Source organism: Novosphingobium sp. TK71 (genome assembly GCF_055361505.1).
Window position 1 is genome coordinate 1,765,174 of the sequence record NZ_CM143962.1, and the last position, 56,196, is coordinate 1,821,369.

The 56,196-nt window shown below is 64.8% G+C and carries 53 protein-coding genes, 2 tRNA genes and 1 pseudogene (2 of these 56 cut by a window edge); 28 read left to right on the forward strand and 28 right to left on the reverse strand.

The annotated features are described in order from the left end of the window. The 5 genes from rimM to ACXJ16_RS08085 all read right to left on the reverse strand — a co-directional run. Window positions 1-505, reverse strand: partial view of a ribosome maturation factor RimM gene (gene rimM, locus ACXJ16_RS08065; RefSeq protein ID WP_185997786.1) — the 5' portion only. The gene continues 23 nt to the left of window position 1, outside the view; only the first 505 of its 528 coding nucleotides appear in the window; its start codon is at window positions 503-505; the stop codon falls past the left edge of the window. 20 nt (window positions 506-525) lie between these two features. After that, window positions 526-951, reverse strand: a complete 426-nt coding sequence (rpsP, locus tag ACXJ16_RS08070; RefSeq protein WP_463920355.1) for a 30S ribosomal protein S16 — start codon at window positions 949-951, stop codon at window positions 526-528. A 30-nt stretch (window positions 952-981) separates the two neighbouring features. Then, window positions 982-2,436, reverse strand: coding sequence for a signal recognition particle protein (gene ffh / locus ACXJ16_RS08075; RefSeq protein WP_185997788.1), 1,455 nt, complete (start codon window positions 2,434-2,436; stop codon window positions 982-984). Between the two features lie 163 nt (window positions 2,437-2,599). After that, window positions 2,600-2,675: transfer RNA gene (locus ACXJ16_RS08080), tRNA-Ala, on the reverse strand. A gap of 211 nt (window positions 2,676-2,886) precedes the next feature. Next, window positions 2,887-3,207, reverse strand: a complete 321-nt coding sequence (locus tag ACXJ16_RS08085) for a TIGR02300 family protein (protein ID WP_054439779.1) — start codon at window positions 3,205-3,207, stop codon at window positions 2,887-2,889. Between the two features lie 221 nt (window positions 3,208-3,428). Here ACXJ16_RS08085 and aroA point away from each other — a divergent pair, with 221 nt between their 5' ends. From aroA to gloB, 5 genes are all read left to right on the forward strand, one after another. Then, window positions 3,429-4,751, forward strand: coding sequence for a 3-phosphoshikimate 1-carboxyvinyltransferase (gene aroA / locus ACXJ16_RS08090; RefSeq protein WP_463921772.1), 1,323 nt, complete (start codon window positions 3,429-3,431; stop codon window positions 4,749-4,751). A 60-nt stretch (window positions 4,752-4,811) separates the two neighbouring features. Further along, entirely contained in the window at window positions 4,812-5,105 is a 294-nt protein-coding gene (locus tag ACXJ16_RS08095; protein WP_054439780.1) for a CBU_0592 family membrane protein, read from the forward strand. 27 nt (window positions 5,106-5,132) lie between these two features. Continuing rightward, window positions 5,133-5,762 carry a (d)CMP kinase gene (locus ACXJ16_RS08100; protein WP_185997789.1) on the forward strand — a complete coding sequence of 210 codons (630 nt, stop codon included), beginning with the start codon at window positions 5,133-5,135 and terminating at the stop codon, window positions 5,760-5,762. 213 nt (window positions 5,763-5,975) lie between these two features. After that, window positions 5,976-7,691, forward strand: a complete 1,716-nt coding sequence (gene rpsA / locus ACXJ16_RS08105; RefSeq protein ID WP_132469073.1) for a 30S ribosomal protein S1 — start codon at window positions 5,976-5,978, stop codon at window positions 7,689-7,691. A 288-nt stretch (window positions 7,692-7,979) separates the two neighbouring features. Continuing rightward, window positions 7,980-8,750: a hydroxyacylglutathione hydrolase gene (gloB, locus tag ACXJ16_RS08110; RefSeq protein WP_324698689.1), complete on the forward strand. Its 771-nt coding sequence runs from the start codon at window positions 7,980-7,982 to the stop codon at window positions 8,748-8,750. Window positions 8,751-8,782: 32 nt separating this feature from the next. Here gloB and purT read toward each other — a convergent pair whose 3' ends face one another. The 10 genes from purT to ACXJ16_RS08160 all read right to left on the reverse strand — a co-directional run bounded on the left by purT (window position 8,783) and on the right by ACXJ16_RS08160 (window position 18,528). After that, a complete protein-coding gene (gene purT, locus ACXJ16_RS08115; protein WP_324698688.1) occupies window positions 8,783-9,949 on the reverse strand; it encodes a formate-dependent phosphoribosylglycinamide formyltransferase in 1,167 nt (388 codons plus the stop codon). A 63-nt stretch (window positions 9,950-10,012) separates the two neighbouring features. Beyond that, a complete protein-coding gene (mgtE, locus tag ACXJ16_RS08120) occupies window positions 10,013-11,392 on the reverse strand; it encodes a magnesium transporter (protein ID WP_243692632.1) in 1,380 nt (459 codons plus the stop codon). 256 nt (window positions 11,393-11,648) lie between these two features. Beyond that, window positions 11,649-12,242 carry a F0F1 ATP synthase subunit B gene (locus ACXJ16_RS08125; RefSeq protein ID WP_082370470.1) on the reverse strand — a complete coding sequence of 198 codons (594 nt, stop codon included), beginning with the start codon at window positions 12,240-12,242 and terminating at the stop codon, window positions 11,649-11,651. Beyond that, window positions 12,235-12,729 carry a F0F1 ATP synthase subunit B family protein gene (locus tag ACXJ16_RS08130; protein ID WP_054439784.1) on the reverse strand — a complete coding sequence of 165 codons (495 nt, stop codon included), beginning with the start codon at window positions 12,727-12,729 and terminating at the stop codon, window positions 12,235-12,237. Before ACXJ16_RS08130 ends, ACXJ16_RS08125 begins: the two co-directional genes overlap by 8 nt. Window positions 12,730-12,831: 102 nt before the next feature. Further along, window positions 12,832-13,056 carry a F0F1 ATP synthase subunit C gene (locus ACXJ16_RS08135; protein WP_054439786.1) on the reverse strand — a complete coding sequence of 75 codons (225 nt, stop codon included), beginning with the start codon at window positions 13,054-13,056 and terminating at the stop codon, window positions 12,832-12,834. Between the two features lie 41 nt (window positions 13,057-13,097). Continuing rightward, the gene (locus ACXJ16_RS08140; protein ID WP_054439788.1) at window positions 13,098-13,883 is read right to left on the reverse strand and encodes a F0F1 ATP synthase subunit A; all 786 of its coding nucleotides are present in this window, start codon (window positions 13,881-13,883) and stop codon (window positions 13,098-13,100) included. A gap of 53 nt (window positions 13,884-13,936) precedes the next feature. Further along, window positions 13,937-14,257, reverse strand: a complete 321-nt coding sequence (locus ACXJ16_RS08145; protein ID WP_054439790.1) for an AtpZ/AtpI family protein — start codon at window positions 14,255-14,257, stop codon at window positions 13,937-13,939. A gap of 385 nt (window positions 14,258-14,642) precedes the next feature. Next, a complete protein-coding gene (locus ACXJ16_RS08150) occupies window positions 14,643-15,038 on the reverse strand; it encodes a YdbL family probable chaperone protein (RefSeq protein WP_054439792.1) in 396 nt (131 codons plus the stop codon). Then, the gene (locus tag ACXJ16_RS08155; RefSeq protein WP_054439794.1) at window positions 15,038-15,325 is read right to left on the reverse strand and encodes a YnbE family lipoprotein; all 288 of its coding nucleotides are present in this window, start codon (window positions 15,323-15,325) and stop codon (window positions 15,038-15,040) included. The genes ACXJ16_RS08150 and ACXJ16_RS08155 overlap by 1 nt, the downstream gene beginning before the upstream one ends. Continuing rightward, window positions 15,322-18,528, reverse strand: coding sequence for an intermembrane phospholipid transport YdbH family protein (locus ACXJ16_RS08160; protein ID WP_463920362.1), 3,207 nt, complete (start codon window positions 18,526-18,528; stop codon window positions 15,322-15,324). Before ACXJ16_RS08160 ends, ACXJ16_RS08155 begins: the two co-directional genes overlap by 4 nt. A 53-nt stretch (window positions 18,529-18,581) precedes the next feature. On the opposite strand from ACXJ16_RS08160, the gene radC reads away from it, so the two are divergent. From radC to ACXJ16_RS08175, 3 genes are all read left to right on the forward strand, one after another. After that, the gene (gene radC, locus ACXJ16_RS08165; RefSeq protein WP_463921773.1) at window positions 18,582-19,352 is read left to right on the forward strand and encodes a RadC family protein; all 771 of its coding nucleotides are present in this window, start codon (window positions 18,582-18,584) and stop codon (window positions 19,350-19,352) included. Window positions 19,353-19,354: 2 nt separating this feature from the next. Continuing rightward, window positions 19,355-20,104: an NRDE family protein gene (locus tag ACXJ16_RS08170; protein ID WP_463920363.1), complete on the forward strand. Its 750-nt coding sequence runs from the start codon at window positions 19,355-19,357 to the stop codon at window positions 20,102-20,104. Window positions 20,105-20,216: 112 nt separating this feature from the next. Further along, window positions 20,217-21,278 (forward strand): endonuclease/exonuclease/phosphatase family protein, encoded by a 1,062-nt coding sequence (locus tag ACXJ16_RS08175; RefSeq protein WP_463920365.1) that lies wholly within the window; start codon window positions 20,217-20,219, stop codon window positions 21,276-21,278. Window positions 21,279-21,317: 39 nt separating this feature from the next. On the opposite strand, the gene ACXJ16_RS08180 is transcribed toward ACXJ16_RS08175, so the two are convergent. Further along, window positions 21,318-22,337: an alpha/beta fold hydrolase gene (locus ACXJ16_RS08180; protein ID WP_324698684.1), complete on the reverse strand. Its 1,020-nt coding sequence runs from the start codon at window positions 22,335-22,337 to the stop codon at window positions 21,318-21,320. 325 nt (window positions 22,338-22,662) lie between these two features. Here ACXJ16_RS08180 and purB point away from each other — a divergent pair, with 325 nt between their 5' ends. The 4 genes from purB (at window position 22,663) to ACXJ16_RS08200 (ending at window position 26,020) form a co-directional block, all read left to right on the forward strand. Further along, window positions 22,663-23,976 (forward strand): adenylosuccinate lyase, encoded by a 1,314-nt coding sequence (gene purB, locus ACXJ16_RS08185; protein WP_054439801.1) that lies wholly within the window; start codon window positions 22,663-22,665, stop codon window positions 23,974-23,976. 90 nt (window positions 23,977-24,066) lie between these two features. Beyond that, complete coding sequence (locus ACXJ16_RS08190; RefSeq protein WP_054439803.1) at window positions 24,067-24,402, forward strand: LapA family protein; 336 nt, start codon at window positions 24,067-24,069, stop codon at window positions 24,400-24,402. A gap of 4 nt (window positions 24,403-24,406) precedes the next feature. Then, window positions 24,407-25,084: an orotidine-5'-phosphate decarboxylase gene (pyrF, locus tag ACXJ16_RS08195; RefSeq protein ID WP_054439805.1), complete on the forward strand. Its 678-nt coding sequence runs from the start codon at window positions 24,407-24,409 to the stop codon at window positions 25,082-25,084. Window positions 25,085-25,261: 177 nt separating this feature from the next. After that, complete coding sequence (locus tag ACXJ16_RS08200; protein ID WP_185997795.1) at window positions 25,262-26,020, forward strand: SIMPL domain-containing protein; 759 nt, start codon at window positions 25,262-25,264, stop codon at window positions 26,018-26,020. Between the two features lie 22 nt (window positions 26,021-26,042). On the opposite strand, the gene ACXJ16_RS08205 is transcribed toward ACXJ16_RS08200, so the two are convergent. After that, on the reverse strand, window positions 26,043-26,402 hold the full coding sequence (locus tag ACXJ16_RS08205) for a DUF4019 domain-containing protein (RefSeq protein WP_454796854.1): 360 nt from the start codon (window positions 26,400-26,402) through the stop codon (window positions 26,043-26,045). Between the two features lie 112 nt (window positions 26,403-26,514). On the opposite strand from ACXJ16_RS08205, the gene ACXJ16_RS08210 reads away from it, so the two are divergent. Beyond that, window positions 26,515-27,156, forward strand: coding sequence for a phosphoribosylanthranilate isomerase (locus ACXJ16_RS08210; RefSeq protein WP_463920367.1), 642 nt, complete (start codon window positions 26,515-26,517; stop codon window positions 27,154-27,156). A gap of 140 nt (window positions 27,157-27,296) precedes the next feature. Here ACXJ16_RS08210 and ACXJ16_RS08215 read toward each other — a convergent pair whose 3' ends face one another. Beyond that, entirely contained in the window at window positions 27,297-27,764 is a 468-nt protein-coding gene (locus tag ACXJ16_RS08215; protein WP_054439809.1) for an outer membrane protein, read from the reverse strand. Window positions 27,765-28,020: 256 nt separating this feature from the next. Between ACXJ16_RS08215 and trpB the strand changes: the two genes are divergently transcribed. The 3 genes from trpB to ACXJ16_RS08230 are packed head-to-tail and all read left to right on the forward strand — an operon-like array spanning window position 28,021 to window position 31,372. Continuing rightward, a complete protein-coding gene (gene trpB / locus ACXJ16_RS08220; protein WP_054439811.1) occupies window positions 28,021-29,262 on the forward strand; it encodes a tryptophan synthase subunit beta in 1,242 nt (413 codons plus the stop codon). A 3-nt stretch (window positions 29,263-29,265) separates the two neighbouring features. After that, window positions 29,266-30,060: a tryptophan synthase subunit alpha gene (trpA, locus tag ACXJ16_RS08225; RefSeq protein ID WP_463920370.1), complete on the forward strand. Its 795-nt coding sequence runs from the start codon at window positions 29,266-29,268 to the stop codon at window positions 30,058-30,060. Between the two features lie 16 nt (window positions 30,061-30,076). After that, complete coding sequence (locus tag ACXJ16_RS08230; protein ID WP_463920372.1) at window positions 30,077-31,372, forward strand: bifunctional folylpolyglutamate synthase/dihydrofolate synthase; 1,296 nt, start codon at window positions 30,077-30,079, stop codon at window positions 31,370-31,372. On the opposite strand, the gene ACXJ16_RS08235 is transcribed toward ACXJ16_RS08230, so the two are convergent. Continuing rightward, window positions 31,369-32,691, reverse strand: a complete 1,323-nt coding sequence (locus tag ACXJ16_RS08235) for an AmpG family muropeptide MFS transporter (RefSeq protein WP_324698671.1) — start codon at window positions 32,689-32,691, stop codon at window positions 31,369-31,371. The two genes, ACXJ16_RS08230 and ACXJ16_RS08235, sit on opposite strands and share 4 nt — an antisense overlap. Before the next feature lie 200 nt (window positions 32,692-32,891). Then, entirely contained in the window at window positions 32,892-33,221 is a 330-nt protein-coding gene (locus ACXJ16_RS08240) for a hypothetical protein (protein WP_420719868.1), read from the reverse strand. Window positions 33,222-33,473: 252 nt separating this feature from the next. On the opposite strand from ACXJ16_RS08240, the gene ACXJ16_RS08245 reads away from it, so the two are divergent. Next, window positions 33,474-34,226 (forward strand): pseudouridine synthase, encoded by a 753-nt coding sequence (locus tag ACXJ16_RS08245; RefSeq protein WP_463920374.1) that lies wholly within the window; start codon window positions 33,474-33,476, stop codon window positions 34,224-34,226. 20 nt (window positions 34,227-34,246) lie between these two features. Beyond that, window positions 34,247-34,822 (forward strand): 16S rRNA (guanine(966)-N(2))-methyltransferase RsmD, encoded by a 576-nt coding sequence (rsmD, locus tag ACXJ16_RS08250; RefSeq protein WP_185998827.1) that lies wholly within the window; start codon window positions 34,247-34,249, stop codon window positions 34,820-34,822. Window positions 34,823-34,885: 63 nt separating this feature from the next. On the opposite strand, the gene ACXJ16_RS08255 is transcribed toward rsmD, so the two are convergent. Next, a complete protein-coding gene (locus ACXJ16_RS08255) occupies window positions 34,886-35,524 on the reverse strand; it encodes a hypothetical protein (protein WP_324698666.1) in 639 nt (212 codons plus the stop codon). A 135-nt stretch (window positions 35,525-35,659) separates the two neighbouring features. Here ACXJ16_RS08255 and ACXJ16_RS08260 point away from each other — a divergent pair, with 135 nt between their 5' ends. Then, window positions 35,660-37,945 carry an ATP-dependent helicase gene (locus tag ACXJ16_RS08260; protein WP_463921774.1) on the forward strand — a complete coding sequence of 762 codons (2,286 nt, stop codon included), beginning with the start codon at window positions 35,660-35,662 and terminating at the stop codon, window positions 37,943-37,945. Window positions 37,946-37,982: 37 nt separating this feature from the next. Here the strand turns inward: ACXJ16_RS08260 and ACXJ16_RS08265 are convergent, their stop codons facing one another. The 3 genes from ACXJ16_RS08265 to ACXJ16_RS08275 all read right to left on the reverse strand — a co-directional run bounded on the left by ACXJ16_RS08265 (window position 37,983) and on the right by ACXJ16_RS08275 (window position 41,842). Beyond that, entirely contained in the window at window positions 37,983-39,416 is a 1,434-nt protein-coding gene (locus ACXJ16_RS08265; protein WP_463920376.1) for a carboxylesterase/lipase family protein, read from the reverse strand. Window positions 39,417-39,532: 116 nt separating this feature from the next. After that, entirely contained in the window at window positions 39,533-40,960 is a 1,428-nt protein-coding gene (locus ACXJ16_RS08270) for a DEAD/DEAH box helicase (protein WP_463920378.1), read from the reverse strand. Between the two features lie 270 nt (window positions 40,961-41,230). Further along, the gene (locus ACXJ16_RS08275) at window positions 41,231-41,842 is read right to left on the reverse strand and encodes a hypothetical protein (protein WP_054439825.1); all 612 of its coding nucleotides are present in this window, start codon (window positions 41,840-41,842) and stop codon (window positions 41,231-41,233) included. A 145-nt stretch (window positions 41,843-41,987) separates the two neighbouring features. Between ACXJ16_RS08275 and ACXJ16_RS08280 the strand changes: the two genes are divergently transcribed. Together ACXJ16_RS08280 and ACXJ16_RS08285 are read left to right on the forward strand one after the other, a co-directional pair. Beyond that, window positions 41,988-43,409 carry an FAD-binding oxidoreductase gene (locus ACXJ16_RS08280; RefSeq protein ID WP_443478149.1) on the forward strand — a complete coding sequence of 474 codons (1,422 nt, stop codon included), beginning with the start codon at window positions 41,988-41,990 and terminating at the stop codon, window positions 43,407-43,409. Between the two features lie 174 nt (window positions 43,410-43,583). Beyond that, entirely contained in the window at window positions 43,584-44,354 is a 771-nt protein-coding gene (locus ACXJ16_RS08285) for a SapC family protein (RefSeq protein WP_054439830.1), read from the forward strand. Window positions 44,355-44,686: 332 nt separating this feature from the next. Here ACXJ16_RS08285 and ACXJ16_RS08290 read toward each other — a convergent pair whose 3' ends face one another. Further along, window positions 44,687-45,640 (reverse strand): N-formylglutamate amidohydrolase, encoded by a 954-nt coding sequence (locus tag ACXJ16_RS08290; protein WP_463920381.1) that lies wholly within the window; start codon window positions 45,638-45,640, stop codon window positions 44,687-44,689. 152 nt (window positions 45,641-45,792) lie between these two features. On the opposite strand from ACXJ16_RS08290, the gene cpdR reads away from it, so the two are divergent. The 3 genes from cpdR (at window position 45,793) to ACXJ16_RS08305 (ending at window position 47,851) form a co-directional block, all read left to right on the forward strand. Then, window positions 45,793-46,167 (forward strand): cell cycle two-component system response regulator CpdR, encoded by a 375-nt coding sequence (gene cpdR, locus ACXJ16_RS08295; RefSeq protein WP_324698661.1) that lies wholly within the window; start codon window positions 45,793-45,795, stop codon window positions 46,165-46,167. A gap of 136 nt (window positions 46,168-46,303) precedes the next feature. Then, window positions 46,304-46,378 (forward strand) — tRNA-Val (locus ACXJ16_RS08300). Window positions 46,379-46,627: 249 nt separating this feature from the next. Continuing rightward, window positions 46,628-47,851, forward strand: a complete 1,224-nt coding sequence (locus ACXJ16_RS08305; RefSeq protein WP_132469067.1) for an NADP-dependent isocitrate dehydrogenase — start codon at window positions 46,628-46,630, stop codon at window positions 47,849-47,851. Window positions 47,852-48,032: 181 nt separating this feature from the next. On the opposite strand, the gene ACXJ16_RS08310 is transcribed toward ACXJ16_RS08305, so the two are convergent. Both ACXJ16_RS08310 and ACXJ16_RS08315 read right to left on the reverse strand, forming a co-directional pair. Continuing rightward, window positions 48,033-48,878: a TauD/TfdA dioxygenase family protein gene (locus ACXJ16_RS08310; protein ID WP_054439836.1), complete on the reverse strand. Its 846-nt coding sequence runs from the start codon at window positions 48,876-48,878 to the stop codon at window positions 48,033-48,035. Between the two features lie 154 nt (window positions 48,879-49,032). Beyond that, window positions 49,033-49,626 carry a TetR/AcrR family transcriptional regulator gene (locus ACXJ16_RS08315; RefSeq protein WP_132469066.1) on the reverse strand — a complete coding sequence of 198 codons (594 nt, stop codon included), beginning with the start codon at window positions 49,624-49,626 and terminating at the stop codon, window positions 49,033-49,035. Window positions 49,627-49,725: 99 nt separating this feature from the next. On the opposite strand from ACXJ16_RS08315, the pseudogene ACXJ16_RS08320 reads away from it, so the two are divergent. The 4 genes and pseudogenes from ACXJ16_RS08320 to ACXJ16_RS08335 form a co-directional block, all read left to right on the forward strand. Further along, window positions 49,726-49,974, forward strand: a pseudogene (locus tag ACXJ16_RS08320) (PA0069 family radical SAM protein); the annotation flags it as partial. A gap of 417 nt (window positions 49,975-50,391) precedes the next feature. Beyond that, entirely contained in the window at window positions 50,392-51,462 is a 1,071-nt protein-coding gene (locus ACXJ16_RS08325; RefSeq protein ID WP_463920384.1) for a PA0069 family radical SAM protein, read from the forward strand. A 128-nt stretch (window positions 51,463-51,590) separates the two neighbouring features. Next, on the forward strand, window positions 51,591-52,388 hold the full coding sequence (locus ACXJ16_RS08330) for an enoyl-CoA hydratase/isomerase family protein (RefSeq protein WP_165913225.1): 798 nt from the start codon (window positions 51,591-51,593) through the stop codon (window positions 52,386-52,388). 72 nt (window positions 52,389-52,460) lie between these two features. Then, a complete protein-coding gene (locus ACXJ16_RS08335) occupies window positions 52,461-52,748 on the forward strand; it encodes a hypothetical protein (protein WP_324698658.1) in 288 nt (95 codons plus the stop codon). A 21-nt stretch (window positions 52,749-52,769) separates the two neighbouring features. Here ACXJ16_RS08335 and dnaE read toward each other — a convergent pair whose 3' ends face one another. Further along, a protein-coding gene (gene dnaE, locus ACXJ16_RS08340) for a DNA polymerase III subunit alpha (protein ID WP_132469065.1) crosses the window boundary here: on the reverse strand, window positions 52,770-56,196 show its 3' portion. It continues 173 nt past the right edge of the window; 3,427 of the gene's 3,600 nt are visible here — the last part of the coding sequence; its start codon lies beyond the right edge, outside the window — the gene reads right to left on this strand; it ends in the stop codon at window positions 52,770-52,772.

The following is a 56,196-nucleotide window of genomic DNA, read 5'->3' on the forward strand; positions in this document are numbered from 1 at the left end:
CAATCACGATCCGCTCATGATCCCATTCGGGAACGGCGGTTTCGTTCATCGGCACCATGAAGCGGCGGCTTCTGGCGCTTTTGGCACCATCTTCGCCCTCGCCCACCGGACGCTCGATCTCGATCACATCGCCGGCACCGAAGTTGTCGATCGCGATGCAGATGCCAAGCTCCTCGCCCGCGTCCGAAACGGCGCGCAGGCCGAGCAGGTCGGCGTGGTAATACTCGCCCTCGCCCAGTTCCGGCATTTGCGAGCGCGGAACGGTGAGCGCGGTACCGCGCAGCTTTTCGGCGGCGTTGCGGTCGGTCACTTCCTCGAAGCGAGCGATCGCGCCGCCCTTGCCGTCGTCGCGCAGCTTGGCGAGCGTCAGGGTGGAATCGTTGAAGGCGCGGTAGCGCTTGAGCGCGGCCACGCCTTCACCGAACAGCTTGAGGCGAACCTCGCCCGTCACGCCGTGCGCGCCGGTAACGGCAGCAAGCGTGACGGGGCGGTCTTGACCAGCCATTGTGGATTCGAACCTGAAGCTTAGGCTTCGGTCGATTCCTCAGCAGCTGCTTCAGCCGGAGCTTCCTCGACCGGAGCAGCAGCTGCCGCAGCAGCGGCTTCTTCAGCTTCGCGCAGCTTCTCGGCCTTTTCCTCGGCGCGGTCCTTGGCCTTCTTGCCCGGCTCAGCCTTGTTCGGGTTCACGGTGGCGGCGCGTTCCTTGATGCCGGCCTTGTCGAGCAGGCGGGCAACGCGGTCGGTCGGCTGTGCGCCAACGCCGAGCCAGTAGCGAACGCGGTCTTCGACCAGACGCACGCGGTTCTCGTCTTCCTTGGCGAGGACCGGGTTGTAGGTGCCGACCTGCTCAAGATACTTGCCGTCGCGCGGAGCGCGCGAGTTGGAGACGACGATCTTGTAGTAAGGACGCTTCTTCGCGCCACCGCGCGACAGACGGATCGAAACGGACATTGCTCTACCTTTCCTTCAAATCTTCAAAAATTACTTTTTCAGAAACTTGCCGAGATCGGGACCGCCGGCGCCGAGGCCGGGAAGGCCCGCCGCGCCGGGACCGAGGCCCTGGCCGCCAAGGCCCGGCATGGCGGCATCGAGGCCGCCCTTGCCGAACATCGCGGCCAGCCCCTTGAGGCCGCCCATCTTCTTGATCTGCTTCATGGCCTTGGACATTTCCTGGTGCATCTTCAGGATCTTGTTCACATCCTGCACCTGGGTGCCCGAACCGTTGGCGACGCGGATCTTGCGCTTGGCATTGAGCAGCGCGGGGTTGGCGCGCTCCTTCTGCGTCATCGAACCGATGATCGCGTCCATGCGCAGCAACACGCGGTCGTCCATGCCCGAGGCCTGCATCGCCGCCTTGGCCTTCTTCATGCCCGGCATCATGCCTGCCAGCGCGCCGAGGCCGCCCATCTTCTGCATCTGGCCAAGCTGCATGCGCAGGTCGTTCATGTCGAACTTCCCCTGCTCCATGCGCTTCGCCAGCGCTTCGGCGTCCTCGATCTTGACCGCTTCGGCGGCCTTCTCGACGATGGAGACGATGTCGCCCATGCCGAGGATGCGGTTGGCGACGCGGCTCGGGTGGAAGACCTCGAGGGCCTCCATCTTCTCGCCGGTGCCCGCGAACTTGATCGGCTTGCCGGTGACGGCCCGCATCGACAGCGCCGCACCGCCGCGCGCGTCACCATCCATGCGGGTGAGCACGACGCCGGTAAGATCGACTTCGCCGGAGAACGACTGCGCGACGTTGACCGCGTCCTGACCCGTCAGCGAGTCGACCACGAGCAGCGTTTCACGGGGGTTCGAGATGGCGGCAACCGCCTTCATCTCGTCCATGAGCTGCGTGTCGACATGCAGGCGGCCCGCGGTATCGAGCATCAGCACGTCGACGGCCTGGAGCTTGGCGGACTGCATCGCACGGGTGGCGATCTCGGTCGGCTGCTGGCCGGCGATGATCGGCAGGGTGGCGACGCCAACCTGCTCGCCAAGGACGCGAAGCTGTTCCTGCGCGGCCGGACGGTTGACGTCCAGCGAGGCCATCAGAACCTTCTTGCCCTGCTTCTCGCGGAGGAGACGGGCGATCTTGGCGGTGCTGGTGGTCTTGCCCGAGCCCTGAAGGCCGACCATCATGATGACGACCGGGGGCGCGGCATTGAGATCGAGTTCAGCGGTCTCTTCGCCGCCGAGCATCTCGATCAGGGCATCGTTGACGATCTTGACGACCTGCTGGCCCGGCGTGACCGAGCGCAGCACCGACTGGCCAACGGCCTTTTCGGTAACCTGGTCGATGAAGCGGCGCACGACGGGGAGCGCGACATCGGCTTCGAGCAGCGCGATGCGCACTTCGCGCATGGCATCGCGAACGTCCTGCTCCTTGAGCGCGCCGCGACCGCGCAGCTTGTCGAAAACGCCACCGAGACGATCCGAAAGGCTGTCGAACATGCCTAACTCCACTGTTGGCCGGCCATCGGGCCAGCCAGAACGCCAAAAACGCCGGTGGGCGAAACCTCGCTGACCGGCGTGACGGGACGTTATGCGAAAAACGCCGGCGGACGAAACCTCGTCAGCCAGCGTGTCGCGTTCCCGCGAAACTGCAATGATGAAATGGTGGAGCCTAGCGGGATCGAACCGCTGACCTCCTGCATGCCATGCAGGCGCTCTCCCAGCTGAGCTAAGGCCCCAATCATTTCAGCGGACCAGCCCCGGGGGGTTCGGTCCGTTCCCTCGCATCGGCTTGCGCCTCCGCTTGGGAGGCCGCCCTCTAGATTGGGTTCGCCGGGCTGACAAGAGGAAATTTTCACCGACCTGTCATTTTTCGGATCGGACCCGATAAAGAGAAAGGGCGCGACAGCCGAAGCTGCGCGCCCTTTCCTGAACCGATGCGTTCGAGACTTACTCGTCCCGGTCGCCGTCGTCGTCGCCCGCGCCGATGCCGAGATCGTCATCGCCGCCGAGATCGACGTCGTTGTCCGGCGAATCGCCGTCGTCGTCGATGTCCAGATCGTCTTCGGCGAGATCCGAATCCTCGGTCTCGACGACTTCCTTCTTCTGGATTTCCTCATAGGGAATCGGCTGCTTCGACTTCAGAACCGGTTCCGGCTGCCAGGAATTACCGCACTCGATGCAGGTAACCGGGTCATCCTTGCCCAGGTCGTAGAAGCGGGTGCCGCATTTCGGGCAGCCGTGCTTGGCGCCCCATTCAGGCTTTGCCATGAAATGTCCTCAATAATGGCCCGTCCGAAAGGCGCAGGCGTGAATTCCGTGTCTTGATGGGAGGGCCGGCGCGCAAAATCAAGCATGCGGGATCAAGCGCGCGGGTCGCATCAGGGCGCGCGCCTTGCCATAGGCCGCACCCGCTGTCAAAAGCCCCGCGATTTTGCGCCCCTTCCAGCCTCGAAAGAAGCCTTGCCGTGAGCCACGACACCACCACCGCCATGCGCCCCCGCCGTTTCCTGCCCGCAGGACCGCTGAAAGGACGCATCCGCGTGCCGGGCGACAAGTCGATCAGCCACCGCTCGATCATGCTGGGCGCACTGGCCGTGGGCGAAACCCGCGTGACCGGCCTGCTCGAAGGCGAGGACGTGCTGGCGACCGCCGCAGCCATGCGCGCGATGGGCGCCAGCGTGGAGCGCATCGGCGAAGGCGAGTGGCGGGTGAACGGCGTGGGCGTCGGCGCCCTGCTCCAGCCTGAAGGTCCGCTCGACATGGGCAATTCCGGCACCTCCACCCGCCTGCTGATGGGCCTCGTGGCCAGCCACCCGATCCATGTCAGCTTCACCGGCGATGCCTCGCTCTCCAAGCGCCCGATGGGCCGCGTGATCGATCCGCTCTCGGAAATGGGCGCGAGCTTCGAGGCGAGCGAAGGCGGCCGCCTGCCGCTGATCGTGCGCGGCGCCTCGCCCGCCGTGCCGATCACCTACCGCCTGCCGGTCGCCTCCGCCCAGGTAAAGAGCGCCGTGCTGCTGGCCGGCCTCAACACGCCGGGAATCACCACCGTGATCGAGCCGGTCCCCACGCGCGACCACTCCGAACGCATGCTCAAGGGCTTCGGCGCCGACCTCACCGTGACCGTGGAGGCCGACGGCACCCGCATCATCACGCTCAAGGGCGAGGCCGAACTCAAGCCGCAGATCATCGACGTTCCGGGCGACCCTTCGTCCGCGGCGTTCTTCATCGTCGCCGCACTGGTCACGCCGGGCAGCGAGATCGTGATCGAGAACGTCGGCCTCAACCCCACCCGCGCCGGCCTTGTCGAAGTGCTGCGCCAGATGGGTGGCCAGATCGAATTCCTGGACGAGCGCGAAGTGGGCGGCGAACCGGTCGCGGACCTGCTGGTGAAGCACTCGGCCCTCAAGGGCATCGAAGTGGATCCCGCCGTCGCCCCCGCCATGATCGACGAGTTCCCGGTCCTCTTCGTCGCCGCCGCGCTGGCCGAGGGTGTTACCGTGACAAGCGGACTCGACGAACTGCGCGTGAAGGAATCGGACCGGCTCTCCGCCATGGCCGCCGCGCTCACGCTGGCCGGCGCCGGGATCGAGGAGCGCGAGGACGGCCTCGTCATCACCGGCACCGGCGGCGCGCCCCTGCCCGGCACGACGGGCGATGCCCGGGTCACGACGCATCTCGACCATCGCATCGCCATGTCCATGGCGATCGCGGGCCTCGGCAGCCGGGACGGCGTCGAAGTCGACGACACCCGCCCGATCGCCACCAGCTTCCCCAATTTCGAGGAACTTCTGGCAACGCTCGCCGGATAGGCGCATTTGGCTAAAGGAGGCGGCGCGATGCCGCCTTCCGCTATTCGGCCGGGAGCCTGCATGATCCTCGAACTGCCGGAAACGCTCAGCAACGTCCTCGGCTTCCTGGGAACGGCCTGCTGCATTCTCGCCTATGCCTACGTCACTTATGAGGACAGGCCGAACCGCTACCTCCAGCACGGGCTCAACCTTGCCGGCGCGGTGCTGCTGCTGATCTCGCTAATGGTGAACGTGAACCTGCCCTCGATCGCGATGGAATCGCTCTGGGCGGTGATCGCCGGATGCGGCCTCCTGAAGGCTCTGCTGTCACGCCGCAAGCGGTTGCGCCCGTCGGACGACACGACCTTGCACTGATCCCTGCCAGCGGCCATGAAGCCAGCCATGATCATCGCCGTAGACGGACCCACCGCCTCGGGCAAAGGCACTATCGCCAAGGCCCTTTCCCGCCACTTCGGGCTGCCTCACCTCGATACCGGGCTGCTTTATCGCGCGGTGGGGCGGCAGTGCTTCCTCGATGGCGGCAATCCTGACGACCCTGCTGCCGCGCTTGCCGCCTGCACATTCGCCGACGGGCTGCTCGAAGACCCCGAACTGCGCTCCGAAGCCACCGGCGGGCTGGCAAGCCGCGTCTCGGTGCACCCCGCCGTGCGCCAGGCCCTTTTCGAACGCCAGCGCAGCTTCGCCACGCAGGCCGGCGGCGCCGTGCTTGACGGCCGCGACATCGGCACCGTGATCGCGCCGGAAGCGGGGGTGAAACTCTTCGTCGTCGCATCCGTCGCCGCCCGCGCCCAGCGCCGCTTCCTGGAGATGCAGGCGCAGGGCCGCACGGTCTCCCTTGAAGAGATCGAGGCCGATCTCGCCGCCCGCGACGAACGCGACCGCAACCGCAAGGACGCCCCGCTTGTCGCCGCCGACGACGCCGTCGTTCTCGACACCTCGGAACTGGGCCGTGACGAGGCGATCGCCGCTGCCGTGGCCATCGCCGGGAAGGCCGCTGCGGTCCTTCCCTGAACGGCCCCATTCTCCTTGCATTTCGGCGGCCAACGGCGTAGTGGCCGCCGGTCTGGAGAGCCATGCGGCTCGAAGGACGCCACGGCCGGCATCCGGCCACCGTGGCAGTTCGGCCCTTTTGGCCCGTTTCGCCTGCATGGTGCGGCAAAGCGGAGGAAAGACCGGCGGAAACAACCGCCTGGCCGGGAAAATGTTGAACAGGAAAGACCTTTAATGGCTACTTCTGCCAATCCCACTCGCGATGATTTCGCGAAGATGCTTGACGATCAGCTCGGCGGCGTCGCCGATGACGGCTTCGAAGGCCGCGTCGTCAAGGGTACCGTCACCGCCATCGAAAACGACAAGGCCGTCATCGACGTGGGCCTGAAGAGCGAGGGCCGCGTTGCCCTGCGCGAATTCGCCCGCGGTGAAGACGACCACGGCCTCAAGGTCGGTGACGAAGTCGAAGTTTACGTCGACCGCGTCGAAAACGCCGACGGTGAAGCGATGCTGTCGCGCGACCGCGCACGCCGCGAAGCCGCCTGGGACAAGCTCGAAAACGAATTCGGTGAAGGCAAGCGCGTCGAAGGCGTGATCTTCGGCCGCGTCAAGGGCGGCTTCACCGTCGACCTCGACGGCGCCGTTGCCTTCCTTCCCGGCTCGCAGGTCGACATCCGCCCCGTGCGCGACGTCACCCCGCTCATGGACGTGCCGCAGCCCTTCCAGATCCTCAAGATGGACCGTCGCCGTGGCAACATCGTCGTGTCGCGCCGCGCCGTCCTCGAAGAAACGCGCGCCGAACAGCGCAGCGAGCTGATCGACAAGCTGAGCGAAGGCCAGGTCATCGAAGGCGTCGTCAAGAACATCACCGACTACGGTGCGTTCGTTGACCTCGGCGGCATCGACGGCCTGCTCCATGTCACCGACATGAGCTACAAGCGCGTCAACCACCCGAGCGAAGTGATCGCCATCGGCGACACCGTGAAGGTCCAGATCATCCGCATCAACCAGGACACCCAGCGCATCAGCCTCGGCATGAAGCAGCTGGAAAGCGATCCGTGGGAAGGCGCAGCCGTCAAGTACCCGGTCGGCGCCAAGCTGTCGGGCACTGTCACGAACATCACCGAATACGGTGCCTTCGTGGAACTGGAAGCCGGCATCGAGGGCCTCGTCCACGTTTCGGAAATGTCCTGGACCAAGAAGAACGTCCACCCCGGCAAGATCGTCTCGACCTCGCAGGAAGTCGAAGTGGTCGTTCTCGAAGTCGATTCGGACAAGCGCCGCATCTCGCTCGGCCTCAAGCAGGCTCAGCAGAACCCCTGGGAAGCCTTCGCCGAGAAGCACCCCGTCGGTTCGCAGGTTGAAGGCGAAGTCAAGAACGCCACTGAATTCGGCCTGTTCATCGGTCTCGACGGCGACGTCGACGGCATGGTTCACATGTCGGACATCGCCTGGGGCATCTCGGGCGAAGACGCGCTGGCTCTGCACCGCAAGGGCGAGCAGGTTTCGGCCGTGGTTCTCGACGTCGACGTCGAGAAGGAACGCATCAGCCTCGGCATGAAGCAGCTTGAGCGCGGTGCTCCGGCAGCTGGCGGCGTTGCCGCAGCCGGCGGCGAAGGCGGCCTGCGTCGTGGCCAGGTCACCACCGTGACCGTCCTCGAAGTTCGCGACGGCGGTCTGGAAGTCCAGGCTGGCGACGATGGCGCCACCGGCTTCATCAAGCGTTCGGACCTCGGCCGCGACCGCGACGAGCAGCGCCCCGACCGCTTCCAGGTCGGCCAGAAGCTCGACGCCATGGTCACCGGTTTCGACCGTTCCAAGAAGCCCAACTTCTCGGTCAAGGCCCGCCAGCTGGCCGAAGAGAAGGAAGCCGTGGAACAGTACGGTTCGTCGGACTCGGGCGCTTCGCTCGGCGACATCCTCGGCGAAGCCCTCAAGAACCGTTCGTAAGAACGTTCCGGGTTTCACCGCGAGGTGAATCAGTAAAGGCCCGTCCGGAGAAATCCGGGTGGGCTTTTGCTTTTGCGGGAACGTGATAGGCTCCGCGCATGGCGATACGAGACCTGCTGAAAACAGTCCTCGAACGTTGGGGCGTACCGATCGCCTAGGCCTTTCTGTTGGCGGCCACCTCGATCCTGGATTTCGCCGGCTCAGCCGGCACATGCGATACTTCGCAATGCGAAGGCGGCTTCCCGATCGCCGATTGAGCTCCTAAATCTCTCCCTGAGGAGAGACCCCATGCTCGAAGTCCACCAGTTTCCCTGTCTCAGCGACAATTACGGCTACCTGCTGCACGATCCGGCGAGCGGCGAAACCGCTTGCATCGATACCCCGGATGCCGACGAATATCTGCGCGAGGCCGCACACAGGGGCTGGCAGATCACCCAGATCTGGAACACCCACTGGCACCCCGATCACGCTGGCGGGAATGCGGCCATCAAGGCCGTCACCAACTGCACGATCACCGCGCCGCAGGGCGATGCCGCAAGGATCGACGGCGTGGACCGCACGGTGATGCAAGGCGACGTGGTTTCGCTGGGTGACTGGAAAGCCCAGGTTATCGACGTGGGCGGCCATACGCTGGGCCACTGCGCCTACTACATTCCCGGCGCTCAAATGGCTTTCGTCGGCGATTCGGTCTTTGCGCTGGGCTGCGGGCGCATGTTCGAAGGCGATCCGGCCCAGTTCTGGGCGAGCCTCCAGCGGATCAAGGCGCTTCCTGCGGGCACGATGCTCTACTGCGCGCACGAATATACCGCATCGAACGCCAGGTTCGCGCTTCACGCCGACCCCGACAATGCCGAGCTGGCAGCCTATGCCGACGATATCGTCCGCGCCCGGGCGGCCGGGCTGCCCACTGTTCCGGCCAAGCTGGGCCGCGAACTGCTCACCAACCCGTTCCTGCGCGCGGACGATCCGGCGCTGCAGGCGCGCTGGGCGCCGGAAGGGTCACATGGAGACGCGGTGGCTACATTCGCGGCCCTGCGGGAAGCCAAGAACAGCTTCTGAGGCGGCAGGGGAGCGGCTCCCCTGCCCTCCCCTTATTCGTAAACGATGCGCACTTTCGCGGCGGCTTCCGCCGCGATCCGGCGTGCGCTGTCTGTATCTCCGGCGAGCGCCAGCGTCGCGCCCATCCGGCGATAGGGCCGCGTCGTGGGCTTGGCGAAAAGGCGCAGGTCCACTTGGCCGCCCGGCGTCGCCAGCGCATCTGCCTGGCCTTCGTAAGCGAAGGAATCGGACACCCGGTCAGCCAGGATCACCGCCGAGGCGCTGGGCCCATGCAGGGTGATTTCCGGGATCGGCAGGCCGAGAATCGCGCGCGCGTGGAGGTCGAACTCGGAAAGGTTCTGCGAGATGAGCGTGACCATCCCGGTATCGTGCGGGCGCGGCGAGAGCTCGGAGAAGATCACATCCTCGCCCTTCACGAAGAACTCCACGCCGAAAATGCCGTAACCGCCAAGATCGTCCACGACCTTGCGCGCCATGTCCTGCGCATCGGCGATGGCGGAGGGCGCCATCGGCGTCGGCTGCCAGGATTCCTGGTAATCGCCGCGCTCCTGTCGGTGGCCGATCGGCGGGCAGAACGACACGCCCTCGCGGCTGCGCACGGTCAGGAGGGTGATCTCGTAATCGAAATCGACGAACTCCTCCACGATCACGCGCGCACGGTCACCGCGCATGTTGGACACGGCGTAGTCCCACGCCTTCTCCAGATCGGCGGCATCGCGCACCGTGCTCTGGCCCTTGCCCGATGACGACATGACCGGCTTGATGACGCAAGGCAGCCCCGTGTGCGCGGCGCCGGCCATGACCTCATCCAGGTTCTCGGCATAGCGATAGCGCGAAGTCCGCAGGCCGAGTTCCGTCGCCGCCACTTCGCGGATACGGTCGCGGTTCATCGTCATCTGGGTCGCGCGCGCGGACGGCACGACGCAGAAACCCTCGGCCTCCACTTCCGCCAGCACCTCGGTGCGGATCGCCTCAACCTCGGGGACGATGAAATCGGGCCGGTGCTTCTCGATGGCGGCACGCAGGCGCTCGCCATCGAGCATGGAGAACACCTCGAACTGGTCCGCCACCTGCATGGCAGGCGCGCCCTCATAAGCGTCGCAGGCCACAACCTGACAGCCGAGCCGCTTGGCCGAGATCACGAATTCGCGGCCCAGTTCGCCCGAGCCGAGCAACAGGATCTTCGCGGTGAATGCCATGGGGCCGTCCTTTCGTCTGGTATCCGGCGACAAGGGATGGGTCGCCAATTCGATCATCCGGGCCTAGAGCAGCGTACCGGATAGAATGGCAAGCGCGATGGTGAAATAGATCACCAGCCCCGTGACATCCACGAGCGTCGCGACGAACGGGGCCGATGCACTGGCCGGATCGAAGCCCAGCTTCTGGAGCAGGAACGGCAGCATCGAGCCCGCCAGCGAACCGAACGTCACGATCCCTACAAGACCGGCCGAAACAGTGGTCGCGATCAGGATCCAGTGGCTGCCGTAATCATAGAAGCCCAGCGCCTGCCACGCGGCGATGCGCACGAAGCCCACCGTACCGAGGATGGCGCCCAGCACCATGCCCGCCGGCAGTTCGCGCAGCGCCACGCGCCACCAGTCGCGCAGGCGCACCTGGCCGACCGCAAGCGCCCGGATGATGAGCGAGGTCGCCTGGCTGCCGCTGTTGCCGCCCGAACTCATGATCAGCGGGATGAACAGCGTCAGCACCACTGCACGGGCCAGTTCGTTCTCGAAATGCTGCATGGCGCTGGCGGTGAGCATTTCCGAAACGAACAGCACGCTGAGCCAGCCCGCGCGTTTGCGGATCATCTCGAAGAAGCCGGTTTCGAGATAGGGGCGGTCGAACGCCTCCAGTCCGCCGAACTTCTGGACGTCCTCGGTATGCTCGGCCACCAGCGCGTCAAGCACGTCATCCACGGTGACGATCCCGAGGGGCCGCCCCTCGTCGTCCACCACCGGCAGCGCAAGAAGATCGTGCCGCCGGATGAGGTGAGCCACCTCCTCGCGGTCGGTGCCGGGCGTCACCGTTACCGGCTCCCGGTCCCGGGCAAGGTCGATCGCCGGCGAATCGGGCTGTGCGGCGATCAGGCGGCGCAGCGAGATCGTGGCATCGAGGCGGCCCCGCTCGTCGAGAAGGAACACCGAATAGACCGTCTCGCGGCTGCGCTCCACCGTACGGATGAGATCGAGAACTTCAGCCACGCTGGCCGAAATCCGTGCGGCGACGAACTCCGTCGTCATCATGCCGCCGGCGCTGTCTTCCGGCCATGCCAGCAGGCTGCGCAGCGAAGTGCGCACTTCGGGAGCAAGGGCGCCGAGGAGCTGGCCAGCCACGGCTTCGTCCATTTCGGCAAGCACGTCGGCAGCCCGGTCTTCCGCCATCTGCGCAAGAAGCTGGACGGCGCGCGGCTGCGGCAGCAAGGCCAGGACATCGGGAGCCGCCGAGAATTCGGGCCGGTCAAGCACAGCCACGGCGCGCACGTCGGCCATGCGGCCGAGCTTGGCGGCAGCGGCCTGCGGCGCCAGCGCCTGAAGCATCTCGACGATATCTGCAATATAGAGCCCGCTCTTGGCGGGACGGGCACCGGCGGTCACGCCGGCGAAGAGGTCGTTCACCATCATCACACCTTTCGTCCGCACGACCCGGGCGGACGACGGCCAGCGAGAACTAGCGGACGACCTCCGGGCGTGCGGTCCTACTGGAACTGTCGCTTGACATGTCCTCGCTTCCTGAAACACCGCAGCAACATGGGCTGCGCGGGCGTCGCTCTGATCCCAAACGCAGCGCCCGTCAACTCCCGATCACGCTCCCGCCGGACATGACCGGACGCGGGACACAAAAAAGCCCCCGTGCAGCGCACGGAGGCCTTTTGCTTCGCAGCCGATCCGGAAAAGATCAGATTCCGGCGATTGCCTGATCGACCAGCGCCTTGTCGGCATCCGCCGAATGGTTGGTCTTGATAAGGCCCCGCGCTGCCGCGGCAGCGGCGGCAGCGGCTTGCTGGCGCAGTTCGGTGACGGCGGCACGTTCGACGGCGCCGATCTTGTCCTGGGCCATCTTCTCGCGGCGGGCGATGACATCGGTCGTATCGGCCTGAGCCTTGGCGACGATGGTTTCCGCTTCGTGACGGGCATGGTCGAGCATGGCCGCGGCGTCCTTTTCGGCGCTCGCGATCTTGTCGGCATATTCCTTGCGCAGCGCTTCCGCTTCGGCGCGCAGAGTCGTGGCTTCGGCAAGCTGCGCCTTGATCTCGGCAATCTTGCTGTCGAGACCGCCGGAGATCATCTTCGGCAGCCCCTTCCAGAGCATGATCGCGATGAGCACCAGCATCGAGGCGCTGACGACCGCAACCGGCGGGGCGACGCCCAGCAGCAGCGGTTCGGCATGATGCTCCACGCCGGCCTGGGTTCCTGCCATCTCGGCGCCTTCGTGGGACGTACCCTCGGCGACGACGGTGTCCGTGGTGGACAGCTCAGTGTTCTCAGCCATGGACCAGGTTCTCCTTAACGGCGGAACGAACCGCACCGTCGTCAAGAGTCAGGCCGGCAATGCGGCTGACGATCTCGCGCGCGGCGTCGGCGGCGACGTCCTCGATCTCGGCGGCGGCCGAACGGCGTGCCTGCGAGATACGGGTTTCGGCTTCGGCGAGCGTGGCGTCGATTGCCACCTGCGCGGTCGCGAGGCGCTCGGTCGTGACGGCAGCGGCCTTGGCGCGGGCTTCCGCGATAAGGGCCTGCGCCTCGGCGCGGTTAGCGTTCTCACGCGTGCGCCAGGCTTCCTCTTCCGCATCGGCCGATGCGCGGAAGCGCTCGGCGGCGGCGAGGTCGTCGGCAATCTGCTTGTCGCGCTGCGCGACCGTATCCATGACCTTGGGAACCATTCCCCGTCCAACGACGAAGAACGTGAAGCCGAAGAAGATCAGCATCCAGAAGATCTGGCTGGAATAAGTCGCGGCTAGCTGTGCGATCTGAGGCATGGGTCCGCCCTGTCTCGAAGTGGCCGATAGAATTCTTGCATCCGGTGATCCGGCCGCCTCACCAAAGGGTTCGGGCAGCCGGACCGGATCAGTGGCGCGCGATCAGGCGAAGATCAGCAGCGCGGCAACGACGAACGACAGCAGACCGAGAAGTTCGGCACCGGCGAAGCCGATGAAGAGACGGCCCTGCTGGGCATCAGCGGCGCCCGGATTGCGCAGCGCGCCTTCGAGGAACTTCGCGAAAACGCTACCCACGCCGATCGAGGCGAGGCCGCAACCGATTGCGGCGAAACCAGCACCAAGCAGCTTTGCAGCTTCTGCGTCCATTTCAAAAACTCCCTTTGGAAAACTCGAGTGAGACTGAAAAATCAGTGAAGATTCTCGGCGTCGTTGAGATAGACGCAAGTGAGAAGAGCGAAAACATAGGCCTGGATACCGGCAACCAGCAGCTCGAGAGCGCAGATGCCGACCATCAGGATGAAGCTGGGCAGCCCGGCGATGGCGAAGAGGCCGATACCGGCATTGCCCGAGCTGATGACGAAGCTCGAAAGAACCTCAAGAAGGACGTGGCCGGCCATCATTGCGACGAAAAGACGCAGGCCGAGGCTGAACGGGCGCACCAGGAAGGAGATCAGTTCCACGCAGAAGATCAGCGGGATCATGATCACCGGAGTGCCGTGCGGCACGAACAGCGAGAAGAAGTGCAGCTTGTGCTTCGCGAAACCGACGATGATGACGATCGCGAAGGAAAGCACCGCAAGAACGCCCGTGGCCGAGAAGTGGCTGGTGAACGTGAAGGCATGGAGACCGATCACGCCCAGCGGCAGCAGGCCGAGGAAGTTCGCGAAGAGAATGAACATGAACAGCGAGAAGATGTACGGAACGTACTTCTTGCCGCCGGGGCCGACGTTCGCAGCCAGCATGCCGTCGATGAAGCCGGTGAAGGTTTCCACCGCCATCTGCCAACGACCGGGCACGAGCTGGCGCTTCATGCCGCCCGCAACGAAGAACGCCAGCGTGACGGCGGCAATCGCCATCCACAGCGTGCTGTTGGTGAAGGCGATGTTGTAACCGGCGATGCTCCAGCCTTCCGAGCCGAACAACGGCTGGATGCTGAACTGGTGCATCGGATCGACCTTCGCTTCGGCTGCCACGCGAATATCCCTGTCGCCAATGAACGACAGCGCCCTAATCCACCCCCCTTGGGTCAATCCGGGCGCCGGTTCGAATTCCTGATAATATTCCTGAAGGCAACGAATATTCCGAGGAACATCATTACCATCAGACCCCAGGGCGATGTTCCGGCAAAGTGATCAATCACCCAGCCAAGAAACAGACCACCGGCAACCCCACCGAGCAAGTCGGCCAGGACGCGGTTTCCGGCACGATAGGCATCGTCCGTTTCCGCGCCCGCGACCGGCTTCTGACGCTTCGCCTCCCGCTCACGAAGGGCTTTCAGCCGATCGTCCAGCGAATCGAGGCGCGCATCCTCGCCGACAGGTTCCCGTGCGGACGGCTCGTCGTTCATGTCAGGCTCCTCCTCTCAAACGAATAGGAACGTAATGACGCGTTCAACGGCTGCCCGCCGAGGGCGCCGCCCCCTTAGGGTGGGGCTATTCTTGAGTCAACCATGGCACGAGGCGCGCGGCAACAGTTGTTCACACGCGACGGCGTGTGTCCAAGTGTCGATCAGGCTGCGGAAGTGGTGCCTTGCGGACAATACCGCAAGGACGATGCCGAAGAAAATCCTCAAGAACGCGCCGAACGTCCGCCGGGATATTCAGCTCGGGAGGAAGCCCGGCCGCTCGCCTTCGCGAACGCGGCGCTCTTCGACATACGAAAAAGGGCGACCGGAAAACCGGCCGCCCTTTCAATGTTCATTAGACGCTGTCGATATCAGCGCCAGCCCGATATCAGGGGCAGCGTGCATCGCGCTCCGGCGCTCCGGCACCGCGAACCTTCCATGAACCATCGGGGGCCTGATACTTTTCGCCCGGCTGGGTCTGCGAGATCAGGCGGCATGCCGTGGCAAAGGCATATTCCTCGATCGTGCTCTTGCCCGCGGCCTTTTCGGTGTAGATCGCGCGCCGCTTGTTGTTGAGGTCACGAACCATGGCGCGAATATCGGCGGAAGGCGCTCCGATCACGCCGAGATAACCGTCCTTCTGTTCGCCCACCTGCCCTGCGGCACGGGCTGCGGCATAGGCCGGGTCGCGCCCTTCCTGCGCCAGCGCGCCGCTACCGGCACCAAGTGCCAGCGCAATCGCACCCAGATAGGCGACGGGACTGCTGAAACGGATCTTGCTCATCAGAATACGCCTTCGTTTTCCTTGATCGTGTTCTCCGCGTCCTGGGAGAGACGATAGATAACTTCCTGCCTGATGTTGATGTTGAGTTCGATCACTATCGGCTTGTCGGGCGCGCTCACATTCACGCATCCGCCCAGCATCGATCCCAGACCCATCACCACCATCAGGGCGCGAACGGCGCGCCTGCCGGACCGAAAGGGAACCTGCTGCGGGTTGTGGAGTGCCTGGCTCATCATCGCCGGACTTGTCGCAGCCGGAGTGCTTCCGGTCAATTCCAGGGCCTTCATGGATTATTCTCGCTGACTGGAGGCTGAATGGTGGCTGGGGCGGGACGAGTTGAACCGGGATCGCCCGTCGGGACCTGCCCCGGCACCGTGCTGAATATGCCGACCGCACGCGGATCGGTGACGTAAGTGGGATCGTAAAGCGAACGCATCGAGCCGAAGAGCTTGAAGAACGGCGCCTTGATCTTGACGACGAAGCGGATCGGCAGCTTCGCGATCTGCTTGGTGATGAAGTTTCGCTGCGCACTGGTTCCCTGGCTGAGCCCGTCGAAACTGATGCGCGTGAGAAGTTCGCCCGAGATCGAGCCGCCCAGCCCGATCTCCATGTGCCTGTAGTCCACCGACTTGAGCGCACCGAAGGCGAAATTGCCCATCGCCGAAAGGTCCTTGTAGGTCAGCGCGCCCAGATAACTGACATTGCCGCCCGGATCGCGCGAGGCGAGGTAGCCATCGACGATGCGCCCGCCCTGCTCATCGAACACCAGCGGCACTTCGCCATCGAAGACGCCGGTGGCATTGATGTTGGTGAGTTCGAGGTGCTGAACAAAGGTCGCCGCGTCGAGCCCGCTGACGTTGAGCTTGTAGTGCCGTGTTTCCGAGGCGCCGATGCGCATCGTCGCCGGGTCCAGCGTCAGCGTGCCTGACATGAACGGCCAGCGTGCTCCGTTCAGGCGCAGCAGGTAGCCGGGCTCCATCTGGAACGACAGCTCCCCATCGGTCACTTCCACGCCGGGATTGATCGAGGCGATCTTCAGCTTCTGGTCCGGCGCAGTGACGAAGCCGAGCAGGTCCGTGAACGCGATATCCCCGCTCAATCCCTTCACCGGACCGAACGCCGCCGCAAAATCGAGGCCGTCGGTGGCGAAGCGCCCGTGGCTGGTCACGCCCTGCCCGTTCCAGTCGATCCGTCCGGTGCCGTGGACGCTGCCTTCCAGGTTCGAGACGATGCCCAGCAGCAAAGGCGAGAGCGTTTCGGCCTGGACCTGCTTGTCGAACGTGATCCCGGAGACCGCGAGGTCGGCATGGCCGCTCGCCTTGCCGAGATCGTGGACCACGTCGGCGCGGACCATTTCACGGTCGCTGGTGGGCTCCCGCAGCACGGCCTGGGCGGTAATGACGTTGTTTTCCAGCCTCAGCGTTCCGTCGCGGGCGACGAGAGGCTGGAAACGCGGCGCCTGCTGGCGATCGACCAGGGTGAAGCGGGCCTTGTCGATGGCGAGCACGCCCCCCGAATAGCGCCAGTTGCCCGCGGTCTGCTTGAGGTCGAGCGGGACGGCGGCGAGCGAAATGTCCGCTTCATCGAACGCCCCGCCGATATCCTTGCCCACTTGCGCATCCAACGTGGCGAGCCGGAACCGCGATGGCGCCTCCCGCGGACCGAGGCTGACATCGACCGCCTTCGCGGTCAGCGCGCCGGGCCTGCCGGCGAACTGCGCGTAGCCGAGCGGGCCGCTGGCGACGCGAATCGGGGTTTCGCCAAGGTGCCCGGACACGTCGAGCGCCGGAACGCCTGCGGCGATGTCGAACCCGCCTGCATGGCTGCGCAGGATCGAACCGCCGCGCGCCGGGCAGACTTGCAGGCTGCGCCTGTCGAGCGTGAGATTTGCAAAAGCGAGCCGCCCGAAGCCGATCGTCGTGCATCGCGGCCAGACCGCAAGCGTGCCGTCCGCGCCCCAGCGGCCGTCGATCGGCAGGACCAGATCCTGCGCCGCGCCGCCGGGCAAGGCACCGGAAAGGCGCGTTTCGCCGGTGAAGCTCATGGTGCCGTCAGGCGTCTGGCTCAGCGCGAAATGCGGCAGGGCCACGCGGGAATCGCCGGCGCGGTATTCCGGCATCTCGACCTGCAGCGCGAGATGGCCGCGTGCATCGCTTTCCATCCGCCCGGAAACTTGCGGCAATCCCTGCCCGCCGCTTGCGAAATTGCCGGTGACCACGGGGCGGCGGTCGTTCGCCCCGAATTTCGCCTGCAGGCGGGACAACGCCAGCAACGAGGCACCGCTGGCCCCGCGCCAATGGCCGCGCGGCACCACCAGGCTGAACCCGTCCTCGCCGCGCCTCAGGATGAGATTCGCGTCAAGCGTGCTGCCCCGCGTCTCGCGGGCCAGCGCAAAGCGGACCTGCGTGGCGACCGGCGCGGCGAGCGTGCCCTCCCCGGCGCGCGCCGCCTCGACCAGCATGGCATCAACCGATTCGCCGATGGAGACGCCCTTGCCCGTCACGTCTCCGTCGAGATCGAATCGCGCAAGACCGTTTGCGGAGCGCAGGCTTCCATCGAACGCCAGTTCCCCCAGCCGCGCCTGCGGCGTAGCGAGGCCTTTCGCCTCCACGCGGAACTGAGCGGTGAGCGCCTGCCTGCGATAGGTGAAACGTCCCGAGCCGGTCAGGCCCTCCAGCCGGTTGGCCGCGAAGCCTGTCTCGCCGGCATCTAGACCGATCCTGCCCTCGCCTCCGTCGAGCAACCGGTCGAGCGTCACGTCGAGCTGCGCGCCGCTCTTTGCCACCCGAAGCGACTGCTTCGGGCAGGCCAGACCGTCCAGCCGCAGCGGGCCAGTGAAGCGGGGCTTGCCGCCGGAGATGCGGACCCTGCCATAGAGCGTGGTCCGCCCCGCCTCGCAGCCTTGCGCGGCAAGATGCGGAGAAAGGGCCGCGAGTTCACCGTCGAACCCGCCGCGCAGCCCGCCTTTTCCGGCAAGCCTGGCGGCGATGCGGCCATAGTCGCTCTCGATCAGGGCGCGCCCGTCCTCCACCGCCACGTCGAGGTCGGGCAAGGCGTAGTCCTTGCTCGGCTCACCCGCGTTCAGCACTTTGTCGAGCGAGCCCAGGCTGAACCTGCCGCCGTGAAGGGTGCCGAAAAGGCGCGGCCGAACCACGGTGATTCGCCCGATGCCCGGCCAACCCCAGTTCAGCCGCGTGGCGACGCGGATTTCCTCGACAGTGAGGTCCGGCCGGCGGGGATCGCCGATCACGAGATTGCGCACGACCTGTTCAGAAGGACCGATGTTGACGATCTCGTAAGTGGCAGGAAGCCCCAGCTTGGCAAGCTCGCCGGAGATCAGGTTTTCGGCGATATCCTCGCGCCAGAACCATGTGCCGGCCAGCCCGAGCGCGGCGCCCGTCAGCAGGACGAGTGCAAACGCCCTCCGGCGCTTGCGGCGCGGCGGGGGCGTTTCCGCCGGAGCGGTGGCTGGGTCATGCTCCTGAGGCATCCGGTCCTTCACTTGCGCTTGGCGTCCGGGAAAGGCAATTGTCTGTGCACGTTATGCCCGATCACGACAGTCTCTTCGATGAACCCGCCGAAAACTCCGGCCCGGATGCCGGTGGGGTTTCGGGCGCCCGGGATGAGCGCGCCGCGCAGACGGGGAACGATCCCAGCGGCCACCGGGCCCGGTTGCGCAAGCGGCTGGTCGAAGGTGGGGCGGAAGCTCTGGGGGATCACGAGGTCATAGAACTCCTGCTGATGCAGGCCGTTCCCCGGCGCGACATGAAACCCCTCGCCCGCAACCTGATCCATCGCTTCGGCTCGCTGGCGGGCGTGCTGCAGGCGGATCCGCGCGCGCTGGCCGGCCACCCCGGCATGGGCGAGGCGGCCGTGGCCGCGCTGCGGGTGGTCACTGTCGCGGCGACCCGCCTCGCCCGCCAGAAAGTGCGCGAAACACCGGTGATCGGCTCGTGGCAGGCTTTGATAGACTATCTGACGATCGACATGGCGCACCTCACGCGTGAGCGTGTGCGCGTGCTCTATCTCAATTCGAAGAACATGCTGATCCTCGACGACCTCGTGGGAGACGGTTCGATCGACGAAGCTGCCATCCATCCGCGAGAGGTGATTCGCCGTGCGCTGGACATCGGGGCAACGGCGCTGATTCTCGTTCACAACCACCCTTCCGGCTCGCCCCAGCCCAGCCGCGCCGACATCGAGGTCACCAACCGCATCGCCGAGGCCGGACGACTGCTCGGCATCTCGGTGCACGACCATGTCATCATCGGCCGGGAAGGCCATACGAGCCTCAGGGCCAAGGGACTGATCTGACGATGTGCGTTGCCGCCGTGGCATGGCAGGCCCACCCGGAATGGCCGCTCGTGGTTGCCGGCAACCGGGACGAGTTCCACACCCGCCCCACCGCCCCGCTCGCGCGCTGGGGTGATGGAAGCGGCATCATCGCCGGACGGGACCTGCTGGGCGGGGGCACCTGGCTGGGCCTCACCGAAGGCGAAACGGCAAGGACGAACCGATTCGTCCTCGTGACCAATTACCGGGTGCCGGAAGGCTCCGTGCCCGGCAGGCCTTCACGCGGAAAGCTTGTCACCGATCTGCTCGAAGGCCGCCGGTCCGAACCGGTCGAATCGATGAACCCCTTCAACCTCGTCGAAGTGGCCGCGGGCGAGGCGCGTTTCCTGACCAACCACCCCGCCCCCGAATCACGCCCGCTCCTGCCGGGCATCCATGGCCTTTCGAACGGCGGGTTCGACGTGCCCTGGCCCAAGACGCTCCAGGTCGAGCAGTCGATTGCCACCTGGCTGGCCCAAGGCGATGCTAACCCTGCAGACCTGCTCGCCGCACTGCGCGCCGAAACCCCGGACCCACGGCTCGCCATTTCCGAAGACGGCCCGGAGCCGCGCTTCGCCCCGGTCTTCATTCGCGATCCCCTCTACGGCACGCGGTGCAGCACGGTGCTGGCCGTACAGCGCGGCGGCAAGGGCATGATCGTGGAACGCAGCTTCGCCCCGGACGGAACCACCTTCGGCGAAGTGTGCATGGAATTCCAGTGGCCCACCGCCTGACCGCGCCGCCATGGACTTGCGATCTCGCAGGACTTAGGTCGCTGGCATGTATTTCCGCAAACGGATGAATGGTGGACCTGCTCTTTCCCGAAGCGCTGCGGGAATCGGCCTCATGCTGCTGGTCGCCGGCTGCAACACGATGGCGCCCCCTTCGGCGCAAGTGCCATGCAGCGCCGTCCAGCCGCCCCCGATCACGCTGCTCGACGACGGGCAAACGGCCACCGCGACACTTTCGGTGCTGACTTACAATATGGAAGGCCTGTCCTGGCCCGCGCGCAGCGGCCGGGGGCCGTCCCTCTCGCAGATCGGCCAGCGCCTTTCCGCCATGCGCGCCGCCGGAGCCGCGCCCGACGTGGTGCTGTTCCAGGAAATGTTCAGCGATGCCGCCAAGCGGGCGGTCGCTTCCACCGGCTACCCTGCGATCCACTCCGGCCCGCACCGCACCACCCGCGCCCGCGGCTCCACCAGGCAGAAGCTGCCGGGCAACTCCAATCTCCAGCGCGGCGAGATCGGCATTCATTTCTTCGGCAGCGGCCTTGCCATCGCCTCGCGCTACGCGATCGTCGATACCGCGCGGCGCGCCTATGGGCGCAAATCCTGCGCCGGGTTCGACTGCCTTGCCAACAAGGGCATCGCACTGGCGCGAATCGAGATTCCCGGCGTGCCCACGCTGATCGACATCTACGATACGCACATGAATTCGCGCGGGGCCTCCCGGGCCCCGGCCGCGCGGAATCTCGCAGCGCATGACCGGCAGGCGCTCGAAGCCTCCGAGTTCATCGACCGGACTCACGATGACGCAACGCCGCTGATCTTCGGGGGCGATTTCAACATGCGCCATTCGGAACAGCGCTGGGAGAACTTCTCCCGCTATCAGTCGCTCGATCTCGTCCATCGCATCTGCGCCGAGCCTGCCTCGGGATGCGACGTGCGCATGTCATGGGATGGCGATGAACCGTGGATGGACACGCAGGACCTGCAGTTCCTGTGGAGCGGAGACAGCGTCCGGATCCGCCCGATCCGGGTGGAGGCCCTGTTTGACGGACGCCCGGAAAGCCCGAAGCTATCGGACCATGACGGTTTTCTCGTCACTTACGAACTGCGCTGGAAGGCCTCGGCCACCCCTGCTCCGGCGTGCCGCCGGAACCCCGGCGCCCTGCCGCCGAGCCCGTAACAGCCCACGCGGCTTTCCTCGCCGGTCGATATCCGGCCTTCACGGCGCCGGGGCGCCCAGCACGTCCAGTAATTTCGCGCCGAACACCTCCGGCGCTTCCACTTGCGGCGAATGGCCGAAGTCCGGCAGTTCGACGATGCGCGCGGACGGCATCGCCGCAGCCGCCTGAGGGGCAATCGCCGGAATGGGCTTCAGCTTCGCGCGCACCTCGGCCGGCGCCTGCCCCTTGCCGAACACCGTGGTGTCCTTCATCCCGATCATCAGCGTGACGGGAACGGCGAGGCGGCCGAACTCGTGCGAAACCGGCTGGGTCAGGATCATCTCGGCGGTCTTAGCCTGTGCCAGTTCGGCGGCATCGTTGTCCGGCGTCGCATATTGGCCCGCCAGCATCGCGACCCAGCGGTCGTAGGCTGGCTTCCACTCACCGTGATAGTAGGTATCGAGCTGGTACTGCCGCATTTCGGCATAGCCCTTGGCCTTCTCGGCAGCGAGCAGCTTGTCGAGCGGGACATAGGGCACGCCCTCCTCCATGCGATCGACAAGGCCAAGCGGGTTCACCAGCACGAGCCGCTGCACCGCGCCGGGATACATCAGCGCGAAACGCAGGCCGAGCATGCCACCGGTCGAATGGCCAAGGATGATCGCCTTCTCCAGCCCGACTTTCTCCATCAGCCGGTGCGTCGCATCGGCCATCATCGCGAAACTGTACTGCGCGGAGGCGGGTTTGGACGATTTGCAGAAGCCGAGCTGGTCGGGAATCAACACCCGGTAGCCCGCGCCGAGCAGGGTGCGGGCGGTATCCTCCCACGTCGCACCGCAGAAGTTCTTGCCGTGGAGCAGGACGACGGCCTGCCCGTTGGGCTGGTCCGGCTGCACGTCCATATAGGCCATCGAGGCGCTTTCGGCGCCGACCTTCAGGTCCATGCGCTCGACCTTCCAGGGATAGGGGAAGCGTTCGAGATCGGTGCCGAATTCCTCCAGCTTCGTTTCCTCCGCCTGGGCCGCGGGCGCACCCAGAATGAAGGCAGTGGCGAGAAAAATCGAAAGCGCACGTCGCATCGCTTGTTCTTCCTGTTGTGACGAGGAGCCGCGAAAAGCTGTCCTCTCGATAGCGCATCTCGTGGAACATGGCTCCTTGAAGCCGGAAAAATCGTTTCCCCGCAAAGGTTGCGGAGCGCTTCGATAACCGTCCCGAACACCGCCCAGGCCGTGCAAACCTTGCACGCCCGCGCCGGAACGGCCGCGATCCGGCCTCAGGATTGCGAGAAGCGGGCCCACGCGCCCTTGCCTTTATCGCAAGCCCGCCCTAGCGGCTCTGGCGCAAGAGGCCCGGTCAGCCTGCCAGCGCAGCCCCGGTCGAGTCAGGTCACTCAAGGAGTCGAACATGGTCCCCCGTTACGCCCGCCCCGCAATGACCGCGATCTGGGAACCCGAAGCCCGCTACCGCATCTGGTTCGAGATCGAGGCGCACGCCGCCGTGAAGATGGGCGAGATGGGCACCGTGCCCGAGAGCGCCGGCAAGGCCCTGTGGGACTGGTGGGCCACCAATCCGACCATCGACGTCGCCGCGATCGACGCCATCGAGGCCGTGACCAAGCATGACGTGATCGCCTTCCTTGACTGGGTAGCCCAGCAGGTCGGCCCCGAAGCGCGCTTCATGCACCAGGGCATGACCAGCTCCGACGTGCTCGACACCACGCTGAACGTCCAGCTCGTCAAGGCCGCAGACATCCTGCTCGAAGACCTCGACGCCCTGCTGGCCGCGATCAAGCGCCGCGCCGAAGAGCACAAGTACACCCCGACCATCGGCCGCAGCCACGGCATCCACGCCGAGCCGGTGACTTTCGGCCTCAAGATGGCCGAAGCCTATGCCGAATTCTCGCGCTGCAAGACCCGCCTGCTCGCCGCCCGCGAGGAAGTCGCCACTTGCGCGATCTCGGGCGCCGTGGGCACGTTCGCCAACGTCGATCCGGCCGTGGAAGACTATGTGGCCGACAAGCTCGGCCTCGCGGTCGAGCCGGTCTCGACGCAGGTCATCCCGCGCGATCGCCACGCCATGTTCTTCGCCGTGCTGGGCGTGATCGCCAGCTCGATCGAACGCCTCGCCATCGAAGTCCGCCACCTTCAGCGCACCGAAGTGCTTGAGGCGGAAGAATACTTCTCGCCCGGCCAGAAGGGCTCGTCGGCCATGCCGCACAAGCGCAACCCGGTGCTGACCGAAAACCTCACCGGCCTTGCCCGCGTCGTACGCTCGGCCGTGGTCCCGGCGATGGAAAACGTGGCGCTCTGGCACGAGCGCGACATCTCGCACTCCTCGGTCGAACGCTTCATCGGCCCCGACGCGACCATCACCCTCGACTTCGCACTGGCCCGCCTCACCGGCGTGATCGACAAGCTGCTCGTCTATCCCGAGCGCATGCAGAAGAACCTCGACCGCATGGGCGGCCTCGTCCACTCGCAGCGCGTGCTGCTGGCGCTGACCCAGGCCGGCCTGACGCGCGACCAGTCGTATCGCCTGGTTCAGCGCAATGCGATGAAGGTGTGGGAATCGGACGGTCAGCTCTCGCTGCTCGAACTTCTCAAGGCGGATGAGGAAGTCACCGCCGCGCTGCCGGTCGAAGTGATCGAGGACAAGTTCAACCTCGACTATCACTTCAAGCAGGTCGACACGATCTTCGCGCGCGTTTTCGGGAACTAAGCTTCCAGCCGACACTTCCCATGCCTCGCAATCGCGCTTAGCATCGAGCGCGATTGCGAAGGTCTTGGTACACGAATTGCCGGAGGGAACATGCAGATAGTCCGCACGGTGCTGTGGATTGCGATCACCGCGATCCTGGTCGCTTTCATAGCCATGAACTGGACGAAGGTCCCGGTGAACTTCTGGCCGCTCGACGATGCCAATTACGTTCATTTCGAATGGCCGGTCGGCGTCGTGGCGCTGGTCTTCTTCGGCCTCGGCATGGCCCCGGTGTGGCTCTACCTGCGCGCGATGCGCTGGCGGCTCCAGCGCCGCATCGCCAGCCTGGAAAACTCGCTGCGCGCCAACAGCGTGCCGTCGGCCGTCGCTTCCCCGACCACCGTCGAAACCCCCCTCTCCACCCCAGAACCCTCGCCGGAACCTTGAGAACATGAACAGCAATCCCGTCTATCTCGCCCTCGACCTGCCCCGCCTAGACGCCGCAGAGGCGCTGGCGCGAAAGGTTTCCGGGCACATCGGCGGGATCAAGCTCGGTCTCGAATTCTTCTGTGCCCACGGCCATCACGGCGTGCACGAACTGCACAAGCTCGGCCTGCCGATCTTTCTCGACCTCAAGCTGCACGACATTCCGAACACCGTGGCCGGCGCCATGCAGGCGATCCACGTGCTCGAACCGTCGATCGTCACCATCCACGCCGCCGGTGGCCGCGCCATGATGGAAGACGCCAAGGCCGCTGCCGGAGAGAACTGCAAGGTCGTGGCGGTCACCGTGCTGACCAGCCTCGACGGCGGCGACCTGAACGCCATCGGCGTCAACGCCGAACCGCACGAACAGGCCCTGCGCCTGGCGGATCTTGCCCATTCTGCCGGGCTCGACGGCATCGTCTGCTCGGGCCACGAAGTCGCCGCCGTCCATCAGCAGTGGAAGGACGGCTACTTCGTCGTCCCCGGCCTGCGCCCGGACGATGGCCGCAATGGCGACCAGAAGCGCACCATGACCCCGCGCGCCGCGCGCGATGCCGGCGCCAGCGTACTTGTCGTCGGCCGCCCGATCAGCCGCGCCGAAGACCCCCTCGCCGCCGCGCGCGCGATCGAGGCCACGCTCTGAACTGAAATCCGCTGCCGGGTGTTGTTCGCGTCACCGGCCCGTTCGGGCCGGTGCGACGCCGCGTGGAACACAAACCTTTCATAGCGCAAAATGCACGGTTCAGCGCCGGGCAACCTCTCGCCAGCCAGATCGTTGATCCGGCCAATGAATGGCCAAATGGATAGAGAGTGCGACCTCATGAAATCCCTGAACCTGCTTGCCGTTACCACCGCCGCCCTGGCATCGACGATGGCGGTTCCCGCCCTTGCCCAGGACTCCGGCATGATCCCCGCCATCGCCGCGGGCCACACGCTGCTGACGATCAACGCACAAGGCTCTTCCACCCGCACGCCTGACATGGCGGGCTTCTCGGCGGGCGTCACCACGCAGGGCGCCACCGCCAGCGAAGCGCTGAACAGCAATTCGACGCGGATGAGCCAGGTCATCGCCTCGCTCAAGCGTGCAGGCGTTGCCGACAAGGACATCCAGACCAGCAGTCTCAGCGTCAACCCGGTCTATGCGCAGCCCAAGCGCCAGCCTGACGGATCCTATGTCGACGGCCCGCGCGAGATCGTCGGTTACGAGGCCGGCAACACCGTCAGCGTTCGCCAGCGCAAGCTCGACGATATGGGCAAGGTGATCGACGCGCTGGTCAAGGCTGGCGCGAATCAGGTCAACGGCCCCAACTTCATGCTCTCCCAGCCCGACGCCGCGCAGAACGAGGCGCGAGTCGCCGCGATCAAGGACGCGCGCGCACGGGCCGATCTCTATGCCGGCGCCACCGGCCTGCGGGTGGCCCGCATCATTTCCATCAGCGAGAGCGGCGGTTATTCGCCGTCACCGATCATGTACCGCGCCAAGGCTGCCATGGATTCCGTGGCCGCCGCTCCCCCGGTCGCCGCAGGCGAACTGGAAACCAACGTGAACGTCACGGTGCAGTTCGAACTCGCCCCCTGATCCCCCCTCTGGCAGCCCCCGGTCAGTTCAGCATCATGTCCTGCGAATCGATGTTGTAGCCCACCAGGGTCATTCCGCCTCCGTCACCCTTGCGATAGACAAACTGCTCGACCCCGGAGCCATGCTCGAAGGTCGTCTGGTACGTGAGGGTGACGAAGCTGCCGCCGGTGGTGGCATTGGCATTCCAGCCGACCTGCTTCGCTTCGCGGACCTTGCCCAGCTTGCGATGCACGGCATCGAGGAACTTCTCGAACTGCGGGCGCTGAGTCGTCTCGCGCAATTGCGGATCGGCCTTGGTCCAGATCTGCTGCCACTGCCCGGCATCGAGCGCCTGATGGAACTTGCCGACTTCGATCTCGGCATCCTTGAACGACTCCTTCACCCCGCAGCCTCCCAGCATTGCAGCGGCGGCAAATGGCATTAGATAGCGGCCCAGTCGGTTCATCATCGGTCCCCCTTCACATCGGGGACACAATCTAGGCCAGAAAAGCGACATGCCAACTGCGGCGATCAAGATCTGCGGGATAAGCACGCCCGAAGCGCTCGAAGCGGCGATCCGCGCGCGGGCGGCCCACGCCGGCTTCGTGTTCTTTCCCAGAAGCCCCCGGAACGTCACGCCCGCGCAGGCAGCCCTGCTTTCGCAGCAGGCCGGAAACCGCATCGGCAAGGTCGGGCTGTTCGTCGATGCCGATGACGCGGCGATCGCCGAAGCCGTGGCGGGCGCCCGCCTCGATGCACTCCAGCTTCATGGCAGTGAAAGCCCCGAACGCACCGCGCAATTGCGTGATCGCTTCGGGATAGCGGTGTGGAAAGCCCTGTCCGTGGCCACCGCCGAAGATGCCGCCAGGGCCGCAGCCTATGCCGGTGCGGTCGATCTCGTGCTGTTCGATGCCAAGACGCCCAAGGGCTCGCTGCCGGGCGGAATGGGCCTCAGCTTCGACTGGAGCCTGGTGGCGGACTGGAAGGGGCCGGTCCCCTGGGGCCTCGCCGGCGGCCTTACGCCGGACAACGTCGCTCAGGCCATCAGGATGACCCGCACGCCGCTGGTCGATACGTCCTCGGGCGTGGAAAGCGCGCCGGGCGTAAAGGACCTCGACCGGATCGATGCCTTCGCCCGCGCCGTGCGCGGCGCCTGAGCAGCCGCGGCCTGACCCAAAGAGAAAGGGCGGCCCCTCATAGACCGCCCTTCCCTGGCTTACGCTCCTTGCAGAGCGGATTCCCATCGTCCGGCCCCGGCCTGGCGAACTCGGTAGCTGCGCCAGGCCGAAGCGTTCGATCAGAACTTGTAGCCGACGCCAACCAGGCCGACGTCTGCGTCGGGGGTGTTGTCGCCAACCAGCAGGTGCTTGTATTCAGCCTTGGCGTAGAACTGGCTTCCGAGGCCCTGCTCGACACCGCCGCCAACAGCAACGGCGCTGTTGCCGTACTTGCTGAACTTCGACTGCCAGGTCGAAGCGGCATAAAGCTTGGTGGCCGGCAGGACCTTGAAGCCGGCGCGGCCGCCGACGCCCCACGAAACGCGGGTGTTGTCGGTCAGGATCTTGTCCGCCGAACCTTCGACGCCCACGAAGAACTTGTCACCCAGGTCGTAATCGTAACCGACAGCGACGCCAGCAACTGCTTCGCTGTCGCTACCGTCCCAGATCACGCCGGTGCGCGCTTCAACGCGTGCTTCGTTGGCCAGGGCGGGAGTAGCAGCAGCCACGGCAGCAACCGCGGCGAGCGAAACGAGTGCAATACGCATATTTTTTAACTCCAGTGTGTCCCCGGCCCTCACCGGGGGAGGCCCCGCTGCTCCCCCTTACCTTTCGCCCAGATGAACAAAATTATTCATAATTACCCGAAACCGTCATGAAACTGCCGCTTACAGACATTATATTGCCAATGCATTCAGTGGTGTTGCATGATTTGCAATTGAAATCGGGCAACTCGTCCCCATGCAGTCTAATAGAGGCGAAGGCGCTGGACTTGGCCGCGCCGCTCTGCCAATCGGCCCGATCATGACCGCACAGACGCCCGTGAACAGTCTCCGCAGCCTGCCCGACGATACCGGCCACTTCGGCCAGTTCGGTGGTCGCTACGTCGCCGAGACCCTGATGCCGCTGATCCTCGATCTCGAGACGGAATACCGCAAGGCACAGGCGGACCCGGCATTCTGGGCGGAATTCGACGCGCTGATGAAGGATTTCGTGGGCCGTCCCAGCCCGCTCTACTATGCGCCGCGCATCACCGAGTATTTCCGCGCCCTTGCCCCGGAAGGCAAAGGCCCGAAGGTGTATTTCAAGCGCGAAGAGCTGAACCACACCGGCGCGCACAAGATCAACAACTGCATCGGCCAGATCCTGCTCGCCATCCGCATGGGCAAGAAGAAGATCATCGCCGAAACCGGTGCCGGCCAGCACGGCGTAGCCACGGCCACCGTCGCCGCGCGCTTCGGCCTGCCCTGCAAGATCTTCATGGGCGCCAAGGACATCGAGCGCCAGAAGCCCAACGTGTTCCGCATGAAGCTGCTGGGCGCGGAAGTGATCTCCTGCGAAAGCGGATCGCAGTCCCTCAAGGACTCGATGAACGACGCGCTGCGCTACTGGGTCGCGAACGTCCACGACACTTTCTACATCATCGGCACTGCCGCAGGCCCGCACCCCTATCCTGAACTGGTGCGCGATTTCCAGTCGATCATCGGCAAGGAAACGCGCGAGCAGATGCTGGAGAAGGAAGGCCGCCTGCCCGACATGCTGGTGGCAGCCGTGGGCGGCGGATCGAACGCGATCGGCCTGTTCCACCCCTTCCTCGACGATCCCGAAGTCGCAATGACCGGCATCGAGGCAGCGGGCCACGGCATCGACACCGACAAGCACGCCGCCTCGCTCACCGGCGGCAAGCCCGGCATCCTCCACGGCAACAAGACATACCTGCTGCAGGACGAGGACGGCCAGATCACCGAGGCTCACTCGATCTCGGCCGGGCTCGACTATCCGGGGCTTGGGCCGGAGCACTCGTGGCTGCATGAAAGCGGCCGCGTGAACTACGTGCCGATCACCGATACGCAGGCGCTCGAAGCGTTCCAGCTCTGCTGCGAACTCGAAGGCATCATCCCGGCGCTCGAAAGCTCGCACGCGCTGGCCGCGCTGCCGCAGCTGACGGCTCAGATGGACGAGGACAAGCTGCTCGTCGTCAACGTCTCGGGCCGCGGCGACAAGGACATCTTCACCGTCGCCGAAGCGCTGGGCGTGGAGCTTTAATCGATGACCCGCTTCGAAACCGCATTCGCCAAGGAAATTAACGGGAAAAGCCGGGCGGCGCTCGTCTGCTTCATCACCGGCGGTGATGGCGACACTGCCGCCAATCTCGACGCGCTGGTCGCAGGCGGCGCCGACGTGATCGAACTCGGCATGCCCTTCACCGATCCGATGGCCGACGGCCCGGCGATCCAGGAAGCGAACATCCGCAGCCTCGACGTCGGCACCAAGACCGCCGACATCTTCCGCATGGCGAGCGAATTCCGCGCCCGTCATCCGCAGGTTCCGCTGGTGCTGATGGGCTATGCCAACCCGATGATCGCGCGCGGCGCGGACTGGTTCGCGGACGAATGCGCCAAGGCCGGTGTCGACGGCGTGATCTGCGTCGACATCCCGCCCGAGGAAGATGCCGAGCTCGGTCCGGCCTTGCGCGCCAGGAGCGTCTCGCTGATCCGCCTCGCGACGCCGACGACCGACGCCGCGCGCCTTCCTGCCGTTCTCAGTGGCTCCTCGGGCTTCCTCTACTACGTCTCTGTCGCCGGTGTGACCGGCATGCAGCAGGCCGCTCAGGGCTCGATCGAGGACGCCGTGGCAAAGCTCAAGGCGGCCAGCACGATCCCGGTTGCGGTCGGTTTCGGCGTCCGTACCCCCGAACAGGCAGCGCAGATCGCCAAAGTCGCGGATGGTGTCGTGGTCGGTTCGGCTCTGGTCGATCTGGTCAAGCAGCACGGAACCGAAGCCCCGGCACATTTGCGCGAACTGACCTCGGCCCTGGCCGAGGCTGTCCACGCCGCCCGATAAGCACGGAATTCCGCCGATGCGCGACTTCGCGGTTTCGGATTCGCCCGAGGTTCAGGCCCAGCTCGACCGGCTCGGCGCGCTCGCCGTGCCGCAGGGTCGCCTCGGCCTCGAAACGATCCGCACGCTCCTTGCGCGTCTCGGCGACCCGCAAAAGCACCTGCCGCCGACCTTCCATGTGGCCGGAACCAACGGCAAGGGTTCGACCTGCACTTACCTGCGCGCCATGCTGGAAGCGCAGGGGCTGACGGTCCACACCGCCACCAAGCCGCACCTCGTGCGCTACAACGAGCGTATCCGTCTGGCCGGCAAGCTTATCGACGACGGCATGCTGGCCACCTTGCTGGCGGAAGTGCTCGATACCGGCGAAGACCTTGCTCCCAGTTTCTTCGAAGTGACGACGGCAGCGATCTTCCTCGCCTTCGCGCGGGTTCCTGCGAATGCCTGCGTGATCGAAGTCGGGCTTGGCGGGCGCTTCGATGCCACCAACGTGATCGAACATCCGGCCGCGGTCGGCATCGTCACGCTGGGCATCGACCATGAGGCCTTCCTGCTTCGGCCGGAGCCGGGAGTTCCCCAGGAACCGCTCGCCCGCATCGCCTTCGAAAAGGCCGGCATCGTCCGTCCCGGCGCTCCGGCTTGCACCCTCGCCTATCCGGAATCAGCCGAACTCGAAATCGAACGTGCCGCCATGACCGCCGGTGCGCCGCTGCACATGCGCGGGCGGGACTGGGACGCCAGCGTGGGCGAAAGGATCGAGTATTCGGACCGGCACGGCGAACTCGTGCTGCCGCTGCCCAGCCTGCCGGGCTCCCACCAGGCCGAGAATGCGGCACTGGCCGTCGCCATCCTGCGCCATCAGGACCGTGTTTCCGTCTCGCCCGAAGCGATGGCGCGGGGCATCGAGGCGGCACGCTGGCCAGCGCGACTGCAACGCCTGTCAGCCGGCCCGCTCACCCAATTCGCAGGAGCACGCGAAGTGTGGCTCGACGGCGGTCACAATCCCGATGCCGGGCTCGCGATCGGCCGCCACTTCACAGGGCAGCGCCTGCATCTCGTGATCGGAATGCTCGCGAACAAGGACCCTGGCGCCATCACCGATCCGCTCGCCGCGAATCTCGCGAGCATCCGCGCGGTTCCGGTGCCTGGCCACGAATGCCATGGCCCTGCAAGCTTTGGCTCCAAAGCCCTGGCAGCGCGCACCGTGGAGGAAGCACTGGCAGCCCTGCCCGACGACGGACTGCCCGTGCTGATCGCCGGCTCGCTCTACCTCTCGGGCGAGGTCCTGCGCGCCAACGAGGAGATTCCCGACTAGAACTCCCCAGGATTGTCCTCACCCGCGGTCCCCATCGCCTGATCGACAAGGCCGGTCCGGCACATCCACCAGAACAGGACGATGCCGGGCAGCGAAGCGACGGTGGTGACGAGGTAGAAGTTCACGTAGCCCAAGGCCTCGATCAGAGCGCCTGCCGTCGTACCGGTCAGGAAACGGCCGACGACACTGGCACTCGCCGAAATCAGGGCATATTGCGAGGCCGTATAGCGCAAGTCGCAGAGCGCCGAGAAATAGGCGATGACGACGACCCCGCCATAACCCGAAGCGATGTTCTCGAACCCGATTGCGCCGGCCATTCCCCAGTTGCTGTGCCCGGCGGCAGCCAGCGCCGCGAAGCTGAGATTGGAAATCCCCATCAGCACCAGCGAAACCATGACAGAGCGCTTCAGGCCCATCTTTGCGAATGCCACCCCGCCGATGAACACACCGATCAGATAGGCCCAGAAGCCCAGCCCCACGTCGTAGATGGCGATTTCGTCATTGCTGAAGCCAAGATCGTCGAACAGCAGGCGGAACGTGAGATTGGCCAGCGTGTCGCCGATCTTGTGGACGAGGATGAACAGCAGGACGAGAAACGCGCCGTTGCGGCGGAAAAACTCGCCAAACGGCCCGGCAATCGAATTCCAGACCTCCACGACACCGCGCTTTTCCACCACCACCTTGCGGCGTTCCGGCTCGCCGAGGAACAGCGCGGTGAGCATTGCGGGCAGCGCGAAGACCGCACAGGCCGCATAGCCCGCACTCCAGCCGTAACGCGCCGCCAGAATCAGCGCCAGCGCGCCCGCACCGGCAGAGCCGATGCGCCAGCCATATTGGCTCATGCCCGAGCCGGTGCCGAGCTGGTAGGGCTTCAGCGTCTCGATACGGTAGGCGTCGATAACGATGTCGAAGCTGGCGCCGGCAGCGCCCACCAGCACGGCGGCGATGACCGTCGCCCGGATACTGGCAGCCGGATCGACCAGCGCCAGATTGAGCACCGCGGCGATCACAAACACGCCGCAAACCAGCATCCACGAGACGCGCTGGCCAAGCCGGCCGATCACCGGAAGGCGTACGCCATCGATGATCCAGGCCCAGAAAATCTTGAGATTATAGACAAGGAAGGCAAGCGTGAAAGCGGTAACGGTCTTCTTGTCGATCCCGTCCTGCGCCAGGCGCGTCGTCAGCGTCGCGCCGATCATCGCATAAGGAAAACCCGATGACAGGCCGAGCAGGAATGCCGCCAGCGATTCCTTTTCGAGATAGGGCTTGATTGAATCCCAGACGCCGCGACGCTGTTCGATGCTTTGGGCGTCCACGCCTTACTCCCTGAAATTGCGATCCCGCGCCAACCTAACGCCGCAATGCTCGAAGGGAAGGCTGGATGAAGCGGCGATCAACAGGTATGGGCGGGCGAATGTCCAAACCTCCTTTCAAATCCGGCGGCCCGAAGCGTGGCGGCTCTTCCCGCGATGGCGGATCTTCTCGCGGCCCCTTCCGCACCGGCTCTGGCAACAGCTCAGGCAACGGAGGTCGGCGCGGCGCCGATAGAACCGGACGCGATGGCGCCCCCCGCAGCGACGGCCGCCGCGAAGAAGGCCGACGGGAGGAAAGCACCGGACGTGGCCGCGGCCCCCGCGACGGCCTGTCGCGCGATACGCGCCCGTCGCGGGATGATCGTCCGGCTCGTGCAGAGCGCTCCGGCCGCGACGACCGCCCGGCACGCGGTGGACGCGGCGATCGCGGCGAACTCTTTGGCCGCAACGAACGCCCGGTACGCGACGAGCGCCGCGCGCGCGACGACCGGCCCGTCCGCTCCGAACGCCCGGCACGCGGCGACCGGCCCCACCGGGACGACGCTCCGGCGCGCGGTGAACGCCCCGCACGTTCGGCCAGTGGCCCGCGGGACGGCGCGCCGCGCCGGAGCCCCGGCTCGCGTTCCGGCGAGTTTACACCTTCCGGCGGCGCATATGTTTCGCGCGGCTCGCGCCAGTCGGATTCGCGGCGACAGGACTCCCGGCCGTTCGACGGCGATCGCCCTCGCAGGAAACCGCCCCGCTCGGCCCCGCAGGCTGCCGCTCCTACGCCCAAAACGCCGGGAATGCCCGTGCGCGAAGGCGAACGCATCGCCAAGCTTCTCGCACGCGCCGGAATCGCCAGCCGCCGCGAGGCGGAACGGATGATCATCGAAGGCCGCGTCAAGCTGGGCGAGGACGTGATCGAAACGCCGTCTACCGTGCTGCACGATCTTCGCGGCGTGACGGTTGACGGCAATGCCGTCCGGGAGGCGGAGGAAACCCGCCTCTTCGTCTTCCACAAGCCCGCAGGCCTCCTTACTGCCGAACGCGATCCGATCGGCCGCCCCACGATCTACACCGCGCTGCGCAACGCCCTGCCCGAGGGCAGCGGCCGCGTGATGCCGATCGGCCGCCTCGACCTCAACACCGAGGGCCTGCTCCTGTTGACCAATGACGGCGAATTCAAGCGCCAGCTTGAACTGCCCGCCACCGGCGTGCCGCGCACGTATCGTGCCCGCACATTCGGTGACATTTCGCAGGACCAACTCGAGGATCTGATCGAAGGCATCGAGATCGAGGGCGTGGTCTACGGCAAGATCGACGCCAACATGGAGCGCCGCACGGGGCGTAACCAGTGGATCGAGATGACCCTTACCGAAGGCAAGAACCGCGAAGTCCGCCGCGTTCTCGAACATCTCGGTCTGCAGGTCAGCCGCCTGATCCGCACCTCCTACGGGCCGTTCCGTCTACTGGACCTGCCCAAGGGAATGGCGTTCGAGGTGGCTCCGCGCGATCTCGATAACTTCCGCCGCACGCTGCCGGGCAACGCCGCATGAAAGTGGGAGCGAAGGCCCCGATGAAAGGCGGTCCGATCAAGACCGGCCTGCGCATCGTTGCCGGTGAATGGCGCGGCCGGAAGCTGGCCACGCCGGAGGGGGAAAATACCCGCCCCACCGCAGACCGCACGCGCGAGACGCTGTTCTCGATGCTGGCCAGCCGTCTGGGCACTTTCGAGGGCTTGAAAGTGGCCGATCTCTTCGCGGGATCGGGCGCGCTGGGGTTCGAGGCGCTTTCACGCGGCGCGGCGCACTGCCTGTTCGTGGACCAGGATCCGGCAGCCATCCGCGCGATCCGCTCCAACATTGCCAACCTGCAGGCACAGGGCAAAAGCGATGTCCGGGCAGGTTCGGTAATGGCGCTCGGGCCTGCGAAGGACGTCCTCGACCTCGTCCTGCTCGATCCGCCTTACGAGACCGGGGCCGGGGTCGTCGCGATCGACAAGCTCGCGCGGCTGGGCTGGATTGGCGAGCAGACCTGGATATGCCTTGAAACCTCCCGCACCGAGGCCGTGTCCATTCGGGGCTTCGAGGTGGAATCGGCACGCGACGTCGGCAAGGCGCGCCTGCACTTCCTTCGCAAGACCGAATCCTGAATTCGCCGGCCTGAAGCAGTGCGCGTTGAAGCGCGCCGCTTCAGGCCGGAAGTCTTGCCTTCCTCAGACGCCGCCGCGATTGCGGCAATTGTCCGTCACCTTCTTGCTGCATACCGGATACGGCTTGTCCATCGCGGTCGCCGGAGGGGGCGTCAGCGCGCCCTTGTACGGGCCGCCCTGATATCCCTGATCGGCGGGCATCGCGGGGCGCACCGCCTGCTGCGCAAACTGCGGGTCGGGGACGCCGGTCGTGGGCATCCCCTCACCCGGAGGATTGGCCTGAGTGGGCGGCGTGGTCGGGGTCTGCCCGGCAAGCTGCTGCGATATGGAATTCCAGGCGATTGCCTGCTGCTCGGGCGTCATCTTGTAGATCTGTCCGCGCTGGTCCGGCGTGAGCGCCCAGTAGCCTTTCTGCTGCGGGTCCGTCAGGCTCCAGTAATAGGCCTGATACTCCGGCGACCAGGAATCGTAATCGGCACGCTGGGCTGCCGGCCACGAATCGTACATAGCCTTCTGTTCGGCAGACATTGATGCCGGAGAGATCGGCCTGGCCGGCGGCGTCCCGGAATCCGAAGGTGCTGCCGGCGGCGGAGGGGCTTCTGGCGCGGCGGGCATTTCGCCATTGGTATCCTGCGCCCCGATCGCTCCCGACATTCCCAGGAACGAAAGCGCGGCGGCTCCGGCAAGGAGATATTTTCGCATGATCGCTCTCCATGTTCTTGTTCGTGAACAACCGACGCCCCGTCCCTGGGATTGTTCCCCCGGTGCGACGAAGCGGCCTTGCGCCGCGACACCCCGTTCCCTAGATGTTCACGGGTGAACGATCTGCAATCCTCCATGCCCGAAGCCTCGTCGGACCCTCTGCTCGAAGGCCTGAATCCGCCCCAGCGCGAAGCCGTCCTGACCACTGACGGACCAGTGCTGATGCTGGCAGGCGCGGGAACAGGGAAAACCGCAGCGCTCACTCGCAGGCTTGCCAACCTGATCCGCAACCGGCTCGCATGGCCCAGCGAAATCCTCTGCGTCACGTTCACGAACAAGGCTGCGCGCGAGATGCGCGAACGCGTGGGCCATCTCATCGGCCCTGCCGTGGAAGGGATGCCATGGCTCGGCACGTTCCACGCGATTGCGGCGAAGATGCTGCGTCGCCACGCCGAACTGGTAGGGCTGCAGCCAAACTACACGATCATCGATACCGACGATCAGTTGCGGCTGCTCAAGCAGCTGATCCAGTCCGAAGGGCTGGACGAGAAGCGCTGGCCAGCGCGCCAGCTCGCCGGTTGCATCGATCGCTGGAAGAACCGGGGCCTCAATCCCGCCGACCTCGACGCTGCCGAGAACGAGACTTATGCGAACGGGCGCGGCCAGAAGTTCTATCAGCTTTACCAGGACCGCCTGAAAGCGCTGAACGCCTGCGATTTCGGCGACCTTCTGCTCCACATGCTCAACATCCTGCGCACCAACCGCGAGGTGTTGGAACAGTACCAGCAGCGCTTCAAATACGTCATGGTGGACGAGTATCAGGACACCAACCAGGTCCAGTACCTCTGGCTCCGCCTGATCGCACAGGGTCATCGCAACATCTGCGTGGTGGGCGACGACGACCAGTCGATCTATTCCTGGCGCGGCGCCGAAGTGGCTAACATCCTGCGATTCGAAAAGGATTTCCCCGGAGCCAAGGTCATCCGGCTTGAGCAGAACTACCGCTCCACGCCGCAGATTCTCGCTGCCGCCTCCGGCCTCATCAACGAGAACAGCCAGCGGCTCGGCAAGACGCTGTGGACCGAGCGGCACTCGGGCGACAAGGTGCGGGTGATCGGCGTATGGGATGCCCCCGAAGAAGCGCGCCGGGTCGGTGACGAGATCGAGCGCCTCGAACGCGAAGGCGCTCCGCTGGAACAGATCGCGATCCTCGTGCGCGCCCAGTACCAGACCCGCGAATTCGAAGACCGCTTCATCTCGATCGGCCTCAAATACCGCATCATCGGCGGTTTCCGGTTCTACGAACGCGCCGAGATTCGCGACGCTCTCGCCTATCTTCGCGTCATCGCCCAGCCCGCCGACGATTTGGCGTTCGAACGTATCTACAACGCCCCCAAGCGCGGGCTGGGCGCAAAGGCGCTGGAAGCGCTGCATGTCCTGGCGCGCCGCCGGAACATTCCGCTCGCCATGGCCGCGATCGAGATCGTCGATACCGACGAACTCCCCGCTCGCCCGCGCAATACCTTCCTCTCGCTGATGCGTGACTTCGCCCGCTGGCGCGAACTCGCCGGAACCGAGAACCCTGCCGACCTCATGCGCACCGTGCTCGACGAGAGCGGATATACCGATGCCCTTCAGGCGGAAAAGACGCCCGAATCGGCCGGACGCCTCGAAAACCTCACCGAACTCGCCCGGGCCATGGAAGAGTACGAGAGCCTGGGCGACTTTCTCGAACACGTCAGCCTCGTCATGGACAACGATGCCGCCTCGGACGAGGAAAAGGTCACGATCATGACCATGCACGGCGCCAAGGGCCTGGAATTCGACAACGTGTTCCTGCCGGGCTGGGAAGAAGGCGTGTTCCCCTCGCAGCGGGCGATGGACGAAGGCGGGCTCGCCAGTCTCGAGGAGGAACGCCGCCTCGCCTACGTTGCCATCACGCGCGCGCGGCGAAAGTGCACGATCCTCCACGCCGCCAACCGCCGGATCTACGGCCAGTGGACAAGCTCGATCCCTTCCCGGTTCATCGCCGAACTGCCTGACGATCACGTCGAGAGCGAAACGACATTGTCAGGCGGTGCTTCCCTCTGGCGCGCGCAATGGTCGGAACATGGCGATCCTTTTGCCGACGTCGCCCGGGCACAGCCCGCGCGCACGATGACACGCGGCCCCGGTTGGCAGCGCGCCGCTGCCCGCGAGTTCGATCCCGCACCGCGCCGCATTGCCGAAACCACCCGTAGCGCCGCCAGCTTCGCCGCCAAACCGCGCTCCGATATCGAGATCGGCGCCCGCGTCTTTCATGAGAAGTTCGGATACGGCACTGTCGCCGCGCAGGAAGGCAACAAGCTGGAGATCGACTTCGAGCAGGCCGGCCGCAAGCGGGTGATCGACAGCTTCGTCAAGCCAGCCGGAAGCGAATGAGCCTCCCGGCCGGCTGAACGCGTTGGCTTGGCGACGCCTAGATCCCGCTTTTGGCGGAGGCTGCCTCGATCTGCCGGAGCCACGGGTCAGCGCCGAATTGAGCGGTTCCGCCGGGCGAGAAGTCCATCAGCGCGGAGCCGTCTCCGGCGCGTGATTTCCATTCCGGCAGGCCTGCGCCGTTAGGATTGCCGGTCTTCGCGAAATTCACGAGATAGCTGCTGATGGTGCGGCCCATTTCCCGATCCCGCGCGCTGGTCTTGCCGCCGTATTTCACGTCCTGCGTATCGAGGAAGAACGGTATGTCCGTGGCATGGCCGGCCCCTTTGCCGCCGCCTTCAATCGATGTGGCAACGTAGGAAAAGCGGTATTCGTAGACAGGTGCGCCGCCGGCCGCCGCCAAGGCCGATATCTGCCGCGCCCCCGCAACCATGCTGCCCGAAATCCCGCCGATATCGTCACTTGTGGCACCGATCATCATCGGCACGCGATGGAACGTTTTCGCCTCGTAGGCATGGCGCTGATCCACCGCCAGCCTGCCATCGCTGAACGGGCTGGCGAATGTGCGCGGCGCGCCGCTCGGACTGAAGAGAGCCATCAGGTTGAGCCCATCCGTCACCGCATCGGCAGAAAGGCCGCGCAATTTTGCAAGGGCCTGCGGATCATCGCGGGAAATGCCCTTCGCTTCGGCAAAGCGCACGCCGATCGCTTCCGTGGCGGCGAGATCGGGATTGGCAAGGCTCGTGCCATTCCCGCCGGACATGACGACTGCCTTGTCGAACAGCCCTTCGGCCATGGGCGAGGTCACCAGGTTGTTGACGGACATGCCGCCCGCGCTTTCGCCTATGATCGTCACATTCTCGGGGTCGCCGCCGAACGCCGCGATGTTCCGCTGCACCCAGGCAAGCGCGGCGATCTGGTCCATGAAGCCATAGTTGCCGACAAGCCCCTTGTCCTGCGCCGCGCGGGTCAGCGCAGGATGGGCGAAAGTGCCGAAACGGCCGACCCGGTAATTGAAGCTGAAGAACAGCACGCCCTGCTTCGCGAGTTCTGCACCTGAATAAGTCGGCGGCGATGCGCCGCCGTTCACGAAGCCGCCACCGTAGATCCAGACGATCACGGGGAGTTTCGCCTTGGCCTGCGCCGGGCGCCAGACATTGGCGTAGAGACAGTCCTCGGCGGGGGGCGTGCCCAGCGGCGCCGCATCTCCGGCGAAGGGCTTCTGCATGCAATCATGCCCGTAGCTTTCCGCCGAACGGACATCCTTCCATGCCGCAACAGGCTGCGGTGCACGCCAGCGCAGCGCGCCGACCGGCGGCGCCGCGAAGGGAATTCCCTTCCAGCTCACCACCTCGTCCTCGACGCTGCCGGCAAGCCTGCCGCTGTCCACCTGGACCACCGCCTGCGGTTCGGCCAGCGCCGCGCACGAGGAGACGAGCGCAGCGCCGAACGCCAGAGAATACCTGAATTTCATGGATAATCCGCCTCGCCTGCCTCTCGATAGGAGGCAGTCTGCACAGGGCGGCAAGGACAGGCAAGCACCATTGCCGCACCCTGAGGCGCGGCGATGGTGCCTGGCTTGAAGTAGGATCAGGTGAGAGCGGAAACGCTCAGGAATTCGGGGATCGGACCGTTCCAGCCGTCATCGGCGGGCTCTGCATCGCGGCGACGCGAGCGATTGCCATCGGCGCGGCGTTCGCGGCGCTGTTCGTCACCCCGGCTTTCACGGCGCGGGGCACGCTCAGCGCGTTCCTCGCGAGGAGCTGCGCGTTCTTCACGCGGCGCGGCACGTTCTTCGCGCGGGGCTTTCGCCTCCGTGCGCGGCTCTGCACGCTCACGCTTCTCACGGCGGGGCTTTTCCGCACGAGCAGGAGCTTCGGGTGCTTCCGCAGCCGTTTCCTCGCCGCCGAGATGATAGACCGGGATCTTGCCGCCGGTCAGCTTCTCGACGTTCTCGATCGCTTCGGCATCTTCGGGCGCCACGAAAGTGAAAGCACGACCGGTTGCGCCGCCACGGCCGGTACGGCCGATACGGTGGACGTAATCGTCCGGATGCCAGGGCGTGTCGAAGTTGAAGACGTGGCTCACGCCCTTCACGTCAAGCCCGCGCGCAGCCACGTCGGACGCGACGAGGATGTTGATCGAGCCATCCTTGAAACGCTGGAGTTCGGCAAGGCGCGCCGGCTGTTCCATGTCCCCGTGGATCTCGCCGGCCGCAAAGCCATGGCCCTTCAGGCTCTTGGCCAGTTCACGCACGGTCGTCTTGCGGTTGGCGAAGATGATCGCGGTCGAGACGTTGTCGGTGCGCAGGAGCTGGCGCAGGGCCTCGCGCTTCTTGCGGGCCGGCACCGCCACCTTGTGCTGGACGATATTCGTGTTCGCGGTCGCCGGGCGGGCCACCTCGATGTACTTCGGATTCGACAGGAAGCGATCCGCCAGCTTCTTGATCGGCGGCGGCATCGTTGCCGAGAAGAGCAGCGTCTGCCGATTGGTCGGCAGCTTGGAACAGATGCTCTCGATGTCGGGAATGAAGCCCATGTCGAGCATGCGGTCCGCTTCGTCGATGACGAGCAGTTCGCAGCCGGTCAGCAGGATCTTGCCGCGCTCGAACAGGTCCATCAGGCGGCCCGGCGTCGCGATCAGAACGTCGACACCTTCCTGCAGCGCCTTGATCTGGTCGCCCATCTGAACGCCGCCGATCAGCAGCGCCATGCGCAGATCGTGGTTCTTGCCGTACTTCTCGAAGTTCTCGGCAACCTGGGCCGCGAGTTCGCGGGTCGGTTCGAGGATCAGCGAGCGCGGCATCAGCGCACGGCGACGGCCATGCGCGAGAACGTCGATCATCGGGAGCACGAAGCTGGCCGTCTTGCCGGTGCCTGTCTGGGCGATGCCGATCAGGTCCTTCATCATCAGGACCGGCGGAATGGCTTGGGCCTGGATCGGAGTCGGTTCGCTATAGCCAGCGGTTTCAACCGCTTGCAGCAATTCGTCAGACAGGCCGAGATCGGCAAAGTTCATAGACAGACAGGGCTCATAGGCAAACAGGTTAGCGAAAATCAGGCAAGTTAGCGAGAATCAGGCAGGTTAGCGAGAATCAAGGACGCTAAGGATATTCGCGGCGCTACGGCGACGACCGAATCAATCGGTCAGCACGAAGCCGATCGTATATCTGGCCGGGCCCTATGCGGGAAATGCCCCCAACGTCAAGGAAATCCGCGCAAAGGCCGCGATTCGACCAGGCCGACAATGCTCCAAATCAGGATTCGCGCGCCAACCGCGGCCAATCGCTCAACGACCCACGGCAACCAGTTGGCGAATGCGCGTCAACTTGCAGGTGGTGCCGCTGCGGGAAAGCAATTCGTCGCGATCGACGCAGAGCTGGCCATCGGATGTCCGTGACAGCAGGAATCCGGAATAGAAAGCCCCTGCCCGGCAACCCCTTTCCAGTTCGGCACCGATCACCCGCCGATCGCGCATGAACAGCAGGAGCCGGCTCTGCCCGTCGGGCTGCACCCCGGCGATGCCGGACATCGGCAGGCATTTGCCGATCTTGCGTTCGGAAAAGCGCGGGCCGTCGTCATCCCGCCCGGGCATGCCCACGAACATGTCTGGCGGGCTGGGCATCTGCGCGCGCGGGGTGACGCGAATCGTCATGCGCTGCTCGATTCGCACCTGCCAGGCATCGCCCGGCTCGACATGATCGAACGCCGATGCGGAAAACGGCCAGCCGCCCGGCGAATCGGGCAGCTCATCCGGCCACGCATAACTGCCGGCTTCCGGTTCCACGGAGACGGTCCCGGTCTCCGCCCGCTCGCTTCGGGCCGTGCGGCCAGCCTCCGTCGCGCCCACCACGGGTAGCAGCAGCGCAAACGGATAGAGCAGGACGGAGGCGAGATTCATCGAAAGAGTTGGTCCCCGGGCACAGTGCTGTCGCCTTAGAGCAAGAGCTTGAACCAGCGCTTAACCCGATACGATGCACGTTCCATGTCGATAGCGAGGCAAGACCACGGATGAAACCCGGTGAAGCCTGTGCCATATCGCCTTCATGACGAATACCGACAGCTTTCTTGCCGAAGCCACCGCCCTGCTTGGCCCTCGCGGCCTGACCACTGACGCGGACCTGCTTGCCCCCTGGCTCACCGACTGGCGCGGACGATATACCGGGAGCGCCGTGGCAATGGCCTCTCCCGCAAACGTCCCGGAACTGGCCGAGCTTGTGAATATCTGCGCCAGGTTCGGCGTTCCGATCGTTCCGCAAGGCGGCAACAGCGGCATGTCCGGAGGGGCAACGCCTGACGGCAGCGGAACTGCCCTGCTTCTTTCGCTGCGCCGGATGAATGCGATTCGCACGCTGGACGTCGAAGCGCGGCAGGCCACGTGCGAAGCCGGTGTCGTGCTCCAGACCCTTCATGAAGCGGCCGAAGCGCGGGACCTGCGCTTCCCCCTCTCGCTCGGCGGCAAGGGCTCGGCCACGGTGGGCGGACTGATTTCCACGAACGCCGGCGGCACGCAGGTTCTGCGGCACGGATCGATGCGCGCGCTTGTGCTGGGGCTCGAAGCCGTACTGGCCGACGGCCAGGTCTTCTCGATGCTCACGCCGCTCAAGAAGGACAATCGCGGGTTCGATCTCAAGCAATTGCTGATCGGCTCCGAAGGAACGATGGGCATCGTGACCGCGGCAACGCTGCGCCTGCTGCCCGCCATTGCCGAACGCGTCGTGATCTGGGCCGGCGTCCCCTCGCTCGGTGCGGCGCGCAAGCTCCTGCTCCACTGCGAGCGCTCTGCGGGAGAGGCACTGGAAGGCTTCGAGGTTCTGCCGCAAGCCTGCCTCGACGCCGTGCTCGATTATCTGCCCGACAGCCGCGCACCGCTTTCGGATCGCCACGCATGGCATGTCCTGATCGAGGTCGTGGCGGATCGCAACGCTGCCGCGACGCTGCGCGATCGCTGCGAATCGATGATGGCGGACGCATTCGAAGCCGAGCTTCTGGAAGACGCAGCCATGTCCAGCAACGAGTCCCAGGCCGAGGCCATGTGGCTGCTGCGCGAATCGATTTCCCCGGCCGAGCGCGCTCGCGGTCCGGCGGTGCAGCACGATATCTCCGTTCCCGTCGAGAAAATGCCGGACTTCGTGGAAACCACCGCCCCGATGATCGAGGCCAGGTGGCCCGGCACGGAAGCCATCGCTTTCGGCCACCTTGGCGATGGCAACGTCCATTACCATGTGATCGCGCCGGATGTGACCGACGGCCCCGCCTGGCAAGCCGACCAGGGCAAGACGATCAGCCGCTACATCCATGATCTCGTCACCGAATGGGGCGGCTCAATCTCGGCCGAGCACGGCATCGGCCAGCTCAAGCGCGACGAACTGGCCCGCCTCGGAGACCCTGCCGCGCTGTCCATGCTGCGCGCGGTGAAGCATGCCCTTGATCCCGCCGGAATCCTCAATCCCGGCAAGCTGATCTGACCCCGAACGACAAGCGCGCCTGCGCTTCGGCAGTGGCACTTACCGGGATCAATCGGGCGAGGACCCACGACTCGCCCAATATCCCCGTTTCGGCGGGCTGCGCGCTTGCGCCCGCCCCATGCAGCCCCTAAAGCGTCGCCTTCGAAATTTCCCAGTCTTGCGGAGAGTAACGCAATGGCCACCGCGCCGCAGAATCCTGCCCTGCCCCTGTTCTACAAGGACCTCGTGCCGCTCAACTCGCAGCAGCACGCCACCTGGAAGACGCGTTCCACCGACAAGGCCACCTGGCTGGTCGGCGTGAACTCGATCCCGCTGACCGTCGAGGAATTCCCGCAGGCGCAGCGCCACTTCCCGATCATCTTCACCGCTGGCGAAAATCCGGTGCCGCTGATCCTGATGGGCATGAACGAAGGCGTGAACGTCTACGTCGACGAAGACGGCACCGTGAATACGCCGGTCTACATCCCCGCTTACGCACGCCGCTATCCGTTCATGCTGGCCCGTCTGCGCCCGGATGCCGAAGAACTCTCGCTCTGCGTCGACCCCACCAGCGATCTCGTCGGTGAAGGCGAGGACGGTGAAGCCCTCTTCAACGAGGCCGAGCCGACCGAAGCGACCAAGAACATGCTCAAGTTCTGCGAGAACTTCGAGATCGCCGGCACCAAGACCGCCAATTTCATGGCGGAGCTGACGAAGCACAACCTGCTGATGGACGGCGAGCTGAACATCGACATCGGCACCGGCCAGCCCTTCACCTATCGCGGCTTCCAGATGGTCGACGAAAACAAGCTGCGTGAAATGCGCGGCGACGTGCTGCGCCAGTGGAACCAGAACGGCATGCTGCCGCTGATTTACGCACACCTCTTCTCGCTCGATCTGGTGCGGGACATTTTCGGTCGTCAGGTTTCCCAGGGCAAGGGTCCGCAGATCCTCCCCGCCGCCTGACACTCTGATTTCGTGAACTTTCGGGGCGGGGTTTATGACAATTTTGTCACACCCCCGCCCCATTATGCAGCACCATCCCAACGCGCACTTGCAAAAGGTATGTTGCATGCCCCATTCTAGGGGTTGAATGTGCGATCAGGCTTGCTATGTTAGGGCTACCTGATCGGCGCTACCCTCATGGCCCGGTCGGGTTGGTGCACATCGTGCACCTCCTCCCTGAACCTTGGCCACCTCGCGCATTGCGCGAGGTGGTTTTTTAATGTCCTGAGCAAAGCGCCGGACTTTATCCGACAATCGAACTTAGCTGCGGGCGACCTGCCACAAAACCTGCGCTATTCCGCAGCCTGCGCCCAGCCCTTGCCGCCCGAATCTTGCACCAGATCGCAGACCGAGGCCGCCAGGCGGCGCACCAGTCCTTCCAGCAGTTCGGTCACCACATCCATCCCGTCACCCGGCTCCAGCAGCCGCGAATCGAGATAGCTGCTCCGGTCGATCTCGATCTGCATCGCATGGACCCCCTCGGACGGCGCGCCATGACGGTCGAGGACATATCCGCCCGCATAGGGCCGGTTATGAGCTGCCTCCTGCCCCTGCACTGAAAACCACGAGAATGCCGAAGCGACCAGACTGCCGTGACAGGCGGCACCGAAGCGGTCTCCGATAACGAAACGGGCAGGCTCGCTTCCCAGCCGCACGGGCAGCGGCGGCATCGAATGGAAATCGAGCAGCAAGGCCGCGCCCCAGCGGTCGCGCAGAGCCGTCAGCGCCTGCGACAAGGCGGAATGGTAAGGCCGGTGAACCCCCTCCAGCCGATTGACGAGCGCAGCGCGCTCAAGCCTCCCGCGCCAGATCTCCCCCAGACCGGGAAGGCGGCGCGGGACGAGCCCCAGCCCGCTGCGCGCGCGGCGACTCGGCAAGAGGCTCGCACCTTCCGGCCGCGAACCGCGCGGGACCATTTCCCAATCCACATCGTCTGGCGCCCGGTTGAGATCGATCATGGCGCGCGGAGCCTGAGCGACGAGCAGCCCCGCCCCCGTTGACCGTGCCACGCTTCTCGCGATTCGATCGACATAGCGATCTTCAAGCCGGACTGCGGCAATTTCAGGCTGACGCATCTCACGCAGGAGCGACGCCGGATAGGCCCGGCCCGCATGAGGAACCGCGATCAGCACGGGGATCGCGGAAGGCTCCGATCCATCGATCACATAGGCCGGAATCTCCGGCAAGCCCGGTATCCAGCCCCCGACCCGTTGTTGCGAATCATTCTCGCCCGAAGGTTTTGCCATGTTCGGAAACTGGCCTTTTCGACCACTCAAGTCAAAGCGTCCCGTTCCCGGTCAGTGGGGAAACCGGGCGAGAATTTTAACGGAATAGGCGCTATGGCTCGAAGCATAGACCGTCGCACCCATGCGTCAGAACAAATCTGGATAGAAACCCGATGATCCGCATCCTGCTTGCCGAAGACGACCAGGCCATGCGCACTTACCTTGCACGTGCGCTGGAAAACGCCGGCTACGACGTACTGGCCGTCGATCGCGGTACCGAAGCTCTCCCCCACCTGGAAAGCGAACATTTCGATCTGCTGCTCTCCGACATCGTCATGCCGGAGATGGACGGCATCGAGCTTGCCCAGCGCTGCGCCGAAGTTTCGCCGATGACCAAGGTCATGTTCATCACCGGCTTCGCGGCCGTCACCTTGCGCGCCAGCCGCGAGGCACCGCACGCCAAAGTGCTCTCCAAGCCGTTCCATCTGCGTGATATCGTTATGGAAGTTCAGCGCGTCTTCGGGCTTTCCGAGCACGCTCGCCTCTGATTCCGGCTATCCACAGAACCGTCCACAGGTAGTTCGAGATTTTTGGAAAAAACGGGTTGCCAACCTCTGACACCACCGTTAGAGGGCCAATCCACCGAGCGGCACACCACGCCGCTCCGGACCGACCGAATGGTGTGGGCGTATAGCTCAGTGGTAGAGCACTATGTTGACATCGTAGGGGTCGCAAGTTCAATCCTTGCTACGCCCACCATTCGGACCGCCGGCCACAGCTGAGCCGGCCCTCCCGAACATCGTTGAGCCGGCTTCGTAAAGAAGCACGCCGACAGAAGCGCAAGTCGCCATCGATTGCGCAGCCTTCACTCCCCTTCGACATCGACCGTGCACGCGTTGCAACTCCGCCACCGCGCAAAGCGGCCGGCCGCCCCGCAACCTGCCTTGCCAGCGCTCCCCCGCCTGCCTAAGAGACGCCCAATTTCTCACCTCTGGGGAGTATTCAGGAATGGCGAAAATCAAGGTCAAGAATCCCATCGTCGAGATGGACGGCGATGAAATGACGCGGATCATCTGGGAATGGATCCGTGAACGACTGATCCTCCCCTACCTCGACATCGATCTCAAGTACTACGACCTCTCGGTCCAGAAGCGCGACGAGACGAACGACCAGATCACCGTCGACGCCGCCAACGCCACCAAGGAACACGGCGTTGCCGTCAAGTGCGCGACCATCACGCCCGACGAAGCGCGCGTCACCGAATTCGACCTCAAGAAGATGTGGAAGTCGCCCAACGGCACGATCCGCAACATCCTGGGCGGCGTCGTCTTCCGCGAGCCGATCGTGATCTCGAACGTTCCCCGCCTGGTTCCGGGCTGGACCGATCCGATCGTCGTCGGCCGTCACGCCTTCGGCGACCAGTACAAGGCCACCGACACCCTGATCCCCGGCCCGGGCAAGCTGCGCCTGGTGTGGGACGGCGAGAGCGGCGAGAAGATCGACCTCGACGTGTTCGACTTCCCGGCTCCGGGCGTCGCCATGGCGATGTACAACCTCGACGAATCGATCCGCGACTTCGCACGCGCTTCGTTCAACTACGGCCTGAACCTCAAGTGGCCGGTGTACCTCTCGACCAAGAACACCATCCTCAAGGCCTATGACGGCCGCTTCAAGGATCTGTTCCAGGAAGTGTTCGACACCGAAGGCTTCGCCGAGAAGTTCAAGGATGCCGGCATCGTCTACGAACACCGCCTGATCGACGACATGGTCGCCTCGGCGCTCAAGTGGTCGGGCAAGTTCGTCTGGGCCTGCAAGAACTACGACGGCGACGTGCAGTCGGACACCGTTGCGCAGGGCTTCGGCTCGCTGGGCCTGATGACCTCGGTTCTCCTCTCGCCCGACGGCAAGACCGTGGAAGCGGAAGCCGCCCACGGCACCGTGACCCGTCACTACCGCCAGCACCAGCAGGGCAAGGCGACCTCGACCAACCCGATCGCCTCGATCTTCGCCTGGACCCGCGGCATCGCCTATCGCGGCAAGTTCGACGAAACGCCGGAAGTGGTGAAGTTCGCCGAAACGCTTGAGCGTATCTGCATCGAGACCGTCGAAAGCGGCAAGATGACCAAGGATCTCGCGCTGCTGATCGGTCCGGACCAGAACTGGATGACCACCGAACAGTTCTTCGAGGCCATCGTCCAGAACCTCGAAGCCGAAATGGCCAACTGGGCCTAAGCGCCCGGCCTTTCGGATCTGAATTCGAAGAAAAACCCTCCGCCTTCAAGGGCGGAGGGTTTTTCTTTGCCTGCAAGCGCTCCGACCGCCGTACGATCCGGCGCAGGCGATCCCGGCAGAAGAAAGCCCGCCGGACACATCCGGCGGGCTTATGGAATTTGAAATCGGCTTCGGCGAAAGCTTATTCGAAGGGCTCTTCACCTTCGAGCTTGGTACGGTGCATCATGCGCCCGCAAGTCGGATCATAGGCTTCTGCCCGGTGCATGGTGCCGGTGTTATCCCACATCACGAGATCGCCGACTTCCCATTCGTGGCTATACGTGAATTCCGGGCCGGTCGCCCATTCGCGCAGGCCGTGAATGATCATCGCGCTTTCCAGAGCCGACTTGCCAACGACCTGCGCGGAAGTGCAGCCGATCACGAGGCTCTTGCGGCCCGACTGGTGCTTCCAGACCAGCGGCAGTTCCTGTTCGCCGATCTGGGCATAGCCCTGGAGCTTGGCCAGGCTCGGTTCCGGCTCGTAATAGAACAGGCTTGCCCAGGGACCATGAACGACGCGGTACTGCTCGTACTCTTCCTGCTTTTCGGCAGGCAGGCCCTCGAACGCCGCATAAGTATTGGCGAAGCCGGTGTTGCCGGTGCCGCGCGGGCTCGGCACGCGGCAGGAAAGCAGCGAGGCCAGGATCGGCACGTCATTGCGGGTGCCATCGATGTGCCAGTAGAGAGAGCCCTTGAGGTACTCCGCCGCCATGGGGTTTTCCTTGGCGTCGAGCGTGATCTTCGAGATCACTTCCTCGCCGCCCTTCCGCTCCGGCGCAAAAGTGCCCAGCGTCTTCGTGAAGGCGATCTGCTCTTCATCGGTGAAGTTGACCTGCGGGAACACCAGCACGCCGCGCGCTTCCAGCAGCTCCCGGATTTCCCTGGCGATTTCGCCGGACAGGAGCTCTTCCTTCGTGTTGAGCACACGACCGCCGATTTTCGGCTTGATATCTTCCGCGTTGAGTTTGGTCTGGGTTGCGACCGACATTTTCCGAACTCTCCCAATTCACTGACGAGAACGTCGTTCCTGCGATGCGCGAAGAACGAGGCCTGCATCAATCCGCCCATGGCGATAGTTGCGATCGGTATTGTGTTATCACGTACTGAACGCCCGTTCAAACAGGCGTGCAGCGGCGCGGCGATCAGTCGGCCCCGATCGGCTCCAGCCGGGACAGCCAGGTTTCCACGATGGCCATGGCGGCCTCATGGCCGTCCGTCACGCCCAGCGCCGATTCCATCACGATGGCCCGGCCGATCCCGGCCAGAACCACGGTGAGGCCGGCGGCGTCGAAACCTTCAAGCACCTTGAGGCGATCGCCCAGAATATGTTCGAGAATCTCGACCTGGCGCTTGCGCATGGCCATGCTGTGCTCCGCCATCATCTGGCGAACCGCCGGCCGATGGTTGGAAAGCGCCATGAATTCGAGGGACATCGCGGTCCTGCTGGTATCGACGAAGAAACACCAGAGCGCCCGCACCGGATCGTCGGAAGTCAGCGCCTCCTCAATCATGCGATCGCTTTCGGCAGCGCCCTGGCGCGAGACTTCGAGCAGGAGATCGTCGGTCGTGGGAAAATAGTAATGGACGAGCGAAGGCTTGAGCCCTGCCCGCGCCGCCACGCGCCGCGTGCTTGCAGCGGCATAGCCTTCGTCCCGAATGAGTTGGACGGTCGCCTCGACGATACGTGCCCGCGTCGCGGACGTCTCGGCTCCGATCCTGCGCGGTGCGCCTGCCATCAGATCTCCTTTGCCGCGCTGGCCTAGGGCCTGCGGCCGGGAAGATCAACCGGACCGCCGGGACTTGCCATTTGTTCCCTGTTTGTTCAAAAAGGCGGCATGAAGGTCCACAAGGGAAGAGGCGCCGTCAGCGGACAGGCCAGCACCCGCTTCAACCTCCCACAGCGGGAGGCCGATGGCGACTGGCTCGACAGCAGGGACGATGTCGACGGCCCTGCCCGCCATCCGGCCACGACCGTAACAGAAGAGCATCCCCGCTCGATCCTGTCTTTCAACAAATCTCCGGACATCCCGTTCGATCGCTCGATCAACGCCTATCGCGGCTGCGACCAATCCACTAACAGTTGTGTAGACCTAGAAAGAGGTGGATTTTCGAGATTTCGTTATTTACCCATTGCGAATGGATTGTGTGCCCACATTCAACTTGTCACGATTACGTGAGATTGGCTGGTCTCAGTGGGATCCAATTGGAATAGACGATCTTGATGATCGACCTGATGACGAATACGATGCGTACTTGACGCAGGCAGCTGCACGCCTCTCGAAGGGCGTGAGCACAGAAGATGTAGCCGCATACCTGATCGATGTAGAAACTAATTACATGGGCTTGGGCGCGTCAGCTAACGCTCGTCAGAGAGCGAACAAAACTGCTGCCGACATAGCCCATTATATCTCGGAGTTGCGCTCCCAGCCGCCGATTAAGGATTAGGGCAGCCGAAGAGAAAATGACTCGCACACCCCATTTGTTCCCTATATGTTCGATCTATGGAACGGATCAAGGGACGCGGCGCGACGAACAATCAAAGCAGCACTCGCTTCAACCTCACTAGTAGTGAGGCCGACGGCGACTGGCTTGATGAGGCCGATCAGATCGATGGTCCGCGCCCTAAGCGCGCGACGACAGTCACCATTCTCCATCCCAAAACGATCCTCTCATTCAACAAGTCCCCGGACATTCCGTTCGATCGCTCGATCAATTCGTACAACGGGTGTGAGCACGGCTGCATCTACTGCTTCGCACGGCCGACACATGCCTATCACGACCTCTCGCCCGGTCTCGATTTCGAAACCAGGCTCTTCGCGAAACCCCAGGCAGCCAGTCTGCTTCGCGAAACTCTGGCCAAGTCCGGCTATAGGCCCGCACCGATCGCGATGGGCACCAATACAGACCCCTATCAGCCTATCGAGGGGCGTTACCGCATCACCCGCGCCATTCTTGAGCTCTGCCTCGAAACACGCCACCCCGTGACGATCACCACGAAATCGGACCGCGTCCTGCACGATCTCGACCTGATCGCGGAACTGGCCCGGCTGAAGCTGGTGGCAGTGGCCATTTCGGTGACCAGCACGGACCCGCACCTGTCACGCCTTCTCGAACCTCGCGCCGCGACTCCGCACAAGCGGATCGCAGCGCTCGGCGAACTGGCCAGAGCCGGAGTGCCGGCCCATGTCTCGATCGCGCCGGTCATTCCCTCCATCACCGATCAGTTCCTGGAGGATATTCTGGAAGCAGCCTCCGCGCAGGGAATCCACGCCGCAACGTGGATCATGGTCCGGCTTCCTCACGAAGTCGCTCCCTTGTTCCGCGAATGGCTTGACGCTCATTTCCCCGACCGGGCCGGGAAAGTCATGGCCACTATCCAGTCGATGCGGGGCGGACGCGACAATGACCCGCAGTTCTTCACCAGGATGCGGCCGAGCGGCGTGTGGGCCGACCTTTTCCGGCATCGGTTCAGGGTTGCGATGAAGCGGATGGGCTTCGCGAAGCCGTCCATCGCGCTCGACTGTTCGCAATTTCGCCGTCCGTCGCTCGATGGCCAGCTCTCCCTGCTCTAGAGGCGTTTCAACACCTGTTGAAGCCACCTTTGGAATGCCCCCGAGAGGCAATTGTCCCGGCCATTGCAGACCTTGATCGCCGATCAGGAAAACCCGAGGATTCCTGTGCCATTCCAACCGGGGACGCCATGCAGGAACCCACCATTCTCGTAGATAGTCGCGGCGACGTGGAGATCCTCACTCTCGATCGGCCGCACGTCCTCAATGCTCTCGACGAGAACATGACCTTCGCGCTGCGAGACTATTTTGCCGGCCTGGCCGAGCGGCCCGAGGTGCGGGTGGTGCTGCTGCGCGGCGCAGGCCGGAACTTCTGCGCCGGACTGGACCTTTCCGGGTGGCAAAACGACGCATCTAGGGGCGAACTTCAGCACTTCTGGCGCCTGCAAAGGAGCCTCGCAGGGCTGCTGGAACTGATGCGCGCCTGTCCGCAGCCGATCATCGGCCTCGGCCATGGCGCGGCCTGCGGTGCGGGTTTTTCGCTCCTGCTGGCCTGCGATGTGCGATATGGCGCGCCGGACCTCAGGATGAATGCGGCCTACATCAAGATCGGCCTTGGCGGCTGTGATCTGGGATGCAGCTACTTCCTGCCCCGTATCGTGGGCGCTTCCGTCGCCACCGAATACATGCTCACCGGCCGCTTCATGGATGCCGGGAAGGCGCTGCAATGCGGCCTCCTGAGCGAGATCGCTCCGCTGGATTCCCTGCTGGATCGTGGGCTGGCGCTGGCCGGCGAAATGCTGGCCAATTCTCCGATGGGCCTGCGCCTTACGAAGGAAGGCATAAACCGCAATCTCGATGCGCGCTCCCTTTCGGACGCCATGGCGCTCGAAGACCGGCAACAGGTCATGATGTTGATGAGCGAGGATTTTTCGGAAGGACTGGCGGCCTTTCGGGAGAAGCGCCCGCCCAAGTTCCGGGATCGCTGAACGGGATCACGAAACCTTGCGCCGCTTTCACGCGTTTCCCCGTCCAACGATAAGACAGGACAGGAGGTCTGCATGACCGAAGAAACCGTTACAACTGAGCGCGCACCGGAAGCCCCCACCACCACGACCACGATCATTCGCGAGCGCGGCTCGTCCGGCGGGGCGACCGGGATAGTGATGGCGCTGATCCTGCTGGTCGCCGTAGTCGGCGGCATCTATCTCTTCAGCCAGGGTACGGAGAGCGAGACGGCAAAGGACAACGCGATCTCGGAGGCCGCGAACGAAGTCGGCACGGCCGCCAACAAGGTTGGCGACGCCGCCCAGGACGCCGCTCAGGACGTCAGCCGAAACAATCGGTAAGCTTGGCGCTTGCGCCGGCGGTCAAGCCGCCCGGCGCAAGCCCTCCGGGCCTCTTCTGGCGATAAGCGAGACATTCGAGAGGCCCTTGATGCTGGAGAGATGCTCGGCAAAGTCGCCGTCCAGCGCGAAATCGCGGCCTAGCCGCATTTTCTGGGTGCGGCCTTCGCCAAGGTGCAAAGTGGCGACAACCTCGCCGCAGCCGGGCGCCCCCGGACGCATGAGCATCGCGAGTTCCTGAACCGCTTCGATACTGTCTATTTCAAGCGACAGCAGCATCCGGGCATCGGCCTTGACCTCGTTCAACGGACGCGCGCTTCGCACCGTGACGCGCGGCGGCTCGTCGGGACTGGGGCTGTCCAGTTCGACGTTGAGCAGCACGCATGCCCCCTCCTTCGACCATTTGACGAAGTTCTCGACCATGCTCTCCTCGAAGCAGGAGGCCGAGAAGTTGCCGGACTGGTCCGAAAAGTCAGCCATGACGAAATCTTTGCCGCGCTTCGTCTTTCGCTTCTGGACGTTCTCGACCATCGCCGCCATCACCGCGCCGGTGCGGCCCGCGCCGCCCCCCGTCATGAGGCTGGAATAAGTGCGCGCGCCGTTGGCTGAAGCCACCGCGCGGAATTGCTCGACCGGGTGTGCGGCGAAGTAGAAGCCGAACGTTTCCCGCTCCTTGGCCATCTGGTCCATGCGGTTCCACGGATCCGCCTCGACGAAGCGCAAGCCCTGCTCGACGTGATCCTCACCCCCGAACAGGCCATGCTGGGCACTGTTTCGCTCACGGGAAGAACGGTCTGCTTCGGCCAGCAACGTATCGGCGTTGGCCAGGACCTTGGCGCGATTGGCCTCCAGCCCATCGAAGGCGCCCGCAGCCGCGAGGCTTTCCAGCTGGCGGCGATTCATCGATCCGGCCGGCGCGCGGCGGAACACATCGTCAAGACTGACGAACTTGCCGTTCGCCTCGCGCTCGGCAACGATTGCGTCCATGGCCTTTTCGCCGACGTTGCGGATACCGGCGAGCGCATAACGCACGGCGTGGCTGTCCGGCGTTTCCTCCACGCAGAACTCCGCTTCCGACATGTTGATGTCGGGCGCGGCGAGCTGGATGCCGTTGCGGCGCGCGTCGTCAACGAAGATCGCCAGCTTTTCCGACTGGTGCATGTCGAAGCACATCGAGGCCGCATAGAATTCGTGCGGGTAATGCGCCTTGAACCACGCGGTGTGGTAGGCGAGCAGCGCGTAGGCGGCGGCGTGCGACTTGTTGAAGCCGTAGCCTGCGAACTTGTCGATCAAGTCGAACAGTTCGTTGGCCTTGGCCGCATCGATGCCGGACACTTCCTTGCAGCCATCGACGAAGCGCTGGCGCTGCTTGTCCATTTCCGCCTGGACCTTCTTGCCCATGGCGCGGCGCAGAAGGTCGGCGTCGCCCAGCGAGTAGCCCGCCAGGATCTGCGCGGCCTGCATGACCTGTTCCTGATAGACGAAGATGCCATAAGTCTCGCCCAGAATGCCCGCCAGCTTGTCGTGCGGGTATTCGATCGATTCCAGCCCGTTCTTGCGGCGGCCGAACAACGGAATGTTGTCCATCGGGCCCGGACGGTACAGCGAGACGAGCGCGATGATGTCGCCGAAATTGGTCGGCTTCACGGCCGCCAGCGTGCGGCGCATCCCTTCCGATTCGAGCTGGAACACGCCAACCGTATCGCCGCGCTTGAGCAGTTCGTAGACCGCCGGATCGTCCCAGCCGAGCGTGGACAGGTTGATCGTGATGCCCCGCCGCTCAAGCAGGTCGCAGGCCTTCTTCAACACGGAAAGCGTCTTCAGACCGAGGAAGTCGAACTTCACGAGGCCGGTGTCTTCCACCGACTTCATGTCGAACTGGGTCACCGGCATGTCCGAACGCGGATCGCGGTAAAGCGGCACGAGCTGCGCCAGCGGACGGTCCCCGATGACCACGCCCGCCGCGTGAGTCGAAGAGTTGCGCGGCAAGCCTTCGAGCTGGACGGCCAGATCGACCAGACGCCTGACTTCATGGTCTACGTCGTATTCCCGGCGGAATTCGGCGACCGGCGGATCCTTGGTCACGCCGTGCTGCTTCCTTCCATGCAGCGCCTCGGTCAGGGTCCAGGGATCGGTTGGATGGTTCGGCACCATCTTGCAGAGACTGTCGACACGGCCGTAGCCCATCTGCAGGATTCGCCCGCAGTCGCGCAGCACCGCGCGGGCCTTCATCTTGCCGAACGTGATGATCTGCGCGACGTGATCGTGCCCATACTTGCGCTGGACGTAGCGGATCACCTCGCCGCGCCGGGTTTCGCAGAAGTCGATGTCGAAGTCAGGCATCGAGACGCGTTCGGGATTGAGGAAGCGCTCGAACAGCAGGCCCAGCTTCAGCGGATCGAGGTCGGTCACGGTCAATGCCCAGGCGACCAGCGAACCCGCGCCCGAACCACGGCCCGGACCGACCGGAATGTCGTTGTCCTTGGCCCATTTGATGAAGTCGGCAACGATCAGGAAGTAGCCGGGGAAACCCATGCCAACGATGATCTGCACTTCGAAGTCGAGGCGCCTTGCATAGTCGAGGAAGTCTTCGGTGACACCGCGCTCGGCGAGTTCGCGATAGGCTGCCTCCCGCTCTTCGCCCTGAAGGGCCATGGCGGCATCGAGTTCTTCCTCGGTCACGTCCGGCCAATAGGGTGCAAGCCGCCGCGCCAGGCCGGCGCGCGAGTTGTCCGCAAGCATCCGCGCTTCGCCCTCGAGGTCGCCTGCAAGGCTGGGCAGCAGCGGCTTGCGGCGCGGAGGCATGTAGGCACAGCGCTGCGCGACGACGAGAGTATTCGCCAGCGCCTCGGGCAAGTCGGCGAACAGTTCCTGCATCGCCTCGACCGGCTTGACCCAACGCTCGGCCGAGGACCGAGGGCGCTCGGGCGCATCGACCTGTGTGGAATTGGCGATACAGAGCATGGCGTCATGCGCGGCATGGAACTGCGCTTCGGCATATTGCGCCGGATTGGTGCCGACGAGCGGAATGTCGCGCGAATAGGCGAGCGCGATCAGGTCTTCCTCGCTTTCGTCCTCTACCTGCTCCCCCGTGCGCGTGATCTCGATATAGAGACGGTCACCGAACAGAGACTGCAAGGTATCGCAATAACTCTCGGCAGCCTCGAACCTGCCAGCCGCGAACAGCCGGGCGAGCGCGCCCTCGTCGCCGCCGGTAAGGCAGATCAGGCCATCGGTATGGCCGCGAAGCGATTCGAGCGGGACGTGGGGATCGAGTTCGAGCGGACGTTCGAGGTGAGCCCGGCTGACGAGATCGCACAAGTTGAGCCATCCCTGCTCGCTCTGGGCAAGAAGGGCAAGCCAGTCGATCGGCAGGTCCTGCCCCTGTGCCACCACGCCCGGCCGTGCCACTGCCAGGAACGTTCCGACGATCGGCTGAACCCCCGCCCCC

Coding starts and splice junctions, on each gene's coding strand:
- ACXJ16_RS08150 (WP_054439792.1), bottom strand. CDS start 15,038: ATGAGCAAGATCCGTTTCAGCAGTCCCGTCGCCTATCTGGGTGCGATT.
- ACXJ16_RS08245 (WP_463920374.1), top strand. CDS start 33,474: ATGCCCGTGCGCGAAGGCGAACGCATCGCCAAGCTTCTCGCACGCGCC.
- ACXJ16_RS08335 (WP_324698658.1), top strand. CDS start 52,461: ATGACCGAAGAAACCGTTACAACTGAGCGCGCACCGGAAGCCCCCACC.
- aroA (WP_463921772.1), top strand. CDS start 3,429: ATGCGCCCCCGCCGTTTCCTGCCCGCAGGACCGCTGAAAGGACGCATC.
- ACXJ16_RS08275 (WP_054439825.1), bottom strand. CDS start 41,842: ATGAATCTCGCCTCCGTCCTGCTCTATCCGTTTGCGCTGCTGCTACCC.
- ACXJ16_RS08255 (WP_324698666.1), bottom strand. CDS start 35,524: ATGCGAAAATATCTCCTTGCCGGAGCCGCCGCGCTTTCGTTCCTGGGA.
- pyrF (WP_054439805.1), top strand. CDS start 24,407: ATGAACAGCAATCCCGTCTATCTCGCCCTCGACCTGCCCCGCCTAGAC.
- ACXJ16_RS08325 (WP_463920384.1), top strand. CDS start 50,392: ATGGAACGGATCAAGGGACGCGGCGCGACGAACAATCAAAGCAGCACT.
- purT (WP_324698688.1), bottom strand. CDS start 9,949: ATGGCATTCACCGCGAAGATCCTGTTGCTCGGCTCGGGCGAACTGGGC.
- ACXJ16_RS08175 (WP_463920365.1), top strand. CDS start 20,217: ATGCTGCTGGTCGCCGGCTGCAACACGATGGCGCCCCCTTCGGCGCAA.
- rsmD (WP_185998827.1), top strand. CDS start 34,247: ATGAAAGGCGGTCCGATCAAGACCGGCCTGCGCATCGTTGCCGGTGAA.
- ACXJ16_RS08270 (WP_463920378.1), bottom strand. CDS start 40,960: ATGAACTTTGCCGATCTCGGCCTGTCTGACGAATTGCTGCAAGCGGTT.
- trpB (WP_054439811.1), top strand. CDS start 28,021: ATGACCGCACAGACGCCCGTGAACAGTCTCCGCAGCCTGCCCGACGAT.
- ACXJ16_RS08170 (WP_463920363.1), top strand. CDS start 19,355: ATGTGCGTTGCCGCCGTGGCATGGCAGGCCCACCCGGAATGGCCGCTC.
- ACXJ16_RS08095 (WP_054439780.1), top strand. CDS start 4,812: ATGATCCTCGAACTGCCGGAAACGCTCAGCAACGTCCTCGGCTTCCTG.
- ACXJ16_RS08330 (WP_165913225.1), top strand. CDS start 51,591: ATGCAGGAACCCACCATTCTCGTAGATAGTCGCGGCGACGTGGAGATC.
- ACXJ16_RS08180 (WP_324698684.1), bottom strand. CDS start 22,337: ATGCGACGTGCGCTTTCGATTTTTCTCGCCACTGCCTTCATTCTGGGT.
- gloB (WP_324698689.1), top strand. CDS start 7,980: ATGCTCGAAGTCCACCAGTTTCCCTGTCTCAGCGACAATTACGGCTAC.
- ACXJ16_RS08215 (WP_054439809.1), bottom strand. CDS start 27,764: ATGCGTATTGCACTCGTTTCGCTCGCCGCGGTTGCTGCCGTGGCTGCT.
- rpsP (WP_463920355.1), bottom strand. CDS start 951: ATGTCCGTTTCGATCCGTCTGTCGCGCGGTGGCGCGAAGAAGCGTCCT.
- ACXJ16_RS08125 (WP_082370470.1), bottom strand. CDS start 12,242: ATGGCTGAGAACACTGAGCTGTCCACCACGGACACCGTCGTCGCCGAG.
- ACXJ16_RS08130 (WP_054439784.1), bottom strand. CDS start 12,729: ATGCCTCAGATCGCACAGCTAGCCGCGACTTATTCCAGCCAGATCTTC.
- ACXJ16_RS08315 (WP_132469066.1), bottom strand. CDS start 49,626: ATGGCAGGCGCACCGCGCAGGATCGGAGCCGAGACGTCCGCGACGCGG.
- ACXJ16_RS08100 (WP_185997789.1), top strand. CDS start 5,133: ATGATCATCGCCGTAGACGGACCCACCGCCTCGGGCAAAGGCACTATC.
- ACXJ16_RS08310 (WP_054439836.1), bottom strand. CDS start 48,878: ATGTCGGTCGCAACCCAGACCAAACTCAACGCGGAAGATATCAAGCCG.
- purB (WP_054439801.1), top strand. CDS start 22,663: ATGGTCCCCCGTTACGCCCGCCCCGCAATGACCGCGATCTGGGAACCC.
- ACXJ16_RS08200 (WP_185997795.1), top strand. CDS start 25,262: ATGAAATCCCTGAACCTGCTTGCCGTTACCACCGCCGCCCTGGCATCG.
- ACXJ16_RS08155 (WP_054439794.1), bottom strand. CDS start 15,325: ATGAAGGCCCTGGAATTGACCGGAAGCACTCCGGCTGCGACAAGTCCG.
- ACXJ16_RS08210 (WP_463920367.1), top strand. CDS start 26,515: ATGCCAACTGCGGCGATCAAGATCTGCGGGATAAGCACGCCCGAAGCG.
- ACXJ16_RS08085 (WP_054439779.1), bottom strand. CDS start 3,207: ATGGCAAAGCCTGAATGGGGCGCCAAGCACGGCTGCCCGAAATGCGGC.
- ACXJ16_RS08230 (WP_463920372.1), top strand. CDS start 30,077: ATGCGCGACTTCGCGGTTTCGGATTCGCCCGAGGTTCAGGCCCAGCTC.
- radC (WP_463921773.1), top strand. CDS start 18,582: ATGCCCGATCACGACAGTCTCTTCGATGAACCCGCCGAAAACTCCGGC.
- ACXJ16_RS08160 (WP_463920362.1), bottom strand. CDS start 18,528: ATGCCTCAGGAGCATGACCCAGCCACCGCTCCGGCGGAAACGCCCCCG.
- ACXJ16_RS08145 (WP_054439790.1), bottom strand. CDS start 14,257: ATGAACGACGAGCCGTCCGCACGGGAACCTGTCGGCGAGGATGCGCGC.
- ACXJ16_RS08290 (WP_463920381.1), bottom strand. CDS start 45,640: ATGGCAAAACCTTCGGGCGAGAATGATTCGCAACAACGGGTCGGGGGC.
- ACXJ16_RS08135 (WP_054439786.1), bottom strand. CDS start 13,056: ATGGACGCAGAAGCTGCAAAGCTGCTTGGTGCTGGTTTCGCCGCAATC.
- rpsA (WP_132469073.1), top strand. CDS start 5,976: ATGGCTACTTCTGCCAATCCCACTCGCGATGATTTCGCGAAGATGCTT.
- ACXJ16_RS08265 (WP_463920376.1), bottom strand. CDS start 39,416: ATGAAATTCAGGTATTCTCTGGCGTTCGGCGCTGCGCTCGTCTCCTCG.
- ACXJ16_RS08305 (WP_132469067.1), top strand. CDS start 46,628: ATGGCGAAAATCAAGGTCAAGAATCCCATCGTCGAGATGGACGGCGAT.
- ffh (WP_185997788.1), bottom strand. CDS start 2,436: ATGTTCGACAGCCTTTCGGATCGTCTCGGTGGCGTTTTCGACAAGCTG.
- ACXJ16_RS08285 (WP_054439830.1), top strand. CDS start 43,584: ATGGCCACCGCGCCGCAGAATCCTGCCCTGCCCCTGTTCTACAAGGAC.
- ACXJ16_RS08260 (WP_463921774.1), top strand. CDS start 35,660: ATGCCCGAAGCCTCGTCGGACCCTCTGCTCGAAGGCCTGAATCCGCCC.
- cpdR (WP_324698661.1), top strand. CDS start 45,793: ATGATCCGCATCCTGCTTGCCGAAGACGACCAGGCCATGCGCACTTAC.
- ACXJ16_RS08190 (WP_054439803.1), top strand. CDS start 24,067: ATGCAGATAGTCCGCACGGTGCTGTGGATTGCGATCACCGCGATCCTG.
- ACXJ16_RS08280 (WP_443478149.1), top strand. CDS start 41,988: ATGACGAATACCGACAGCTTTCTTGCCGAAGCCACCGCCCTGCTTGGC.
- trpA (WP_463920370.1), top strand. CDS start 29,266: ATGACCCGCTTCGAAACCGCATTCGCCAAGGAAATTAACGGGAAAAGC.